Source organism: Mesorhizobium sp. B2-1-3 (genome assembly GCF_006442495.1).
Taxonomy (GTDB): Bacteria; Pseudomonadota; Alphaproteobacteria; order Rhizobiales; family Rhizobiaceae; genus Mesorhizobium.
This window is the reverse complement of the sequence record NZ_VFWL01000028.1, coordinates 1-48159: the sequence shown is the minus strand read 5'-3', so window position 1 is coordinate 48159 and position 48159 is coordinate 1. Positions and strand designations below refer to the sequence as shown.

The following is a 48159-nucleotide window of genomic DNA, read 5'->3' as shown; positions in this document are numbered from 1 at the left end:
TCGTCTCCGCCTGCTCCTCCATAGCGTGAGCGTCCCTCAGCCATTGTATCAACCAATCGCGCGATTGTGTCATGAAGCTCTCCCTTTGGGTTGCTCGCCCAAACCGCGAGCGGAGAGGATGGTTCCGCCCGGGCTATGGCAGGCTCGGCCAGAGGGCTGTCGACGCGCGGATTAACCACCAACGCGACTTCGAGCAGCGAGCCTCAACTGGCAGAGGGCCGGAGCCTGTAGCTTCTTTAGACCTCGGATAGGTTTTGGCGGTATCTATCGGGAAAAGGAGCGGGAAAGTCATGACCGAGTTCTGGCAGTCACTCCTCGCCAATCTTGCTCTAGTCTCCATCCTCGTGGTCGCCTGGGATCTTGTGGCGGACTTCACCGGGCGTCTGTCGACGCGGATGCAGTCGCTGGTTCTTGGCGTGGTCATGTGCATGGGCGCGATCATTTCCATGGCGACGGGCTTGTCCGTCTCCGGCTTCGTCGTCGATCTCCGCGCCGCCTTCATTGCGGCTGCCGCGTTCTTCGGTGGATGGCCGGCGATGTTCATCGCTACTGCCGGCTCCATTGCCTATCGCATCTATCTCGGTGGACAGGGCGCGAGCGTCGGTGTCGTGGGGATCCTCATCACCGCTATAGTCGGTATTGCGTGGCACCACATCGTTACTGCCCGGTCTCGCACCATGTTCGACATATTCGGACTCGGCGTGTCGGTAGCTTTCGCCGGGCTGATCACGCTCCTGATCATCCCCTCGCAAGTCGTTGCCGACCTGGTGCAGCAGAGCACACTCCCATCACTCGTGTTCCGCTTCCTCAGCACCGTCCTCATAAGCGTTCTGCTGGACCGGCAGCAGCGGCGGCGCGATCTTGCGATGTCCAACATGATCTACCGGGCCATGGTCCGCGAACTCCCGGATTGCCTGAACATTAAGGATGTCGACGGCCGGTTCATCGCCGCCAATCCCGCCACTGCCGAAATGATGCGCGCCGCTTCGGTCGAACAGCTTATCGGCAAGACGGATTTCGATTTCTACTCTAAGGACGTGGCCGAGCGCTTCCGGCAGGATGAGATGGGCGCTCTGGAAGCCGGGCAGACGCTGCGCATCGACCAGCCGGCGGTTTTCCCGGACGGCAGACAAGGCTGGCTCTACACGCTGAAGGCACCGTTCCGCGACGAGACCGGCAAGATCAGCGGCGTCATCACCTACAATCGCGACATCACCGAGCAAAAGCGAAATGCCCAGCTGAAGAACGATTTCATCTCGACGGTCAGCCACGAATTGCGCACCCCACTGACCTCCATCCGCGGCTCACTTGGTTTGATCGCGGCCGGCGTCGCCGGCGAACTGCCGCCCAAGGCCGCCAATCTCGTCAACATCGCCCACACCAACAGTGAAAGGCTGGTTCTTCTCATCAACGACATCCTTGATATGGAGAAGATCGAATCTGGCGTGATCACCTTCAAGATCAGGCAGATGGCTGTCCGCCCGGTCCTGGAACAGGCGATTGCCGCCAGCACCAACTACATGGCCGACAGCCGAATCAGGATCGTCTTGGTCGACGATGCCCCGCGCGCCGAAGCCAACATAGATCCGGATCGCCTGCATCAGGTGATGGCCAACCTGCTGTCGAATGCGATCAAGTTCTCGCACACTGATGGCATCGTCACGGTGAAACTCCATCGTCGTGCCCCCGATATGCTGCGCATCTCGGTCGTGGACCAGGGCGCTGGCATCCCCGAGGCGTTCCGCAGTCGCATATTCGGGAAGTTCGAGCAGGCGGACGCCTCCAGCACTCGCAAGATAGGCGGTACTGGCCTGGGCTTGAGCATCGTCAAGGCCATCACTGAAAAGCTGGGCGGCGGCATCTCCTTCGAAACCGAGGAAGGCAAGGGAACCTCGTTTCACATTGACCTCCCCGAAGCGCACAGGCAGACCGAGAAGCCGGTTTCGGTCGAGCGCCGGGCGCGCAAGCGCGATGGCCGCCTGCGTGTCCTCATCTGCGAGGACGAGCCTGACATTGCTGTGGTGATCGCAGCACTTCTCGATGCAGAAGGCTTTGCCAGCGACGTCGCGCCCGATATCGACACCGCCAAGGCGCTGCTGAGCTCGCGCGACTACGTGGCGCTGACGCTCGACATCAAGCTGGCGGGGGAATCCGGAATCAAGCTCTTCCACGACATACGGGCATCACCGGTGAATTCCGACATTGCGGTCATCGTCATCTCCGCCGTCGCCGACGAGGCCAGGCGCTCGCTGAACGGCAGCGCCGTCGGCATCGTCGACTGGCTGGAGAAGCCGGTGGATTCGAAACGGCTTCACGCCGCTCTTGCCAAGATCGTCGGCCGTAGGGTCGAGCCGAAGCCACAAATCCTGCATGTCGAAGACGATGAGGGCGTGCTTGCGGTGATGTCAGAAGGGCTGGGTTCGGGCGTCTCGATCACCTCGGCGAAGACACTAAAGCAGGCCCAGGAGGCGATCGCCCGCTATCGCTTCGACCTAGTCATCCTGGATATCGCGCTTCCCGACGGATCGGGCCTCGACCTCCTGACCGATCTGCCGCTCGAGACTGCGGTCATCGTGTTCTCGGCGGCGGAACTCGACCAGAAGCTCGGCGATCGGGTGCAGGCGATCATGACCAAGACCAGAGCGTCGGAAATCGATGTGGCAAAGTTGGTACGGAACATGTTGGTTTCGTCCCGCAATGGCACTCGGCCTGCCGCGCACGCCAAGGAGTGATGCTAATGCCCGCAAGGATCCTCTATGTAGACGACGAGGACGATATCCGCGAAATCGCCCAGATGTCGCTGGAGCTCGAGCCGGAATTCGAGGTGCGATCCTGTTCTTCGGGCATGCAGGCGCTGGCCGATGCCGCCGAATGGCGGCCCGACCTCATCCTGCTCGATGTGATGATGCCGGACTTGGACGGACCGGAGACGCTGAGGCGCCTGGCCGAGTCCCGGCCGACGGCGTCGATACCCGTGGTGTTCATCACCGCGCGCACCCAGACGCATGAGGTCGAACGCTATCTGGCTATGGGGGCGGTGGGGGTGATCGCCAAACCTTTCGACCCGCTTGCGCTTGCCGGTGAAGTCAAAAGATTGCTTCTATCGCGCACCTGAGCCGACGTATGGCTTGGCCACCGAGCGCAGTTTGTCTGCACACTGTGCGATGCCGTTCAGGGCTCCTATACCATGTCGCCTTATTCATCTACTGATTGTGCCGAGGTGCAGGCGCAGCGAATCAGGTTGTCTATAATCGTGTGGCATCGGCGGACGTCGATGAGAGAGTCGAGACGAATATTTCTGTCTGCATGGACCGCATTGGCGGATGTCGGTTCATGGGATCACTCCGGGGGGCGACGGAACCGGAGCAAGGCTGGTGAACGGAGCGAAGGCAAGAGTTCTGATTTGCGATGACGATCCCTTGTTGATCGAGCTGATGGAATTCAGGCTCAGGGCAAAGGGATATGAGGTCATCAAAGCAGTAGACGGGGCGGAAGCGCTCTCGAAGGCAGAGCATGAGGCGCCGGACATCATCGTGCTCGACGCGATGATGCCCAAGGCCGACGGCCTGGAGGTCCTTGCCCGCATCAAGGGCGATCCGGCTTTGTCCGAAACCCCGGTCGTCATGCTGACCGCCCGCAAGGGCGAAAGGGACATCGTCTCGGCCCTCGAAAAAGGAGCCGACGACTACCTTGTGAAGCCATTCATCCCCGAGGAGCTTCTGGCGCGGTTGGCGCGTCTGCTCGCGCGAAAGAGCGGGAAACGCTGATGCGGCGCTGCCGGTGCGCAGCCCTTGGCGCATGTCTGATCCTGGCGATCGCTGCGCCCCAGGGCGCGGTGCTGGCGCAGACGGTGGATGAACTTTACGAGTTCGGCGTCAAGGCCAGGCAAGCGCAGCATTTTGACGAGGCGGTGGAGTTTTTACGGCGCGCCCTTGCGCTTAAACCCGATAACGCCGACGCCTTGGTGCAACTCGGTTTTGCCGAACTCGGCCGCGACAATCTGTCGGCGGCGCGCGACGCTTTTTCCAATGCCCTGTCCTTGGCCCCAACCTATCGGGACGCCAGCTTTGGCATGGCTGAGGTCGAGTTCCGCTCGGGCAATCTGGATGCCGCGCTTCCGCTAGCCGAAACGGCCCTGCGGGCCGAGCCCGGCAACGCTGACGCCGCCACGCTTATCGCGAATATCCAGAAGGCGAAGCAAGCCGCCGGCAGTGAGGTGAGACGATCTCCCGCGGTTCCGGCGCCGACAAAGAAACCGACTAGCCGGCGGCCCGATCCCGTCGCCGGTCTGATGGAGCAGGGCAGACGCCTGCGAGCGGCGGGAAAGCTGCCCGAGGCGGAGAAAGTCTATCGCCGGGCACTGGGACTGGCGCCGAAGAACACCGACATCCTCGTCGCCCTTGGCCTGGTCGTCGGCTCCAGCCAAAGCTTCGACGAGGCGGGGCTTTTCTTCGACCGCGCGCTTGCGATCAAGCCGGGCCTTCTCGACGCGCGGCTTGGCAAGGTGCGCCTGGCGATCTGGCGGGGCGACGCGCCGAGCGCCCGCCGCTTGGTCGATGGCGTGCTGGCCTCAGTGCCAGGCAATGTCGAGGCGCTCGAGCTGGATGCGAGAGTGGCTTTGCTCGAGGCCGATTACACGCGGGCCGGGCAGTCGTTCCAGCGCGTGCTTGCGGCCGATCCGCGCAATGCCGAGGCGCTGGTCGGGCTCGGCGATGTGCGCCGCGCCGAGGGTAAAGAGGAGGACGCGCGGGATGCCTACAGCCAAGCGCTCGCCGTCGAGCCTGGCTCTTTCGATATCGAGCAAAGGCTGGCCGTGCCGCCGCCGCGCAAATGGCGGCTCGATCTCGGCAGCGAGGTGAGCGATCTCACCAGCGAGCTCGGCGACTGGACCGACAGTTCGGCAGGTCTTGCCTATCGGCTGTCGCCGCGCACCACGATTTCCGGTCGCACCCGGCTGGCCACACGCTTCGGCCGCACCGACGTCCAGATCGAAGGCCGTATCGACCAGGCCTTCTCGCCGGCGTTCTCTGCCTATGCTCTGGCGGCGGCGACGCCGGACGCTGATTTCCTCGCGCGCTATTCGATCGGCGCCGGGGCTTCGTGGCAGGTCATGGCGCCGGCAAAGGCGTTCGGCCCGCTTTCGCTCAACATCGACGCCCGCTACGACAATTTCGCCGACACAAATGTCACCAGCATCTCGCCATGGGTGCAGACCTCTATCCTAGACGGCCGCCTGGGGCTTTCCGCCCGCTGGGTTCATGCGCAGGATGATATCGGCACGGGCGCAGACGGTTATGTGCTTCGCGTCGACCTTGCTGCGACACCGCACTTCAACGTGTTCGGCGGTTATGCCGACGCTCCCGAAATCTCCGACGGCACGCTGGTGCCGACGCGCGCGGTCTTTGGTGGTGTTTCCTGGGACATCAGCGATCCGCTGACGTTGCGCGCCAGCATCGCGCATGAAGAACGACCGAGATTCGACCGGAATACATTCGGTCTCGGCCTGACCGCGCGGTTCTGACCATGTGGTACATCTGGGATCTCTCCATACTGCTCAGCGCTCTTTCGCTGGTGATCATGCTGTTCCTGATCGCGAGACGCGTCCTGCAGGAGCGCCGGAGCAAGGCTGCGGCCGACCAGCGGCGTCAGCTTCTGACTGCGCTGATCGCCTTCACCGAGAGCCGCGACCGCGAGGTGTTGAAAACGGCCATTCTTTCGGTGCCGGCTGGCGTGGCGATCAATACCGGCTTCGAGTTCATTTCGCTTTTGCGCGGCGAGGAGCACGACGATGTCCTTGCTGCTTTCAAGGAATGTGGCCTGCCGGCCCTTGTCGGCAGGCAACTGGAAAAGGGCAACGGCGCCGAACGCATCCATGCGGCCGAGATGCTGGCGGCGCTGCGCTCGGAAGGTGCGGTGGCAAGCCTGCTTTCCGCGCTCGACCACGACCGCTCGCGCGAGGTCAGGATCGCCGTCGCCATAGCGCTCTGCGATCTGAACAGCCTGCCGCCGCTCGGCATTGCGCTGCGCAAGATCGGCGTGGCCGGGCAGCGCTCGCGACGCCTGATCGAGCTGTTCAGGCGCTTTCCGCACGCGCGCCTGGAGGAACTGGCGGACCATGCCGCGCGCGCCGACGCCGTGCCCTTCATAAGGGCGGCCGCGATCGACGCATTGGCCCGCGCCGGCGGCTTCCGCTTCGCCGATCTCTTCGCCCGCTTGGCCGACGACGCCTCGTCCGAGGTTGCAGCGGCGGCACTGCGGGCGCTCGGCCTCACCGGAAATGCCGACGCGCCGGCGATCCTCTCGACCGCGATGACAAAAGGCGACTGGGAGGTGCGCAGCGCGGCCGCCGATGCCGCCGGCCGCCTCGGCCTCGCCGAACTTGGCCGGCCGCTATCCAAGCTGATGGGCGACGAGGTGTGGAACGTGCGCTATGCCGCCGCCAACGCGCTGCGCTCCTTCGGCCAGCCGGGAGAGCGGTTGCTGCGCCAGATTGCCGACAGCGAGGTCTCGCGCAGCCAGCGCACCGCCTCGCTCATTCTTGCCGAGGGACCAGCCGTATGATCGCCGACTGGAGCGACGAGATCGTTCTTGCCGCCACCATCTTGTCTTGGTTCATCATCGGGGCCGGGCTGGCGCAGACGACGATATACCTCCTGCAGCTCATCGTCGCCGGCTATGCATTGTCCAAGCGCCCACCGGTCGCGCGCTCGGCGCTGCTTTGGCACCGCTATGGCGATGTCGCGCCGCCGATCGCGCTATTGGTGCCCGCCTACAACGAGGCCTTGAACGTGGTCGAGAGCGTCCATTCCATGCTGGCGCTCGAATATCCCAATTTCGAGGTCATCGTCATCAACGACGGCTCGAAAGACGAGACCTTGCTGCGCCTTATCGAGGCGTTCAAGCTGGTAAAGTTCCATCGGCCCCATGAGGAGGCGCTCGCGCACAATCCGATCCGCGGCCTCTATTCGTCACCGATGACCGAGCGGCTGTTCGTCGTCGACAAGGAGAACGGCGGCAAGGCCGACGCCCAGAACGCCGGCATCAATGTCTGTCGCGCGCCGCTCTTTTGTGTCATCGACGGCGACTCTATCCTTGAGCCCGACGCGCTGATGCGTGCCGCCCAGCCATTCATCGACGACCCCGAGCGCACCATTGCCGTCGGCGGCACGATCCGCATCGCCAACGGCTCCAGGATCGAGGCAGGCAGGGTGCGCGAAGTCCGTCTGCCACGCCGTCTGTTGCCACTGCTCCAGGTGGTCGAATACCTGCGCGCCTTCCTGATGGCGCGGCTTGCCTGGAGCCGCATCAACACACTGATGCTGGTCTCCGGCGCTTTTGGCATGTTTCGCCGGGCCGAAGTGGTGGCGGTCGGCGGCTTCACCAAGGGTTCGATGGGCGAGGACCTCGACCTCGTCATCAAGCTGCACCGCTATATGCGGGATAAAAAGCGCAAATACCGCATCCAGTTCATTCCGGAGCCGGTGTGCTGGACCGAGGCGCCGGAATCGCTGAGCGTCCTTGCCCGGCAGCGCACGCGCTGGCAGCGCGGCTCGCTCGAATGCTTCTTCCGCTACCGCTCCATGCTCTTCAACCCGCGCTATGGCCGCGTCGGCTTTCTCGGCTTCGGCCACATCTTCATTGTCGACGTTCTGGGACCGGTGGCGGAGGTGCTGGGCTATATCCTCATCCCCGCCTTCTGGCTGCTCGGTGTCCTTTCGGCCGAATATCTTCTGGCCTTCACCTCGCTCATCTTCACCTATGGCGTCTGCGTGAGCGTATGCTCCCTCGTTCTCGAAGAGGCCGAGTTGCAGCGTTTTCCCCGCGCCAGGGACCTCGCGGTATTGACGGCGGTCGCCGTGATCGAGAATTTCGGCTACCGCCAGCTCAACAATTTCTGGCGCGTGAAGGGCTGGTGGCAATTTCTTCGGGCCGACCAGAGCTGGGGTGAGATGACCAGGACCGGCCTGGGCGGCGCGAAGAAGTGAGCCCCGTCTGCTGAGTCACTTCAGCGTCCGCTCGATCTCCGTGATAAGCGCATCGAGTGCGGCGTGCGAGGCCCCATCGTCCGCCTGCTCGATCAGCAATGTCTCCAACGCCGATGCCCGCGCGCTGATCTCCGCAAACCCGAATGTCCCCGCGGCCCCGGCGAGCGAGTGCGCGGTGGGAATCAGGGTGTCGTTGGAGCCCACTGACGGGCCTCTCTGACGCGCCGCCCTCAACTCCGCGAGTTGAGTGGCGCACCGAGCCAGGAAACGCTGTCGTAAGGGGGCGAAGGGATCATTCAGAATGGAAGGGGCCTCCATGGATGGCTTTAGAGGTATTCAAGCAGAAAACTCGGTGGAGTGGAACGAACTGCTTGCGGTCCACGCTCCTGTCAGAGCAGAACTGCGGCGCCCGCTTCAGCCAAATGCAATGGCGATGAGTTTTTGATGTCCAACCGCGGAATGAGCGAGCTGGTCGGCATAGACCTTCTTGAAGGCCGGCGAGCGGGGTGCATTCAACGTATTTTCAAATGTTTGGAGCCTGCTGCGGTATTCGGATAGGCCGACAGGTCGGCGGCCGCAGCACGTCCGCTATCATGCAATTGGTGAAAGTGTACCATCCTGCCGCCATGAGCTCACGACCGGCAATACGGCTTGCATGGCCCAACAGTTTGCCTAGCCACTCGTCAAGCGCGGGACATCTGAAGCGCAACACGATTTCGTCCTTCCGATTTGGCACGAAAAAGAGCCAGATCGGCGGCATTGACGAAATCCTTCGGCGTTTCGTTCTCGGTGGGCACCGCTGTTGCGACGCCAACGCTGATGGTCACGCGATCCGAGCCGTGGGGTATGTTCAGCTCCCGCACGCTCTGGACGAGCTGCTCTGCGATCGCACTGGATTGTTCCAGTAAAGTGTCGACCAGCACGACGACGAACTCTTCGCCTCCGTACCGCGCAGCGAGATCGGTGGAACGGCCGGAACCGCTCTGGATTACGCGGGCGATTTGCTTGAGCACCTCGTCGCCGGCCATATGGCCATAGGTATCATTGTATCGTTTGAAGTTGTCGGCATCGATCATCAACAGCGACAATGGGGATTGTGCGCGAAAAGCACGCTTCCATTCAGACGCCAGATATTCGTCAAAATAGCGCCTGTTGCCGAGGCCCGTCAGGCCATCGATCCGCGTCAGACGTTCAAGCTCGAGATTAGCACTGATCAGCTGTCGCTGGCTTTCCCTTAGCGCTCGGTATGCAGCTTCTCGCTGGACGTGATCCAGATAGGCCCGCGTGTGATATCGAACGCGTGCAATCAGCTCGATACGATCCGGAAGCTTTACGAGATAATCGTTCGCTCCCGCAGCGAACGCTTCGCCCTTGGTGGCTGGGTCTTCCTTGCTCGACAGCACAATGACTGGTACCGCGCGTGTCGAAGCATGCTTCCGGTATTCTCGCACCAGATGCAGCCCATCGACCCCGGGCATGACGAGATCCTGCAGGATGACGGTTGGCTTTACCTCGTCGGCGACCGTGATCGCTCTCAATGGGTCGGTGCAGAAGTGTAACGAGATATCAGGCTCGCTGGCTAGAGCGCGCCTGACCGCCTCGCAAACCATGATCTGGTCATCGATGAGCAGAACCATGGATGAATAGTTATCTGCAAGTGGTGGGACCAGCTGTGGTTCTAGCGTCATCGGACGAACCCTTTCACCTGGAGCGCTGAAAGGGCTTCGATTATGCGTGAGCCGATCGCACTCAAAGGAAGAATATCAACAGCCGCGCCGACGTCGGCGGCGGCCTTCGGCATGCCGTAGACGGCGCTGGTTGCTCTATCCTGCGCGATTGTGAGATGCCCCTTGTCGCGGAGCTGTCTCAACCCGTGCGCACCATCCCTGCCCATGCCTGTGAGCAGGACTCCAATCACCGAGCCAGGCCACCATTGCGCGGCACTTTCGAAGAACACATCTACGGACGGCCGATAAACGCTGTCCTCGGGGCTAGGCGTATAGCCAAGTTGCTGAGCTGACTTGAAAACCAGATGATCCGCGGAACTGGCAATGAGAACGGTGCCCGCTTGAGGACTATCGTTTTCCCGCGCTGGACGGATCGGGAGAGGCGTATGCTGGCCGAGCCAATCAGCAAGGCCTGGAACGAATTGGGCATCGAGATGCTGTACGAGCACGATGGCGGCGGCGAAATCAACGGGAAACGCGCTCAGGACTGCGGCAACGGCGGCCGGCCCGCCAGCAGAGGCACCGATTGCAATTAGCCGCCGAGTTGTCGGCTCAGCCGCACGGGACATCCTCCTTCTTGCCTTGCCCGGCGCATCGCCGATCAGCTTGCCGATCGTTGCTATCTTGTTGGTCAACAGCCGTGCGGATTGCGAGGACGCATCACCTTCGATGCCTACTGAGGGAATATCGACGGCGTCGAGCGCGCCATGCCCCATCGCTTCGTAGACGCCGGCGACGTTGGCTTCGATACTGGCGGTCACCAGCAAGATTGAACATGGGGTTTCCGCCATGATTCTGCGGGTCGCTTCCACCCCGTCCATCTCTGGCATCGCTAGATCCATGAGTATCAGATCCGGCAGATCACGTCTGCAGACCTCGACCGCCTCACGCCCATTGGTCGCAATCCATGCGACTTGGTGTTCGCCGGTCGACATGACCAGCCGGCGCAGAAGTTCAACCGCCATCGGCATGTCGTTGACTACGCCAATTCTCATTCGTTGGTCGCCAATTTCGATCTCATTCAGTCGCCTCGCCGATCATGTCCACGACGGCATGGATCAGCGCCTCGTCCTGAAAGGTACTCTTGGTCAGATAATAGTCGGCACCGGCGTCAAGCCCGCGCGAGCGGTCTTCTTCCCGATCCTTGTATGAAACGATCATGATGGGTGTGTTCCTGAGATGGACGTCCTTTCTGATCAGGCTCACCAGTTCGATACCATCCATGCGCGGCATGTCTATGTCAGTGACGACGATCAAAAGGACCAGATCGGACGGCATTCCACCCGTCCATACCGTCGACTGCCACTTCGACGTCATAACCGTGATTGCCCAGCATCTTGCGCTGGAGTTCGCGAACCGTGAGTGAATCGTCAATCACCAGCACGCGCTTGCGTCTGCTCGGTCCGGGACCGCCCACGGCTCGCCGAAGGGCTCGAAATCCGCTGGACGACGCAAGCTTTTCCACCGATCGAACCAGATCATCGACGTCGAAGATCAGAACAGGCGAACCGTCCTCCATCAGGGCCGCTGCGCTGATGTCCTTGATCTTGGCAAACCGGGAATCGAGAGGTCTGATCACCAGTTCGCGTTCCCCGAGAAAACGGTCGACGATTACGCCGTAGGCGTCCCCCCGACCCGTTTCCACCACGACGACCGAGAGTTCCTCTGGTTCGGACGCAGACTCTCCTCGATCCAGCACCTCGCGCGCTGTCACCAACCCGATCTGTCGATCGTTCAAGCGAAAATGCGGGCGGCCCTGCAGGAGGTTGATCTCCACCCGCTGCAATTTCATTGTCTTGGAGATGGCAGCGAGTGGAAACGCATAGGGCTCCCCATCGACTTCGACGAGTAAGGTGCGCAGGACTGACAACGTCAGCGGCAGTTGCAGTTGAAACCGGGTTCCTCGACCAAATTCCGAGGAGACGCTCGTGATTCCGCGGACCTCCTTCGTCATCGCCTGCACTGCGTCGAGTCCCACGCCACGGCCGGAGACGTCGGACAGGCCAACTTTCATCGAAAAGCCGGGCAGAAAAAGGAATGCCAGCAATTCCGTTTCGCTGAGCGCGTCGGCGCTTTCCCTGGTTGCAAACTGCCGGGCGACGACAGTCTCGCGCAGCTTCGAGAGCTCGATCCCTCTGCCGTCGTCCACCACGGCTATTTGCAGCAGTCCGGCATTGTGCCTCGCTTCGAGCCTGATGAGTCCCTCTTCGGGTTTGCCGGTTGCGAGGCGCTCATCAGGCGGTTCAAGCCCATGGTCTACCGCGTTGCGCAGAAGATGCCCCAAGGGGGCATCCAGCTGCTCGAGGATATCGCGGTCGATGCCGGTCGAGCCGCCTACGATCTCCAGTCGCACCCGCTTGCCAAGTGTACGACCGAGGTCGCGGACCGTTCTTGCGTAGTGTCTCACCCCGTCCTCAAAAGGCCGCATCCGGCTCGCCAACGTCTCCTCGTACAATCGGTTGGCAAGATCGGTGGCTTTCCGATCGACTGAATCCAACTCATCGAGACGCTCCGCCAAGAAGGCTTGGCTCAACCGAAGCTTTCGCTGCGTTTCAACCAGCGCCTCCACCACAGCCGCATCTTTTGCGACCGGCAGCAGCACTGCATCAAGATTGTCGAACGCACTTGCGATGTCTGATTGAAGGCGCTTCAGCCGCAGCAGCCCGTCAGCGAATGGCCTGAGCCGCCGAGCTTCCATCAGCGACTCGCCAGCCAAACCGAGCAGTCGGTTCAGGCTGTCTGCCGTCACCCGAACCATTCTATCTGAGCCGATGCTCCCTCGGGCTTGAGCTTTCGGCTCGACAAGAGGGTTCGCTGACGAGGTTGCCGCCGGCTCTTTTCGGCTATGCTCTGGGGTTGCGAAATCAGCTGCCGAATCTTGGGGTGCGGGCTCGGGGAGGGACAGTTCCTCGAACTTCGCCAGAAAGCTTTCGACTTCCGGGTTGACGCTCTCGTTCGATGATCCCGATGCGATCAATTTCAGAAGGTCAGAGCCTTGCAGAAGCGCATCTATATGCTCCTTGCGTACCCTCAGATGCCCACGTTGCGCGGCGACCAAGCAATCTTCCATTGCATTTGCAACTTTGACGGCGGGCGTCAGATCGATAATGCGGGCTGCTCCTTTCAGCGAATGCGCGGCCCGCATGCATTCTTCCAGGGCGTCGGTGGCGACAGGATCGCGTTCGAGCGCTAGAAGGCCGGAGGTCAAAGCCTGTGATTGCGTCTCCAGTTCGGCCTGGAAAAGGCTCAACATCGAAACCTGACTGAAGTCCTCATCTGTCATGCCATGCTCCGATCCATCATCGTGAGCAGTTGTCCCGGGTCGAGACAGCCAACAGCCCGTTCACGCCAGGGCAAAACGGCAACAGTAGCCGCCGACAGCGTCTTGCCGATCGTAACTGGCACGGCGAGAGTGTCGCGTGCCCGGTAGCGATGTAAGCCGTGGACCTCATCAACCGTGAAAGCAACCCGCTTGTCCCGCTCGCCCACCACGACGAGGCGGCGAAATATCTTGGCTCGTCTGCCTTGTTCCTCCTCCTTGGCTTCGTCGATCCCGAGCAATTCAGCGAGCGACAGGCAAATCAGCAATTCGCCCCGGACATTGGCGATGCCGAGCACTGCACTATTCCTGCGGTGTGGAAGGGAATGAACGGGACGGGATTCAGCCACTTCATGAAAAATGCCAGCTGGAAGCGCCAGCCATTCGTTCCCCAACCGGAAGAGAACGGCCGTCTGCAGCGCTTCATCGTCCGCCGAAACGACCGCTGCACGACCAGCGCTATCGGGCCATTCGCCGCGATATGACGAGGGCGCCGCACGATCAAGGAGGCGCCGTGCAATCTTCCTGTAGGTCGGGCAATTCCGGCAGTGTAGATGCTGCTCCAGTTGGGGACAGGACTTGTCACCCCGAACGCCTATCCGCCGCCAGCAATCGTCGATTTCAATCTGCTCCACTGGCAGAGCGATCCTTGTCGAAGCCGGCATCAGGTGCCGCTCCTTTTCTGGACCCGGACCAGCCTGTCGGCCAGCGCCTCGGCGCCGCTGTGGTCGCCTTGCTTGCGAAGCAGCAAAGCCAGGTGGACCAGAGCCTCTCGATGATTTGGCGCGAGATAGAGTGCCTTGCGATAGCTTTGCGCGGCCTTGGATGCAGCGCCATCCGCATCCTGAACGAGGCCCAGCAGGTAGAAGATTTGCGCGGAAGGACCGAATTTCTCGAGATGGGCGAGGGCGACCTCCTGTGCCTCCTTTACCCGACCCGCATTGGCGATCCGTTCAACCGCGACTAGGCTTTCCGAGACCTGATCAACGGGCTTGGCCAGGGCCGGCGCACTGTTTTCCTTGCCGACGGTCAGTCGTGGCCGAAGAACGGGCTTGCTCTTGTTGAGCTTCGGGGTTGATGTCCGCACCGGGATAGCAGTTGTCGGCGCCGCGGCCTTGATGGGCTCCGATTCTAGGAAGGCAAAGGCCAAGGGCCATTCAGCGGAAATAAAGCCATGCAGCCTTGGAAGTGCTGCTTCCGCGGGACCGACCAGAAGAAGTCCGTCCGTGGCCAAGAGGTCTTTCAGGCGGGTCAATGCGCGATCCTGCAGTTCGCGATTGAAATAGATCAGCAAATTCCGACAGAGTACGATGTCGTAGACCTCTTGCCCAAAAATTGCGCGAGTACCGAATAGGTTGCCGACCCTGAAGCGAACCTGTTTCACACCGCAGCACTGGGCCGCAACCCACCCTCGACCGCTTCGAAATAGCGGTCCCTGAATTCGAGATAGCTGCCGCGAAAGGAATTGCGCCCGTAGACGGCACGTTCAGCCAGCGCGATATTGCGGGTACTGACGTCCACCGCATCGATGTTGAACTCGTGCGCCTCAAAACCGGCATCGAACATGGCCATTGCGACCGAATAGGCCTCTTCACCGGTTGAACATGGCAGGCTCAAGACTTTTGTTGGCTGAGCACGCTTGTGCACGCGCGCATGCCGCGCCAACATCGTGAACGCTTCTCGGTCGCGAAAGAACCAAGTCTCCGGGATCACCACCGCATTGATCAACTCCTGAAGCTCCTGCGGGGAACCGGTCAAGTGTTCCCTATAGGCCTGAGGATTGGCAATCCGGCACGCTGCCATCCGGTCTCTGACCGCCTGACGGACCACTGTCGGGCCAACGCTGGCACTGTCCAGTCCAATGGTTTCCATCAGGAGCTTTTCTATTGCGCCGGTCATTAAACACCCATCACGGCCTGGCGGAGCAATGCGGTACGAATCTCTTCCGAAAGCAGCGCTTCCGCTTTGACCCACTGAATGATCTCCGTGCCATCCGAAGTCACCGGACCAAGATAAGACGGCGTTCCTGGCTCGAGGCCGAACGGCGCGAAGTCGGCAGGGTCTCGCTCGACCGTATCCGTCACCCGTTCCGCGACCAACCCAAGCAGGCGTTGCTCGCCATCTCGCGCCGGGTAGCGCGTAACAACGATCCGGGTGCTCAATAGGCGCTCCGATGGCCGGCCAAGCGCAAGAAGAGTAACATCGATGAGAGGGATGGGTATTCCGTTTAACTGACCAGACCGACCACACCGGTTGGCGCACCCGGCAGAACTTTCACATCGATATAGGGCAGCACCTCTTCAATATGGTGGACATCGATCAAGTAGCGATCCGAACCCATACTGAAGGCGAGGAATAGCATTATCACCTCCTACTGCCGGCCCGCTATGCTCTCAGCTTGAACCTTGAAATGCTGCTTCGCATGCTACCTGAGACTTGATTGAGCTCGTCGATCGCGAGCGTCGATTGCTGAAGGGACTCGACTGTTTGCTGAGCTGCCTCGCTTAGCTGGGTTAGCGTGTCGCTTATCTGTCCCGCGCCGATCGCTTGTGCTTGCATGCCTTCATTGGCGACTTCGAAACGTGGCACCAACCCCTGGACCTGCTGGATGATGTCGAAGAGTTGCCCGCCGACCTGCTGGATTTCGTGCATGCCCCGGCGGACCTGCTCGGAAAACTTGTCCATGCCCATCACACCGGCAGCAACTGCCGACTGGATGTCTTTGACCATCTGCTCGATATCGTAAGTGGAGACGGCCGTCTGGTCCGCAAGCCTTCGGATCTCTGTCGCCACCACTGCAAAGCCCCGGCCATATTGGCCGGCCTTCTCAGCCTCGATGGAAGCGTTGAGCGACAACAGGTTCGTCTGATCGGCCACTTTGGTGATGGTCGTCACCACCTGATTGATGCTGCCAGCTTTCTCGCTGAGGATTGCGAGTTTGGAATTGATCGCACCCGCCGCGTCCATGACCTGCTGCATGGTTCCTTCCATACGGGTCAGCCCCTCTTGCCCTCCGCCCGCGACGGCAGCCGTTTGCTCGGCAACTGTCGAGACCTCGTTCATCGTGCGAACCAGCTCGTTTGAAGTGGCGGAAATTTCCTTGGCTGTCGCGCGGATCTCAGTCGTGGTCGCGGCGATTTCAGTCGCTGTTGCCTGCTGCTGCTTGGAGGTTGCAGCAATCTCAGTTATCGACGTGCCAACCTGTATGCTGGACCTTTGTACCTGACCAATGAGAGTTGTGAGATCGTCTGCCATTGCGTTGAAGCCGTCGGCAAGCACGCTGAATTCGTCCCGGCGCCTCAGATCGAGGCGTTCGCTGAAGTCGCCTTGCCGTATCATTTGAACCGCGTCGACCAAACGTGTGAGCGGAGCTGTGACAGCGCGAAACAGCTGGTAACCCAAAAGAAGGGCTAGCCCGAGGGCTATCAACAAGCCCACGCTCAAACCGACTTCCGCCGTGCTAACGATTGAGCTGATCCGCTGCGTCGCGCTGTTTGCCTCGCCTCTGTGATCCTCGAGCATGGCTTGCAGAGCGGACTGCAATTTCACAAAGATCGGCTCTACCGTGTTCTTGATGACCGGGCTTTCATTGGGAGTTTCACCTTTCGACAAGGCAGCTCGGCTCGTGTCCAGCACAGCAGTTTCCGCCAGCCGAAATTGGTTGGCGAGTTCTTTGACGACTGCGTAATTCTGCTTGTCGATGTCGGAGACGATCGTTGCTTCATACTCGTCCATCAACCGCCGCACTTGGTCGCGATTGGTCGCGATCGTGCTTTCAAGCGTGCTTTTATCCGACGGGTTGTCCTGGAGGGCATATTCCTGAAGCAGGCTATGTGCCTTCATCTGCCCCATCATGATCTCGGTGCTGTGATAGAGGTCTGGAAGGATGCCCTTCTCGACCTCAGTTGCCTCCCGCTCCGCCTGAAGAAACCAGGCGTACGCGATAACGGCGATCACGGACATAACCACCAGAACGGCAGCGAAACTGACGAGGATGCGGTGGCGTATTGTCAGACTCGTCATGGAACCGGTTCACCTATGGGGGCATCGAGGCCTGCGCGAAAAGCGCTCGTTCCGACGTTTCGAAAAGGTGCGTCGAAAAGCAGCAGTCTTATGCAGAATGGTTTCTTTTCCGTTCCATCGCTAATGATGGCGAAGCGGCTCGCCAGTCGGCGCCCCCAATAAGCGTGGTCAAAGGCATGTCTCGCCGTCGACATAGATAAACCCGACATCGGCTGGGGCGGCACGCACCGTCAAGTGGAGCGTGCATGAGCTGCTTGAGGCCAGGAGTTGAATGACTGCTTAGCCCGCTTGATGCCGAAAGCCGACCTCTCGCTTGCGTCCCCTAATTTCACCTTGAATCCAACGCAAAGTAAAAAAGGGCCGAGCTGAGACACATATGGGTGTGCACGCCGAGCGGACTTTGCGCTGCCGCCCGGGAACCATCTTGGAACGAAGCCAAACGTTCTCTAATTGCAGATGCTGGTGACTTGGAAGGACGCGCACAACGGAAATCCAAGGAATTTTCGACGCACTCGCAACATCCAAGCATGAGCGGTGGAGAGAAGTTCTATACTCACCTGTTCGACCCGGGGCCTGATGACCGTCCCATGCCGGGGTTGATCCATATGGCGTGGCGTCGCAGGCGCGAACCTTCAAATTTTCCGTGATAAAGAGAATGCTGGATTCAGTAGGCTGACAATTGTAGTGCCGAGAATAGATGAGGCCCGCAATCGCTTGAAGAAATTGGAGTGAAGCTGACCGCTGAACCGGAGGCTGACTGCGGAAGGATCGCTACGAGTTCATCTGCAAGGCGTGGGCGTCACAGCCGGAACGCTTCAGACTCAATCCGCTCCAGCAAATGCCGGGACCAAACATTTAGGCGATCAACCGGGGTGGGCAAGATGTGCCGCGTGCGCAGATATCAGGGCCCTGAATCTGCCGCTCAACAGGCACCTCGCCGCTGGCCAATCGCTCGCCGCTGGAAAACGCGGCCGCGCTGGCTGAGGAAAAACATCTTCGGCTGGGCCGGCGACTCTATGCCATGAAGCCTCCGGCAGGCTTGGACTGCGCGAAAAAAGGCGGCGTCGCCCGACTGGGTCTGTCACACTACACCACGACGGACGAGGTCGACCAAGCCATAGAGGCCGTCGCCCGGCTCGCGGTCTGACGGGAGGCATTAAGTAGGCAAAAAGGGGACCAGCTGTGGCTGCTGTGGATAATGGTCCTGGTGTCTTGCTGATTGGGCCAGCTAGCGCGCACTCTCACAGCTATGGTGGCAGAGCATGTCGAATTGGCCTTGTTTGAGCAGTCACTCGGCAACATCGAAGGCCTCAATCGACCGTTCTGTGATCGTGTGGCGGACGCTGCGGAAAAAACCGAAGGGTCGGTTCTGTTCGATGTCCGCGTTGACGGCGATACCTGGGTTCAGCGGATAGCTGCGATTGGATATGGCGTGATAGGTACAGCTATAATCGTGATGGGGAAGAACGGACAACTTAGATGCGCATCGGTAGACGGGGATACCGCTCTTTTGGTGTCAGAACTGGCTGCCTGGAATGCGTCTCCGCTTGGTGAGCAAGCGAAGATTGATCAACGCGGAGCAGCCAACATCCTGCTGGCGACGCTCCGTAGTTCAGGTCACTTCGGCAGTGGTGGCTGGCGTTCCTGAGCGAGGCTTATGCAGCCTTCTGGCTAGCCATCAGCGGGATAGCCGAGTTCCAACGATCCAGATTTCCAGGGCGGCAAATTGCTTGCCCTGTGACGTCCCGTGACTGACGGTCAGGTCTCCCTGCCTGGGCGGGTTGGACTACAATACCGGCTTCACCAAAGCGGTCGATCTTGCTGGAAGCTTGCTGCCGTTGTCACGGGTTGAGCCATGCCGCATGGCAGCTACGTACAGGCAGCCTTACAGCAGCAGAATGAAAACCGACCACCCTATTCCCGCCTGTACGGCACGCCCAGCATAGCCGGTGCGCTGGTCCGCGAGCGACGGATCATCAACGCAACGATCGCCGCAACATAAGGCATCATCAACATATATTGGTAGGGAATGGCGATACCGACGCCCTGGATTTGCAATTGCAGCGCGTCGAGGAAGGAGAACACCAGAGCCGCCACGAAAATCGGGTAGGGGCGCCATAGGCCGGCGATGACGATGATGATGGCCAGCCAGCCGCGCCCGTTGGTCATGTCCGGCACGAAACGCGCCGCCTGGCCGACGGAGAGAAACGCGCCGGCAACGCCCGCCATCAGGCCGCCGAAGAGCACGGCGGCATATTGCACCGGCGCGACCTTTACCCCCTTAACATCGAGGGCCTTGGGATTGTCGCCGGCGCAGCGCACGATCAGTCCATAACGCGTCCGGAACAGGAAGAGCCATACCGCCGGCACCATCAGAAAGGCTATGTAGGTCAGCACCCGCTGGTCAAACAGGATGGGGCCCAGCACGGGAACATCGCTCAGCCCTGGCACCGGCACATCGGCGAAGAAAGGGATGGTCGGCGTCTTGCCGTCGCCAGCGAAAGCGGAACGCAACCAGTATGTGGAAAGGCCGGCGCCGAGCAGGTTGACGGCAAGACCGGTGACGATCTGCTCTACTTTCAGCGTGATCACCAGCACGGCAAAGACGAGAGCCATCAGCGCGCCGGTAAATCCGGCGGCGAGGACGCCCAGCCATAACGACCCGCTTTCATAGGCGGCGAGATAGCCGGTGAAGGCTCCCATCAGCATCATGCCCTCAAGACCCATATTGTAGACGCCGCTGCGCTCGGCGATGAGTTCTCCAAGTGCGGCGAGCAGGAGCGGGGTGCTGATGCGGATGGTGGCCGCCGCCACACTGACCAGGATTGAGGTTTGAAAGAGTGCGTCAAGCACGGCCGACCCTCCGCAGGCGGAAATTGCACGCCGCCCAGCCAGCTAGGAAGAACAAAAGCAGGATCGCCTGGATGGCGTATATCAGCGCCGAGGGCACGCCGGTCTTGATCTGCATGAGCGTAGCGCCGTTGAGCAACGCTCCGAACAGCACCGAGGCAACGACGACGCCAAGCGGATGCAATTGGCCGAGGATGGCCACGATGATGCCGCTGTAGCCGTAACCTGCTATTACGCCTGCCTTCAGGCGGTAATGGACGCCGTAGACTTCCGTGATCCCCGCGAGCCCCGCAAGCGCGCCGGAAACCAGAAGCACAACTATGACCAGCCTTCGAGTATTGGTGCCCTGTACATCGAGCGCGCGCATGTTGGACCCGGCAGCCTTGATCTCATAGCCCAGCGGTGCGCGCGTCAACAGCATGTGAACCAAGCCAGCCGCCACAATCGCCAGCAGGAAGCCGGAATGCAGGCGTGAACCGGAAAACAGCAACGGAAGCACCGAGCCCGGATCGACCTTCGGCGTCTGTTCGAAGAAGGCGCCCGCCTCGCTCCATGGGCCGCGCAGCAGCAGCAGCGAAAGGACATAGACGATGATGTAGTTGAGCATGACGGTCGAGATCACCTCATCGACCGAGAAGCGGGTCTTCAGCACGCCCGCAAGGCCGGCATAGAGTGCGCCGCCGACAATGCCACCGATTATAACCACAGGAATTTGGATGAAAGGCGAAAATCCGGTGAGATTGTGCTGCGCCCAATAAGCGAACATGGCGCCGGCAAAAACCTGGCCTTCGGCGCCAATGTTCCAGATACGCGCGCGGAAGGCGACACAGGCGGCAAGACCGGTGAAGATCAGGGGCGTTGCCTTGACCAGCGTTTCGCCGGCGGCGCGCAACGAGCCAAAGCTGCCTTTCAGGAGAGCCGTGAAGGCGGCACCCGGGCTGGCGCCCGCGGCGGCGAAAAGCAGACTGCAAACCAAAACCGCCGCGATCGCCGCCAAAGCAAGTGCAACAATGCGCGCGGTCGGCCGCGGTTCCAGCCGGCGCTCGAGGCGCCACTCCACGAGATTGAAACCGGTCACGCCGCAGCCTCGCTCCCATGGCCGGCCATCAGGCTGCCGATTTCGTCATAGGTGGTTTTTTCCGTATCGAGCACCGCAAGGATGCGGCCGCGAAACATCACACATATACGATGGCTGAGAGCGAAAAGATCCTCCAGTTCCTCGCTCGCAAGCAGGATGGCGCAGCCTTCGTCGCGCTTGTGCAGGAGTTGTCGGTAAACGAATTCGATGGCGCCGACATCGAGTCCGCGCGTCGGCTGGTTGCACAGCAGAAGCCGCTTCGCTTTGGCGAACTCGCGGGCGAGGATGACCTTCTGCGCGTTGCCGCCAGACAATTTGCGAGAGGGTGACGACGGCCCGGTTGCGGCAATCGAATAGGCAGCGATGACCATGCGCGCATTTGCGTCGAGCGCCGCGGTGTCGATGAATGGCCCATTGCGCCAGCGCGTTTGCCATTGTTGGCCAAGGACAAGATTCTCGCCGATATCGAGATCGGCAACGAGCCCGTCGCGGAAGCGGTCGCTGGGCACGTAGCCAATGCCTTTCGCAGCAACCGTCGCCGGTGAGTACGCCTGCAGAGTTTCGCCATCGAGCAAGACCGTGCCGCCGTCGGGCGCGGCGAGGCCTGCGAGGCACTCGAACAGCTCGTCTTGGCCATTCCCGGAAACGCCGGCGATGCCGACGATCTCGCCGGCTGCGATGTCGAGCGATGCGTTGTCCAGCACGGGCCTTCCATCGCGCAGGTGCGTGAGCCCACGCACCGAAAGCACCGTCTCGCCGGTCGCTTTCGCATCTGCGGCGCGCGCCGGCGCCGCAACGGAGCGGCCGACCATCATGGTGGTGAGTTGGTCGCGGCTGACGTTCGAGGTTATGACCGTTCCGACCAGTCTGCCCTTGCGCAGCACGCTGACCCGGTCGGATTGCATCACTTCCGACATCTTATGGCTGATCAGCACGACCGACAGATCTTCACTGGTGAGCCGCCGCACGATCGCAAACAGGCGGCGCGATTCCTCGGGCGTCAGCACCGCCGTCGGTTCGTCGAGGATAAGCAGTCTGGCGCCAGTGTAGAGCGCCTTGACGATCTCGACCCATTGCTGTTCGCCGACGGAAAGGTCGCCGACGTGCCGGTGTGGGTTGAGCGAGATGCCGTAGGTGGAGCAGATCGTCTCGATCCTGGAGAGAGCCTCAGCCCGGCCCAGCCGCCAGCCGGAGCCCGTTCCTACCGCCACATTCTCCAGCACAGTGAAGTTGGGCACCAAGACGAAATGCTGGTGCACCATACCGATGCCGGCGCGGATGGCTTCGCCCGGCGAGCCTAGCTGGACGGTCTTGCCGTCCACCCGAATTTCGCCGGCGTCTGGCTGGTAGAGCCCGTAGAGGCAGGACGACAGTGTCGACTTGCCTGCGCCATTCTCCCCCAACAAGCAATGCAATTCTCCGGGCATGACGTCGAGCGAGACGTCGTCATTGGCAGCAAGCGCAGCGAAACGCTTCGTCAGGTGCCGAACCGACAGGCGCGGTATCTTGCTCATCTCGGATCGGCCCGGCACCACCTCCGGCGTCAGTCCGATTTCGGCTCGTTCACATTGAGCTCGATTTTCTTCTTGCCGCCCTGGATGGCCTTGGCCGTTTCAGCCGCAAGCGCCTTTACGTCATCGGGCATTTTGGCTTCCCAGGCAGGATTGAGGATGAGGTCGCCCGAACCCTGCTGCCAGCTGAACCACCTTGGTTCCTTCGGCGCGTCGAATTTGGCGTTCATGGTCTTTGCCTTCCACCATTCATCGATGATCCAATTAATGTGCGGATCCCATTTGACGATGGTGGAGGCGACGATCGACTTCGGCGCCACTTTCGACATGTCCACATAATTGCCGAAGCAGCCTATGCCGCGCTCCTCGCAAACCTCGAAGGCGCCCGACATCTGGTAGATCATGTCCGCGCCGGCGGCGATCTGCGCCGAGGTCGCCTCGTTCGATTTAGCCGGATCGAACCAGGACTGGATGAAGGTGATCTTCTGTTTCACCTTTGGGTTCGCTTCCTTGGCGCCGGTGAAGAAGGCATTGATCTGATCGTTGGTATCTTCGGCCGGGAAGGTGGAGATGGCGCCGATGACATTCGACTTCGTGAGTTTGCCGGCCAGTTGCCCCATCACGTAGGCAGGCTCGTGCGCGTGGACGAATATCCAATAGGCATTGCCGCCGAGTCCGCGATTGCCCGAACCGCTCATGACGAACATCGTATCGGGGAATTCGTCCTTCAGCTTCTCGATCGCATCTGCATAGGCGGTGTCGCCGAACAAGATGTCGTAGTCGCCGGTCTCAGCATAGGTGCGGAACACCTGCTCGGCATTGTCGTAAACGTTCTCGGTATAATTGACCTCGATGTCGAGGCCGTGGGGCTTGGCGGCGATGATCCGGTCCATGGGACTCACGAAGGATGATTCCCACGGTGCTTCCTTGCCCGCCGAAAGAATGCCGGCGATCCTGAGCTTGGTCGGCTCTTCGGCTTGTACGCGGCCGCCCCACAGCCACGTCGCGGCCACGAGCGAAACAGCGACAACAAGGTTTTTCAGCATGGTTCCCTCCCTTTTCTAGCGTTCCCAGTCATGAGGCCGGCTTAACGGATCGACCACCGTCAGGTTTATGCAATCGATCAGGCCGAGATCGGTTATCGCGAAATCGGGTATCGCGGTGATCTGCAGCACGAACATGTACATGAAAGGCCATGGCAGCCTACAGCCGAGCGCGCGCGCGGCGGCGTCGAGCTCCTGCTCTTTCTTCGCCATCTCTGGAGGATCAATGTCCGATACGATTCCGCCGATCGGCAGGGGCAGGAATGACACGATCCGACCGCCGTCCGCCACCGCCTGGCCGCCATTGTTCTCGATAATGTGGTTGATTGCCAACGACATGTCGTGGGGATTGGTGCCCACACAAACGATGTTGTTATCATCAGGCGCCGTCGAAGTGGCGAGTGCGCCGGAGCGCAGTCCGAAGCCTGAAGCGAACGCGACCGGCCGATGGGAAGTGCGGCCGTAGCGTTCGACGACGGTGAGATACTGCACGTCCTGTGATGGATCCGCGTCTATATAGCCGTCGCGGACCGGGAGCACGACATCACGTCGCGTGCGTACGAATATTCTCTCGGGCGTAACGGCGATCGCCAGCACGGCCGCCTTGTCGCCCGCTCCGGGCGCGCGCACCAATAGGTCTTTCTGTGAAACCGGCGCTACCTTGAATGTGTTGGTGACAACGGCGCTGCGGGCAGGCGGCGCAAGATCGTCCACGAGCTTGCCGTCGCGGGCGGCCAGCTTGCCCTTCGCGATGACACCTGAGACATGGAAATCCGCGATATCCTTGACCAGCAGGATATCGGCGGCGAGCCCGGGCGAGATCGAGCCGACCTTCTGGCCGATGCGCAGCGCCTCGGCGCCGTTGATGGTCGCCATCTGGATGGCGGTGAGCGGCGGAACTCCCATCGCGACCGCCATGCGGATCATGTTGTCGAGGTGGCCGCGGGCCAGGATATCCGAGGCGACCACGTCATCGGTGCAGAAGCTGACCCGGCTCGTCGCGGCTATTCCCATCTCGGTGACCATCCGCAGGTTCTCTTCGAGAAAATGGGAGATCGAAGATTCGCGAATGACGACATGCATGCCTTTGCGCAGCTTCTCCAGCATCTCGTCCGCCGTGTAGCTCTCGTGGTCGGAGCGCACTCCGGCCTGCAGGTAGCTGTTCAATCGATTGCCGCGACACATCGGCGAGCAGCCGAGAATCGGCAGACGGCTCTTTTCGGCGATCTCGACCGCCTGCAGAACGTGCTCATCCATCGTGTCGACGAACTCGCGCACCGTCTCCCATATGCCGATGCATTCCGGCCAGGAATGGGTGGCGCGGTGATCGTCCGGTCCGAAATAATAGCCGACGTTGGAGCGAGGCAGTGTGTAGGGCGTCTTGCATGGTGCGCCCCAGAAGATCTTGAGAGGGGTTGCCTTGGCCTCGTCGAGGAATTCGCGGGCGCCTTCCAGGCCGGACACCACGAGGATCTGGTCGAGGCCCGACACAATCGAAGTGGTGCCGAGCGGCACCACCGCCTTGGCGAAGCTAGTTACCGACATCTTGGAACATTCAACGTGGAGGTGGCCGTCTATCAGGCCAGGGCAGAGGAAATAACCAGTAGCATCGATCATCTCGGTCTCGGGGCCGCGGTACTCCGAGACGTCTCCGACAGCGACGATGCGATCCTTGTAGACGGCGACGTCGGCCGGATAGATCTCACCCGAAGCGACGTTGACTAGTGTGCCGCCGGTGACGATGAGAGTCGATTTATGCTCGGCGCGACCAGCACGGATGAATTCGCGTATGTCGGACAAATTCATCTCCGCTCGTGTGGCCTCGCTCGGGCTTGGGACCAAGCTTCTCTGCGCCAAAAATCCCACCTTGCGCGCTCTGATCCTGTCGTATTAGGGTCGTCCATGCAAATGGCAGTTTCCGGCTAGTTCTGGACGCACCGTTCAAATTCTTGGACGATCGATGGATTTTGAAGCGATCGATTATTTTATCAAAGTGGCGGAGGCGCAGTCGCTCTCGCACGCCGCGAAACTGTATGGACTGCCCAAGTCCAGCCTCAGTCACAAAGTGCGCGCGTTGGAGGATTCGCTCGGTGTCGCACTGTTTGTGCGCGACGGTCGGGAACTGCATTTGAGCGATGCCGGGGCCGAGTTCCTCGACCATGCGCAACGCATCAAGGAAAGTTGCGAAGGAGCCAAAGCGGCGATCGCCGAGGCGGGCCACGATATCGCCGGCACGCTGACGATCGGCTCGACCGGCGAGTTCGGCACTTCCTTCACCTCGGAACTGCTGTTCGCCTTCCGCCAACAGTATCCGCAGGTGAATGTCGACGTGATCTTCCTTTCGCTCGGCTATTTCCTGGCGCCCGAAAAGCACCAGCCTTTCGACGGCATATTCCACTGGGGCGAGCCGGCGAACTCAGACTACATCGCTCGCAAGCTCGGGGAGGCTTCCTTCTGTCTCTACGCCAGCCCGCGCTACATTGAGCAATTCGGGGAACCGTCGACGCCCGCAGACTTGGCGGGCCATGGGGCCGTCGCCTTCCGCCGCCCGAGCGGCGTGCAATCCTGGCATCTCGAGCGCGGCGCGGAAACGGTCGACTTCATGCCGACCGCGCAGTGCATGGCGAACGACTACTGGATGCTGAAATACTTCGCCGTAGCCGGCGAGGGTATCGTCTATCTGCCAGCCTTCTTCACCGAGATCGAGTGCAAGAACGGCGATCTGGTGCCGGTGCTCCCGCAATGGCGCTCGCCACTGGTGCCAATCAATCTGCTCTACATGCGACGCCGGTATGTGTCGCGTAAGTTCGCCGTTTTCCTTGATTTCTGCCTGGACTATTACCGCCAGCGCGCCGCTTACAGTTCGCCAAGATATTGCGTCGAGGTCGTGCGGCCCTTTGCGGGCGCGCGCGCCGGGGGAGAAAACAACAGATGATCCAGAGCTGGTTCGAATGCGCGCCGCAGTTGGTTGATGTCGCGATGGGACGCACGCCGGCCGACATGGTGGTCCGGAACGTGCGCTGGGTGAATGTCCATTCGGGCGAGATCGTCCCCGCGACGGACATTGCCATCGCGGTCGGCCGCTTCGCCTTCGTCGGCCCGAATTCCGACCATGCCGTGGGCCCCGAGACGCAGATTATCGACGGAGAGGGCCGCTACGCGCTGCCGGGGCTGTGCGATGCGCATATGCATGTCGAGAGCGGCATGGTTACCGTTACCGAGTTCGCGCGTGCGGTCATCCCGCATGGCACCACCTCGATGTTCATCGACCCGCACGAGATCGCCAACGTCCTGGGCATGCCGGGCGTCAAGCTGATGCACGACGAGGCTGCCGGACTGCCGATCAATGTGTTCGTGCAAATGCCGAGCTGCGTGCCGAGCGCTCCGGGCCTCGAGAACGCGGGTGCCAGCCTCGGTCCCACCGACGTGCGTGAGGCGATGTCGTGGCCGAACATCGTCGGCCTCGGCGAGATGATGAACTTTCCTGGGGTGGTCGCCGGAAATGGCGACATGCTGGCCGAGATCGCTGCCACTCAGGCGGCAGGCAAGACGGTGGGCGGCCACTATGCCTCGAAGGATCTCGGTCTGCCCTTCCATGCCTATGTCGCCGCCGGTCCGTCCGACGATCACGAAGGCACCAGCCTGGCGGACTGCGTTGCGCGGGTGCGCCAGGGCATGCGCGCCATGTTACGGCTTGGCTCCGCCTGGTACGACGTCGCCGCGCAGATCAAGGCGCTGACCGAGCTCAGCCTGGACTCGCGCAATTTCGTGCTGTGTACCGACGACAGCCATTCCGGTACACTAGTCAATGACGGCCATATGAACCGCGTTGTGCGCCATGCCATCGCCCAGGGATTAAAGCCGATCACCGCGATTCAGATGGCCACCCTGAATACTGCTCAGCATTTCGGCATGGAGCGTGAGCTTGGCTCGATAACGCCCGGGCGGCGCGCCGACCTGGTTTTGACCTCCGATCTCACCGAACTCCCGGTCGAAACCGTCATCGCACGCGGCTGTGTGGTGTCGAACGACGGCAAGCTCGTCGCCGACATCACGCCCTACGACTATCCCGCCTCGACCAAGGACACGGTTCGCTTGGGCAAGAAGCTCTCAGCGGCGGACTTCGACATCGTGGCGCCCGAGGGTGCGAACCAGGTCATGGCGCGGGTCATCGGCGTGCTCGAGAACCAGGCACCGACCCGTGCCCTGGAGGCTTCGCTCGGCGTCTTGAATGGTATCGTTCAGATGGATCGGACCGGTGACGTCTGCCAGATCGCGCTGGTGGAACGGCATCACGGCACGGGAAAGGTCATCAACGCGTTCGTTTCCGGCTTCGGTTACGACAAACCATGCGCCATCGCCAGCACCGTCGCCCATGACAGTCATCACATGATCGTGGTGGGTACCGACAAGGACGACATGGCAGTGGCGGCGAATCGGCTGGGACAGGTCGGCGGCGGCGTCGTGCTGTTCAGCGAAGGACGCGAACTTGCACTTGTCAAGCTGCCGATCGCCGGACTGATGTCTGACCAGCGCGCCGAAATCGTGGCAGAAGAAGCCAATGGCCTGATCGCGGCGATGCTTGCCTGCGGATGCGCCCTCAATAATGCCTATATGCAGCACTCTCTGCTGGCGCTTGTCGTCATCCCGGAATTGCGCATCTCCGACATCGGACTGATCGATGTGTTGAAGTTCCAGCCGACCGAAGTGCTGGTCGCCACGACCGCATGAGGAGGCGGATTTAACCTGACATCACCTTCGTCCTGATCATTTTCGGGTCACTCCTCGTCTCTTCGGCATTCATCCAATAAATCATAGCCCTTCCTCCCGCGCATAGGCAGCAAGAAGGTCCGGAAAGTCATTTTCGGGTTTCGCTTTCAGCAGTGCACGTGTGGTGATTGCATCAATATGATGGTCCATCAAGGCAGCAGCCTTGTTCCGGTCGGCCGCGGCCAGGGCGGCAATGATCTCGTGATGCTCGGATACGGCACAGTCGGACGAATGCGGCCGTCCGTAGAGCGACAGGATGAGCGATGAACGCGAAACGAGTTCCGTGACATAGCGCAGCAACAGTTCGTTTCCGGTGAGCGAGGCAAGCAGCACATGAAATTCGCCGGCCAGCTGAATCGACGACGCGGCATTGTTGGCTTTGGCCATCTCTTCCGCGTCGACATGAGCTTCGAGCTGTTTGATCTTTTGCGGCGTCAGCTTGCCGATCAGCGTGTCGACCACCAGCGCTTCAAGCGCCCGCCGCACCTCGAATATATTGTGGCCTTCCTCCAGGCTCGGCTGCGCGACGCAGGCGCCCTTGTGCGGGCGCAATTCGACCAGGCCTTCGCCGTTCAGCCTTGCCAGCGCCTGCCTGACAATGGTGCGGCTGACGCCCAGCCGCTCGCCGATCGAATCCTCAGGCAGCTTTGTTCCCGCGGTCAGCGCCTGGTCGAGTATGACGCGCTTCAACGTGCGATAGACCGCGTCGGACTTGGATACGGCGGATTTCGGATTTTTATTGCGAATGTTGATTGTCATGACCGATCCTGAAATTCATATCCAAGCACACAAGAAGAAAAGCATCCGCAAAGCCGGAGTTTAGAGATGCAAACGGCCCGGCGTCGAGGGCCAATGCCGTCGGCTCGCGTGCCATCAAGGTTTATTCCAATCGTTGTGTGTCGTTTCTGGAGCCCTCATGCCATGAACATCCGATAGCTGGGAGGGAAAATCTCGGCGACCGTCGGATGTCGCCAGGTGCGTTGCGGATAACGCTGGACAAGCCGTTCGAACTGGGCCTGTGCGCGCTGGTGGGCTGCATCGAGATCGAAACCCGGAATGGTTCGGGCGCTCATCACGGTGCGCCCGTCAATGATGACCGTGTGCACATCGCGTCCGCTTGCGGACGTCGTCAGGCAGGCGATCGGATCGAGGACCTGTCCCAGATGGTTGCCGGACAGGTCGAACACGACGATGTCGGCGGCGGCTCCCGCCTGCAGACGTCCCAGGTCCGACCGGCCGAGCGCGTCGGCGCCGCCAATCGTTGCCGCGTCATAGAGATCGGCTGATTTCGGCGTCTCCAGATTGCCCGCCATGACGCGGCCGAGCATCAGGCCGACCTGCATGTTCTGCACCATGTCGGGTGGCCAGGTGTCCGTGCCCATGCCGATGCGCAGACCCTGGCCGCGAAGGCGGGCGAAATTGTCGAGCGCCGCGCCATGCCGCGCCATCACCAGCGGGCAATGCACCAATGTGGCACCCGAACCGGCGATGATTTCGAGATCATCGCCGTCGGCGTGGGTGCCATGCGGCAACAACGCTCTTTCGCTGAGAAAGCCGATGTCCTGGAGCCAGCGGGCGGATGTCGTGCCGAACCGGCGACGCACTGTCTCGATCTCGAATGAAGACTGGCAGCAATGCAGACGGACCGGCACGCCGAGGTCTCGCGCGGCATTGGCGGTCCTGCGCAACAGGTCGGCGGTCCAGAACTCGACACGGTCCGGTGCAAGCATGGTTCGCACCAATCCGCCGAAGCCCCCTTCGTGCTCCAGGCAAAAGGCAACGGCCCCGTCCAGACCCTCCGCGCCGCGCTCTTCGTCCACCTCGACGACGATGCCGCCATCCGCTTCGATGACGGAATGGCCGGCGCGAAAGGCAGGCCCGAGATAGACGCGAAGGCCCAACTCTGCGGCGCTTTCGGCGGCGGATGCGAATTCGTCCGATGTCTCGTTCCATGCACGATAAAACAGCGATGCGATCGGCAATGCAGTAGTGATGCCGTTGCGGATGAGTTGCGCGAAGGCATAGTGTTTTTGAAACGTCAGCTCCTCGCGCGCCAGCATTTCTACCGGCCCGGCTTCCACATAGTCGCGCGGCCAGACGCGGCCCTTCTTCCAGCCGGGTTGATGATCGAGGCCGAGCACGCCCGTATCCAGGTCCGAAAGCGCATCCAGATCGATGAAACCCGGGCCGATCAGCGCCCTGCCATGATCGATCCGCCGCTTTACAGGCCCGCCGTAGCGATGGCCGACGAAGACGATCCTGCCGTTCTCATGGACGACCTCGCCATTCTCCAGAAGGACATGGCGCCCGTCCCGGTGGCCGACAACCCATCGTGCGGTGAGCAGGACGGGTCCGTCGTCACGCTGGTTCGTCCGACGACTATGCGACATCGGGCAGATCTCCGGCCAGCGCACCGTCACGCACGAGCACGCGGCCGCCGCGGATGACCGTGCGCTTCCGTGGGGTCAGGGCCACGGCTTCCGCCAGGGTCCGCGCGCAAACCAGCACGACATCGCCGTGGCAACCGGGGGAAAGCCCATAATCCGTCAGGCCGATACCTTGCGCGCCGCCAAAGGTGCAAACGCGCGCCGTCTCTTCCAGATCGGCATCGTTGGTCATGCCGTTGCGCTGCGCAAGATATTTGGCCCGCTCCAGCATGTCGCCATTGCCCCATGGCTCCCAGGTGCCCTGGATGCCGTCGGAACCGGATGCCACGACGAGGCCGGACTGGCGCATCATGCGCAGCGGAACCGCCGGCGCGGATGGGCTGCCGACCGTCATGACGGCGATGTCTTCAGCCGCCAGCGCGTCGATCAACGTGTGCTGCCTATGCGTGTCCAGCATGCCGAGACAATAGGCATGGCTCACCATGACGCGGCCCTGAAGGGAGAGCGCCTTGGTCCGTTCGACGATCAGCTCAAGGCAGAAGGCGCCCAATTCTCCCGGTTCGTGCAGATGAATGTCGACCGGCTTGCCGTATCGATCCGCGAGCGCGAAGATTGCATCCAGGTGGCGAACCGGATCCCGCTCGATCGTTGCCGGGTCGATGCCGCCGACAATATCGGCCCCCGCCTTCAATGCGTCCTCCATCAGCGCCTGCGTGCCTTCGCGTCCCAGCATGCCGCTTTGCGGGAAGGCGACGACCTGCACGTCGACCAATCCCTTGAAGGCTTCGCGCGTTGCAACGACACCCTCGATGTTGGTAATGCCGATTTCCGTATCCACATCGACATGGCTGCGGATATGCGTCACGCCGAAAGCCAGCGTCTGCACGATCTGACGCGCCGATTGCCTGCGCGCATCGATGCCGAGTTCCCGCTTGGCCTTCCTGTCGGCCAGGATCCTGTCGTTGCGCGTGGGTCCCACACGGTTCTGAAACCAGTCCATGCCGACAAGCGTCTTATCGAGATGCGTGTGCGCCTCGACCAGGCCGGGCAGGGCAACCTGTCCAAGCCCGTCGATTTCATGCGCCGCTTTCCCGCTGGTTGCTTGCGCGAACCGACCGTCGCGAATGTAGAGGTCCGTGACAGCGCCGCCCAAGGGCCTGACATTGCGAATGAGAAGGTCTTCGGTCATCTGGGTCTCCCTGTTGCGCCCCGGAACTCGGCCTATGCCAGCCCGGCGCGTTCCATCATCAGATGGAAGGCTCCCTCGGCGCGATCCAGAATGGCGTCTTCATCGTGATCGACGAGGCGGCGTCCGCGCATGAGGACACGCCCGTCGACGATCGTCGTGTCAACATCCGCGCCGTTGGCGAAGCGTGCCAGCCGCTGCGCGGGGTGCGCCGGCGGCCACAGATGCGGCTGGCGCATGTTGACTAGGATGATGTCGGCGCGCTTGCCCGGTTCCAGCGAGCCGATTTCGTTCTCCATCGACAGGGCACGCGCGCCCTCGATGGTCGCCATCTCCAGCAATTGCATCGGCGGCAGGACCGCATCGTTCCTGAAGTGCCGGGCATGATAGCGGTGCGCCTGGAACATGTTGCGGAACATGTCGAAAGAGCGATCGGGCGCCGCCGCGTCGGTGCCGAGCGACACGGTGACACCCCTTTCCATCAGTTCCGTCGCCGGACAACGGCCCGAGACCGACATCAGAGCACTTGGATTATGCGCCACCTTGGCGTGGCTGCGTTTCAGCGCGGCGATGTCTGCCTCGGTCAGTTCGATGCAGTGCGCCAGCAGCGAATGCTCGTCGAACAGATCGAGCCGTTCCGCATTGGCGGCGATGGAACCGTCGCGATGGCCATCCTGGATGAACAGCACGTTTTTTGCGCGAGCAAGGTCGCGAGCATTGCGGGACAGATTGTATACCGTTTGTTCGTCAAGTTCGCGCCGAGTGAACACCGGGAGAGAGACCGCAATCCGCACGCGGCCATCGCGACCAGCCCAATCATCGATGATTTCCGCGCACACTGCCAACTGGGTTTCCGGCGAAATGGTGATTTCGACAGACGGAACGTATGCGTGGTCCCGATAGACATGGGACGAGGTCGGCCGGTTCGGCCCGACGGCGAGTATCTCGCGCACTCCCATTTCGGCGATGGCGGCAAGATGTGCCCGTGCTGCCCCCGGCGCCTCGGTGCGCATGATGTCCGGCCCGCCGCCAAACAGCAGGGCAGCGGTGGTCGTTCCGCATTTTATGCGCTCAAGGGCCGACAATGTGGCCTCGGCTGCCCAGAATTCCGTATCCGACGCCTCTGCATAGATACGCCCCGCGATAGTCATCCAGGCTTCGGAATCGTCTCCCAGGCCTTTGGTCAGCATGTGACCCGCATGCGCGTGCGTGTCGACGAGACCCGGCATGACAACCATTCCCGAAGCATCGATGCGCGCCACCTTCTGATCTGTGGCGGGGGCCGCGCCGTCGCTGGCGGTGACGATCCGGCCATCCTCCACCAGGACATGACCCCTCGAGAAAATCCGGCGCCCCGCATCCATGGTGACGATGACACCGTTTTCTATCAGCAAGGCCTGGGTCATTCGGAATCCCTTTTCGGAACGGTCACTTGAGCGGTTTTGCACATGAGAAACGAAATCGAACATGCCTGCCTTGATATTGTGCACAATGTGTGTACGATATCAATGGGGATAAATGGTATCCAATGTATCTGAAATTTCGTATACAAGTGGGAGAAGAAAATGAGAAAATGCGTTAGGGTCCTGCTCGCCGGACTTGCGATGGTGATGTCGGTGACAGCGCCTTCGCTTGCACAGACACTGCGCTGGTCATCGGCCGGCGACGTCATTTCGTACGATCCGAATGCCCAGGTCGACAGTTTTACCCAGAGCGTCCAGAACATGGTGTTCGACGGGCTGGTGCGCCGCAACAAGGAAATGGCTATCGAGCCTGCGCTTGCGACCTCCTGGGAGATCGTCTCGCCGACGCGCTGGCGCTTCAAGCTGCGGCAGGGCGTCAAGTTCCACGAAGGTCAACCCTTCAATGCCGACGATGTCGTCGCCACCATCCAACGTCAGATCGATCCCGGCGCGCGCAACCGAGAAAACCTCTCCGCCGTAACCGGCGTCGAGAAGGTCGACGACTACACGGTCGACCTGATCCTGCGCGGACCCTATCCGCTGCTCCTGAACGATCTCGTCGCCATCTACATGATGAGCAAGCCATGGATGGAGGAGCACAATGCCCTCAAGCCCGGCAATGCCTCAACGGGGGTCGTCACCTACGCCAGCAATCATGCCAATGGCACCGGCGCGTTCAAGCTGGTCAGCTACGAGCCGGACTCGCGCTCGGTCTTCGCCGTCAACAAGGAATGGTGGGACAAGCCGCAGCACAATCTGACGGGGGTGGAATTCCGCCCGATCGCTTCGAACGCCACGCGCGTCGCGGCGCTGCTTTCGGGCGAACTCGACATGATCGCGCCGGTCCCGTTGCAGGACATCGACCGGGTCGCCAACACCGCCGGCCTGAAGGTTGTCGAGAACCCGTCGCTGCGCGAGATCTTTCTCGGCTTCAGCTTCCGGCCGGAGCTTCATGCAGCGCCCGGCAAGCCCAATCCGCTGCTGAACGTGAAAGTGCGCCAGGCGCTTTGGCACGCGGTCGACCTGAACACGATCCAGAAGCGTTTGATGCGCGGAAAGTCGCGCACCTCCGGCACACTGGTCGCGCCACAGGTCACCGGCTACGATCAGTCGATCGACGTAGCGCTGGACTATGATGTCGCGAAGGCGAAATCCATGCTGGCGGAAGCCGGCTATCCCGACGGCTTCAAGGTTGGACTGGCCTGTTCCAACGACCGCTACATCGCCGACGAACAGATCTGCCTGGCAATCGCGTCGATGTGGGCCAAGATCGGCGTCGAGGCCGACGTGCACGTCGAAAGCAAGACGACCTATTTCCCTCGAATGGATAAGGGCGATCTCGATATCTATATGCTCGGATGGGCCTCGCTACCGCCGATGGATGGCTACAGCGTGCTGCAAGCCTTGCTGGCGACCAATGACGGCAATTATGGCGGCAGCAACCCCAACGGGCTTTCCAACGCCAAGATCGACGAATTGGCCCGTTCGGCATCGACCGAACTCGACGAGGCCAAGCGGGTGGATATGCTGAAGGCGGCCTTCAAGATCACGCATGATGAGGCCCTCTATCTGCCGCTGCACCAGCAGCCGGTCGCCTGGGCGATGAGCGACAAGGTCGACATGCCGCAATTCCCCGACGAGTATGTGCGTCCCTGGTTCGCGCATATGAACTAGGAAAATACGCCGGTAAGGCGTGCCCGCGCTTGCGAGGGAGCTTTCGCGGACACGCCTGACTCGGTTGGAGCGCCTGCTATCCGTGGTGGATCGCGAGCTGCTCCAGCGGTGGCGCAAGCCCCGCCTGTCTCGATCCGCGCTTCTTGAAAGGTTTTTCCTGATGATCCGGATTCTATCGGTGCGGCTGTTGCAGGCCATCCTCGTGATGGTTGCCGTAACCGCCATCGCCTTCATCATGTTCCGTTTCGTCGGCGATCCGGTCGCCACGATGGTGCGCGAAGGCGCGAGCCAGGCTGAGAAGGATGCCTTGCGCGTCGCTCTCGGACTCGACAGGCCACTTTTCGTACAGTTCCTCGAATTCGTCGGGCGCGCGCTTCATGGCGACCTCGGCACCAGCTTTCGCTACCAGGAGCCTGTCGTCAGCCTGCTGTTGACCAGGCTTCCCGCAACGCTGGAACTGGTCGTGGTCGCGACCCTCCTGTCGCTGTTCATCGGCATCCCGACGGGGGTTCTCTGCGCCCTGAAGCCGAACGGCTTTCTGTCGCGGCTGATCCAGTCGCTGACCCTCGTCGGGATATCCATGCCGACATTCGTCACCGGCCTGCTGCTCATCCTGATCTTCGCCGTCAGTCTGCGCTGGCTGCCGTCCTCGGGGCGTGGCGAGCTTGTCGATCTCGGCTTCTGGAAGACAGGCTTCCTGACGGCCTCCGGCCTCAAATCGCTGATCCTGCCTTCGATCACACTGGCGCTGTTCCAGTTGACGCTGATCATGCGCCTCGTGCGCTCCGAGATGATCGACGTGCTCTCTTCGGACTATGTCCGCTTCGCCTTCGCGCGCGGTCTGCCCCGCCGCTACATCTACGGCCGTCTGGCGCTGCGCAATGCCTTGATGCCGGTCGTGACCGTCACCGGGCTGCAGATCGGACAACTCATCGCCTTCGCCATTGTCACCGAAACCGTCTTTCAGTGGCCGGGCATGGGGCTGCTTTTCACCAACGCCGTCGGCTATCCGGACATCCCCGTCCTCGCGGCCTATCTGCTGTTCGTCGGCTTCCTGTTCGTCGTGATCAACATGGTCGTCGACATGCTCTACGCATTGATCGATCCGCGGCTGAGGACAAAATGATGGCAACGCAGGTATCTCTGTCGCGCAGGCTTCCTCCCATCTCGGTCATGATCGCTGGCTTGATCCTGGTGACCATGCTGGTGCTGGTGATCTTCGCTCCGTTGATTGCACCCATCGATCCGCGCGATGTCTCCTCATATTCGCTGATCGACATGGAAATCCCGCCCGTGTTCATGGACGGTGGCGATCCGCGCTTCCTGCTGGGCACCGACAATCAGGGACGCGATCTGGTCTCGGTCATCCTCTTCGGCCTGCGCATATCGATGCTGATCGGCGCCGGGGCGGTATTGTTGGCCGCTGCCATAGGCGTCACGCTGGGATCGATAGCCGGCTATTTCGGCGGTATCATCGACAGCATCGTGATGCGGATCGCCGATGTTCTGGTGAGCTTTCCGACGATCCTCGTCGCGCTTCTGATCAGCGGCATAGCCCGCGCGCAATTGAGCGCCGATACGGTCTCGAGCTGGGCCCCGGTCATCCTGATCTTCGCGATCGCCGTCAACGAATGGGTGCAATATGCCCGCACCGTGCGGGCCTCCAGCATGGTGGAAATCTCCCGCGACTATGTACGGGCCGCCAAGGTCATCGGTCTTCCGTCCCGCCGCATCATGATGCGGCACATCCTGCCCAACGTGATGAGCTCCGTCATGGTGATCGCCACCATCAATCTGGCGGGCGCGATCCTGACCGAGGCGACCCTCTCGTTCCTCGGCGCCGGCATGCCGGCCACTTATCCCTCGCTCGGCACGCTGATCCGCATCGGCAACGAGTTCCTGTTCTCGGGCCTGTGGTGGATCGCCGTTATGCCCGCCGTCGTGCTGGTCGTCCTGGTTCTGGCAGTCAACATAATCGGCGATTACCTGCGCGATCGCTTCAACCCCAAACTGATGGCGAACTGATGGAAAACACAACGCCACACGCACTCGATATCAGGAACCTGCGGGTCGAATATCCGCTTGCCAACGGCAGCATTCTCGCTGCCGTCGATGACATCGACCTGACGATCCGGCCCGGCGAGATACATGCACTGGTGGGAGAATCCGGTGCGGGAAAAACCACCGTCGGCAATGCGCTGATGGGCTTGTTGCAGGCTCCCGGCAGGATTGCTTCCGGCACCATCACCATAGCGGGCAAGCCGATCGACATCCGAACCGGTCGCACCAAGGGGATCATTCCAGGCCGTGACGTCGGCGCGATCTTTCAGGATCCCATGACAAGCCTGAACCCGCTTTTCACCGTGGAAAGCCAGTTGTGCGAAGGCATGCTGGCGCATCTGAAGATCGGGCGCCGCGAAGCCAGGGCCCGCGCGCTCGAATTGATGAGAGCCGTCGGCATTCCCGAGCCGGAACGCCGGCTGGGCAACTATCCGCATCAATTGTCGGGCGGCCAACGCCAGCGTGTCGTCATCGCCACCGCACTTGCCTGCGACCCAAGGCTGATCGTCGCCGACGAGCCGACGACGGCGCTCGACGTGTCGGTGCAAGCGCAAATCCTCAAGTTGATCCGCGAACTTGCCGATGATCGCCGCGTCGGCGTCCTGCTGGTTACCCACAATATGGGCGTGGTTGCGGAAATTGCCGACCGGGTCACGATCATGCAGAACGGTTGCGTGGTCGAGAGTGGATTGACACGCGATGTGCTGACGGCGCCCAAGGCGCCTTACGCGCGCACGCTGATCGCCGCCGTTCCGCCGATCGACATTCGCCTTGACCGTCTGCCGGTCCCAAGCGAGGAAACGAAGACGACACTGGAGGCGCGCGAAGCCGTGCGCTCCAAGAACACCGGCACCGCTGCGGGGAGCAACGGCGAAGCCGCGCTGACTGTACGCAATCTTTGCGTGGAATACGGCCAGCGCTCGTTCATCCCGGGCCGCAAGGCATCGGTCTTCAAGGCCGTGAAGGACGTCTCCTTCGAGGTGCGCCGCGGCGAAATCTTCGGGCTTGTCGGCGAGTCCGGTTGCGGCAAGACCACGGTCGCCAACACCATTGCCGGTCTCGTGACGCAGAGTTCGGGAACCATAGAGTTTCAGGGCACGGCATTGGCCGCCCGTCGCGACAAGACCGTGCGCCAGTCACTCCAGATGGTGTTCCAGGACCCGTATTCGGCCCTCAATCCAAGGCTGCGGATCAATTCGGCGATCGCGGAGCCAATCCTGTTCTACAAGCTTGCCTCCAGCGCGGCGGAAGCGCGGCTGGACGCCGAGACATTGCTCGAGGCGGTGGGCCTGCCGGCGCAGGCCGGCTCTCGGTTCGCCCATGCCTTTTCAGGCGGCCAGCGCCAGCGCATCGCGATTGCGAGGGCGCTCGGCCCCCGGCCATCGCTGCTGATCTGCGACGAGCCGACCTCGGCGCTCGACGTGTCGGTGCAGGCGCAAATTCTCAACCTGTTGAAGGACCTACGAGATCTTGCCGGGCTGTCGATGCTGTTCATCAGCCACGACCTCGCGGTGATACGGCAGATGTGCGACCGGGTCGCCGTGATGAAAGGCGGCGAGATCGTCGAACTCGCGGATACCGAAACATTGTTCTCCGCGCCCACTCACGAATACACGCGCGAACTCCTGCGCCTCGCGCCTTCGCTCGACCGCATCCTTTGCAGCGAAAAAAGAGAAGCGAGCCTGTGATGGCAGACATTCTGATCAGAAACGGCACCGTCATTGCTGTCGATCCCGATCGGCGGATCATTCCCGATGGCGCCGTAGCCATCGAGGGAGACCGCATCGTGGCCGTCGGCGCTTCGCAAGACGTGGCGCGGGACCATCCGGCGCGCGAGACGATCGACGCCCGCGGCATGGCCGTCATGCCAGGCTTCGTCGACAGCCACGCCCATGCCGGGCACGGGCTGATCAAGACGATGGGCGGCGGCCGCAGCGACCTCTGGTACAGGGCATGCCAAGGTGCCTATACGGTGGGTTCGACGCCGGAATTCTGGCATGCGGAGGCGCAGCTTGCCGCGCTGGAACGCCTGCGTTTCGGCGTGACGACCGGCGTGTCCTTGCTGGGCGGCGGCGATTCGGTCATGCGCACCGACGATCCGGCCTATGGCAACGCCCATATGGAAGGCGTGCTTGGCATCGGCACGCGCTCAGTGGTCGCCGTCGGCACCACGCGCCCGCCGCACCCCCTGACTTATGCACGTTGGAAGGGCGCCAGCCGTACCGATTATCCGGTGTCGTTCGACCAGCAGCTTGCCACCTCGCAAAAGCTGGCCGACCGCTGGCACGGCACCCACGAGGATCGTCTGCATCTCGCCCTGCTGACGCCGACCGTGCATCAGGAACATCTTGATGGTCCCGGGGCAGGGGACGCCATCGCGCAATCGCGCAAGGTCAGGCAGATCGCCGAACAGCGCGGCCTGATCTTCACCCAGGATGGTCATACCAAGGGCAGCGTGAAGATCGCCGGGGAGATCGGCATTCTGGGGCCGCGCACACTGCTGTCGCATGCGACCGCCCTGACTGACGAAGAAATAGCGATCTGCGCCGAAACCGGCACGAGCATCGTGCACAATCCGAGCGCCGTGGCCGCCATTCTCGCGCGCTGCCCGGTCACGGAACTTCTCGACGCTGGCGTCGTGGTGGCCATCGGCTCCGATGCGACCGCGCCGGACCGCTCCGCGGACATGTTCCGTCACATGCAGCAATGCATGCACTATCATCGCACTCATTTCCACGATCCGAGCTGGCTTCCGCCGGGCAAGGCCCTGGAGATGTGCACCATCGACGGTGCGCGTGTCCTGGGCCTCGACCATCAGGTCGGATCGCTGGAGCCCGGCAAGAAGGCCGACGTCATTCTTGTCGACCTGCGGCGCCCGCATCTCTACCCGGCCAACATGCCGGAATTCCGTGTCACCTATTTTGCCAACGGCAACGACGTCCACACCGTGCTGGTCGGCGGACGCGTGCTGTTGCGCGACCGCAAGCCGGTTCATGTCGATCAGGATGCCGTGCTCGATGCTGCGCAACGGGAGACGGAACTGATGATTGAGCGGCTGGGCTTGCGCGATCTGCTCAGGACCCCGGACCGGTTCTGGCGGCACAGCCGCGACACGGATCTGATCGAATAGGCTTCAATATCGAGACAGGCCACCGGTGATGCGGAACGGCAGCGATGCACGTTCGGCCGGGCGGCGGCTTCAGGAATTTTTCCCATGGTACGCATCGGCATCATCAATCCCAATTCGTCCGCGTCGATGACGGGATCCATCGCCGTCGCGGCGCGGCGAACCGCGCAGGCGGGCACCGAAATCATCGCCATGCAGAACGACAGCGGCCCGGCTTCTATCGAAGGCGCGATCGATGGCGCGAAGGCGGTCCCAGGTCTTCTCGACCGTATCGAAGGGGCCGAGCGCAGTGACGCCGTGGACGCCTATATCATCGCCTGCTTCGACGATACCGGACTCGACGCCGCGCGGATGCTGACGCGCAAGCCGGTCATCGGCATAGGCGAGGCTGCCGCCCGTGTCGCCAGCATCGTGGCGAGGCGCTTCACGGTGATTACCACCTTGCCGGTTTCCGTTCCCATTCTCGAGGACAATCTGGTTCGCTACGGCCTTTCGCCATTCGCCACCGTGCGGGCGAGCGGCATTCCCGTCCTGGCGCTGGAAGCTAATGGCGAGGCGGCCTTGTCGATCATCAGCGAAGAAATCCAGGAGGCGCTGCGGGTCGATCGCGCCGACGCCATCGTGCTTGGCTGCGCCGGTATGTCGGATATGGCGCGGCGACTGGCCAGCCTTCACGGTGTCCCGGTCGTCGAAGGGGTGTCGGCGGCTGTCAGGCTCGCGGAATTGCTCGTCGGCCTGGAACTTCATCCCAGGCAGGATGCTTTCGCCACCTCTCGGCGGAGCATGACGGCTTCGCTCGCCGCAGCAACCCGCTCGGCTTCCACGCACAGCGTGTCGGGGGGCTGATGCCGATGGTCAAGCGCAGACTTTTGCTGGGCGTCATCGTCGCCTGCATTCCATTGATAGCGTTGGGGCAGAACATGAATGAGACAAGGCTTCACTCGGCTGCGGCAAATGACGATGTCTCCATGATCAAGATGCTTGTTTCCGAGGGGGCCCGGATCGACGCGCGCGACGAGAACGGCCGCACGGCTCTTCTCGTCGCGACCCACGGCAACAAGGTCAGCGCTGCCAGGACTCTCATCGAGGCTGGCGCGGACGTCAACGCCAAGGACGATATCCAGGATAGTCCATATCTCTACGCCGGCGCACGCGGGCATCTCGAAATCCTGAAGATGACGCTTGCGCACGGCGCCGACCTCAAGAGCACCAATCGCTATGGCGGCACCGCGCTCATTCCGGCCGCCGAACGCGGACATGTCGAGACCGTCGGCGCGCTGATCGATGCCGGTATTGATGTCGATCACGTCAACAAGCTCGGCTGGACCGCGTTGCTGGAGGCCATCATCCTCGGCGATGGCGGGCAGCGTCATGTCGAGATCGTGAGGCGGCTGATCGAGGCCGGCGCCAACGTCAATCTCGCCGACAAGGACGGGGCGACACCGCTGCGGCACGCGCGCAGGAACGGCTATGCGCAGATGATAACCCTGCTGGTGCAAGCGGGCGCCAGATGAACAGCGCGAAAATGTCGATGACCGCGCAACCTGCAACCGACAGGCAATGGACCCTGCTTGCCCTCGTCGTGCTAATCGGGATCAACCTGCGTCCCTTCCTGACGGCCCCGGGACCGATATTGGCTGATATCGTGGCCGACACCGGGATGGGCTATGGCAGCCTGGCCATGCTGACGCTGTTGCCGATGCTGCTGATGGGCCTCGGTGCGTTCGTTGCACCGGGCATCCAGGCGGCCGTCGGAACGCGCCGGGGCCTGCTCGCGGCGCTAATGGTGCTGACAGCGGGCTCGCTGCTCAGGCTTGTCGTGCCCGGCGGCCTGTCGTTGATCCTGACGGCGGCACTTTGCGGGGCGGGGGTGGCCTTCATCCAGGCCGCGTTTCCGGGGATCATCAAGGCAAAGTTCCCGACCAGCACACCCGCCGTGACCGGCCTCTATTCCTGCATGATCATGGGCGGTGGGGCGCTTGGCGCACGTCTGGCGCCCCTGCTCGTCAACAACGGATACGACTGGCGGGCAGCCCTTGCCTGGCTCGCGGCTCCCGCCGCCATCGCGCTGTGCGCCGCATTCCGCGTCCTGTCCGACGCCAAGGCTTCAAGACCCGATCGCGCCTTGACCGGTTTTCTGCTTCGCCGTCCACGGACCTGGGTCCTGATGGCGGCCTTCGGCCTGGTCAACTCCGGTTATTCCTCTATGGTCGCCTGGCTTGCGCCCTACTACCAGGCGCAAGGATGGAGCAGTGCCGCCAGCGGCAATCTTGTGGCCGTGATGGCCATTTGCCAGGCGGCTTCGGCCCTGGTGCTGCCTGTCCTGGCGCGCCGGGGCATCGACCGCCGTCCCTGGCTCTGGCTGACCCTGCTGCTGCAGGCTGCGGGCTTTGCCGGACTTGCGGTTTTTCCCGCACTGTCGCCCGTTCTGTGGGTGGGGATATGCGGGGCCGGTCTTGGCGGAAGCTTCTCGCTTGCAATCGTCACGGCGCTCGATCATCTGCCGCGCCCGGAGCAGGCGGGCGCGCTGGCTGCGCTGATGCAGGGCGGCGGTTTTCTGATCGCCGCGCTTGGTCCATTCGCCACCGCGCTCCTGCATGGCTGGAGCGGGAGCTTCAGCAGCGGATGGATCATGCATCTCGGCTGCGTGACCGTCACAGCGTTTCTCTATCTGCACTTCAACCCAAAACGGTACGCCGACGTCATGAGGGGCTCGGAACAAGAGCAGTGCGAAATGGTAGTTTAACGAAGCGGAATGCAAGTTCTGAACTCAATGACGACGTACGTCTCCGCGGGGTGAGTAGCAGGCGCTTGCGCCGCATCTCGGCCGTGGAGATCGGCTCTGCCGGATCATCGGGGCCGGGCTGGCGCAGACGACGATATACCTCCTGCAGCTCATCGTCGCCGGCTATGCGCTGTCCAAGCGCCCGCCGGTCGCGCGCTCTGTACTTCCCCTCCTCGGCCGACAGTTCTCCATCCGCCAAATCGCAATTGGGGTTGCAGGCGCCCAGACAACAGCCGGGCCGATAAAGTCACACGCCATCGTTGCGAAACTACACAAACATCATCACGATGATCGCTCCGATAACTATCAGGACAAGCCCACCGATAAGCATCGGCAGCAGAGTGTTGTCCGGGTCGATATCAGAATCAATGTCCTTTGTGACCTGTTGATCATTCTTCTTTGGTTCAGCCATGGCCCATCTCACATCCGAGCAAAAACAGCGCGCGTCGAAGCCGCGCAACATTATACGGTCTTGCGTGTCGCCCCGGTGCGAACGGGTGGTATCTGACCGCCGAGGAAGTCTTCGGGCATCAGTGTGATGTCGGCGAGCGTGTAGCGGTCAAGGACGTTCAGGAAGGAGGCTGTCGCTTCGTCAAACATGCCTGAAAGCTTGCAGGAGGCGGTTAGCACACATCGGTTTCCGGTCGCGAAACATTCGACCAGCGCGAAATCCGGCTCGGTTAACCGCACGACATCGCCAATCCGGATCATCTCAGGCCGGCGCCCGAGAATGAGACCACCGGAACGGCCGCGGATTGCCTTCATATAGCCGCCACGGGTCAGGGTGTTGGCGACCTTGTTCAGATGCGTCTTCGACACGTTGAAGGTGCGGGCAACCTCCTCGATCGTTATAAGCCGGCTACCGGCGGCGGCAGTGTACATCAGCATCCGCAATGCATAATCCGAAAAGCTGGTCAGCCGCATGAATCACGGCTCCCTGTCGATCGCTGTGCATTGTAGGAACCACTCACAAACCGGTCGTGCATCACAAGTCTCTCTCGACGATAGGTTCGATGCCGATCGTGGTCTCGCCGCGGTTGAAGGCGATCGCGAGACGGAAACTGTGAGCAATTCGCAGCGCGCGATCCATAAAAAGCGTCGCCACCTCGGCCGGGCAAATGCGACGCACCGTTGTCCGAAACAATATTAGCCAGCGACGGAAATGCGCCGCGCCGAGGCCAGCTATGACCAGGTGCGGCGGCAGTGGCCTGCCGTCGTATCGGGATGTCCGAAGTAGAGTAGCGGACCAGAAGTCACACATCTTCGCCAGATGCTGCGGCCATTTATCTGGCTCGATCCGATCGTGGAAAATGGGACCGAGAAGGTCATCACGGCGAATTTCGTCATAAAACCCGTGGACTACACCGCGGATCATTGCCTCGTCGAGTATGTTGGGCAATGGCACGCCGTCGACCACGATTGTTCTCTTGCTTCGACCGTTCGCGGTCATTCCGAAGCTCCTGTTTTCTCCGACGCAAGCTGGCTGAAGCCTTGGTTCGCTCTTCGATGTGATCCTCTATATAAGATATATTATCAATCTATCTTATTGCGTGGCAAGACGCCGTGATGCCGCACCAGAAATGGGTCCGTCCGACCAAGCGGCGAATGACGAGCCCTGAATCCTAGGCATTTCCGAACTGCCTGGACATCACCCCAGGCCCGAGGCCGGAAGTATCTAAATTGGCGGGGAATTCCCGATGTGGCTCAGTTTCGAGAGTCGCCAGCGCCTCATCAGATGACCGTGCCAGCCGGAGTCGCTCCCGAACCTGAAGTGTGATCTACGACAACGGCAAATCCTTCACGACGGAAATCCTGGCGTCCTCAATTCGCACTCCACTCCATGTCAAACAGGCGGCGATCGCAGGCGCGGATGTCGCGACCGTACCACCAGCGATACTCAGAAACCTCGCCAGACATCCACTCACCGACAAGGGCCTCAAGTCGTTTCTTGCCGACTGGGGAAAGACTGGGCAGGCGATCTTGTAGTTGTGCGCAGTGGAATCGCGGAGGGAAAGCCATCATGAAAACTGCACTCAACTATCGATTAAATTCGTTTGCATGATGTCCGCGAGAGCGGGAGACTGCGGTCTGAGCCACTCAGCCCAGTACATGACGCAGTCGGAATGTCGGCGCGGATAATGCTGAGAATCTGAAGGCGCACTAGCCAGGCAGAAGGTACCCCGAAGCAGTGTGCCGCTTCGCCGCACGAGCGGTTTTGACACGGATCGCCAAGGACGAGAATATGGCTGAAGCTGATACCAAATCAAACGGACCGGATCTGGTCCAGGGGATCGCGCTGTCCGACCTTCCCGATGGCGGAAAGCTTGTCGGCCATTGCGGCGACGAGCAGGTGTTGCTGGTGCGCCGCGGGGCCGAGATCTTCGCCATCGGCGCGACATGCACACATTACGGCGGGCCGCTCGGTGACGGTCTTGTGGTGTCGGATTCCATTCGATGTCCGTGGCACCACGCTTGCTTCGATCTGCGCACAGGCGAAGCCTTGCGAGCGCCTGCCTTCAATCCACTCGCTTGCTGGTCGGTGGAACAGCGCGATGGGCGGATATTCGTGGGCGAGAAACTCAAACGGACGGCGCCGAAGCCGCGCGGCGGAAGCGCGGGCGGGGTCCCCGAGAAAGTCGTCATTGTCGGCGGCGGCGCGGCCGGTTTCGCGGCGGCCGAAATGCTGCGGCGAGAGCAGTACCAGGGCAGCATCGTCATGATCAGCGACGACCATGCGCCGCCCGTCGACCGGCCGAATCTCTCCAAGGACTACCTCGCAGGGAAAGCTCCGGAGGATTGGATTCCGCTGCGCGGCCAGAAATTCTATTCAAAAAACAACATCGACCTGCGTCTCGATACGAAGGCCGTCGATATCGACCTGCGTTCTCGCGAGGTCATTCTGGCTGACGGAAGCAGGATTCCTTACGATAGACTGCTACTTGCCACGGGGGCCGAACCGGTGCGCCTCTCCATCCCCGGCGCGGATCAGCCACATGTTCACACGCTGCGCTCGCTTGCAGATTGCAAGGTGATCATCGAGCGAGCCACGACTGCGCGCCGCGCCATCGTGCTTGGCGCCAGTTTCATTGGCTTGGAAGTTGCCGCAGCGCTGCGCGCGCGCAATATCGACGTTCATGTCGTGGCGCCGGATAAACGACCCATGGAACGGGCCCTCGGTCCGCAAATGGGTGACTTCATCCGCGCACTCCATGAGGAGCATGGAGTCGTGTTCCATCTCGAGGACACCGCGAGCAGCATCGACGGCAACAAAGTGAAACTAAGCAGTGGCAACATGTTGACGGCGGATTTCGTCGTCGCCGGCGTCGGCGTGCGTCCGCGGACCGGGCTTGCCGAAAGGGCGGGGCTCACTCTTGACCGCGGCGTCGCCGTAAATGCCTTTCTGGAGACGAGCGCACCGGACATATTCGCGGCCGGCGACATTGCGCGGTGGCCGGATCCTCACACTGGCGAGAACATTCGGGTCGAGCATTGGGTGGTTGCAGAGAGGCAGGGGCAAACCGCGGCCCTGAACATCCTCGGCCATCGCGAGAAATTCGCGGCCGTGCCGTTCTTCTGGAGCCAGCACTACGACGTTCCCATCAACTATGTCGGCCATGCCGGGCAATGGGACGAGATTGCTGTCGATGGAGACATCGGTGCCAGGGACTGCCTGCTGCGCTTCAAGCGCGAAGGGCGCACGCTGGCTGTCGCTTCGATCTTCCGTGACATCGAAAGTCTAGGGGCGGAGATGGAAATGGAGCGCCAAATGGCAAGGTAGCAAGCGCTCTTGGGCACCGCGATCCGTAGAGAGCGCAACCCGGATGGCGCAGCGGTGCGTCGCTGTGACTGAAAGGAGTTCGACTTATGTCCACAGTGCAACAGGAACCGAGCACCACCAACGGATTGGACGCGGTTCATTCAAAGATCGTCAAGTTCGCTACCGGTGTGGCCAGGGAAGCGTCCGATGAGGCGCCGACCTCGGTCGAAATCTTTTCGGACAGGGGCCGCTGGTACTGCAGGGTCCGTCGCGGCGATGAAAAGACTCGGCCAATGGGTCCCTATTCCAAACAACAGGCTGAGCGGATCCAAGAGGCTCGGAGACTGTTGATTGCCAAAAGAGGCACCGCTCGGATCATGTTCGAGTAGGGAGGACATTCACAATCACGTCGGCCGGCGTACTTCTCACCACAACCATCGTTCATCATCGACTTTTTTGAAACTGTGCAGGTAGACCTCCGGCTTTGAGGGTTGTCGCGTTGTGAAGCCGCGTTGCGCGGCAGGGTGTCTGTTGACGTTTTCCCCTTGGCCAAGCCGGCATCGTCGCAGCGTCGCCAGAGGGCGCCTCTTCTGGCAATTTTCATCGTTCCACCCACCTGGTAGCCTGATCCTCCAGGCAGGACGGCCTGTCTTCGTCGCCTCGACCAACCAGGAAATTTCCGCAACAAGGTTCTTGTCGGATGGAAGGATACGCGTGAAGCCAAGCGTGCGATTACCGATGCCGTGCCCCTTTTTCAAATGGCTCAGGAGGTTGGTATAATCACGATCGAGGATGCCGCGACCGATGAAACCTGGAATAGCCTGAACGATGCGTCGCCTTCCATTCGAGCCACGGCGTAAGGGCGAAGGCTGACGTGTCTCCGGAAAGATCTGATGGTGGATCAATCGCTGATATGGCCGATGCGATGCATGCGGATCTGACCATATCCGGCGCCTGAGGCTACAGCAGGTTCAGGGAGTGGATCTTTGGCGGTGCTACCCGCTCGCGGCTTGAGAATGATCGACTGAACCGGTCATGCCGATTTGATCGTGATACACAAATCGTGGATGCACATTGTCAAAAGCTGAAATTCCGCGCGGCTCGAGCGCTCCGGGTTGACCTGACAAGGCTGTCAGGCAGGCATCGGATGAGCATGCACTCGTTACTCGCCTTCCGTGGCGATCAACATCCAATTGCGCTTTGTTGACGGGGTGTCACAGGCGAACGTCCACGTATCGATCACCTCAACGATCTGCTGGGGATCGCCGGCGACGATCGCATCGTTGGCCGAGCGTGTAACGCTGACCACGTCGGAAACGAAGCGAACGGCAATCTCAGCGGTGCCGTTCTCCGCAAGAGCGTCGACGACCTTTGCTTCCTTCGTGCCAATGAAGGTGAGTTGCAGCATCTCCC

At 61.4% G+C, this 48159-nt stretch carries 42 protein-coding genes and 1 pseudogene; 19 read left to right on the top strand and 24 right to left on the bottom strand.

Annotation, left to right across the window (positions count from 1 at the left end):
• The first annotated feature begins 290 nt into the window (after positions 1–290).
• From FJ973_RS29535 to FJ973_RS29510, 6 genes are all read left to right on the top strand, one after another.
• Entirely contained in the window at positions 291–2732 is a 2442-nt protein-coding gene (locus FJ973_RS29535; protein ID WP_140500732.1) for an ATP-binding protein, read from the top strand.
• A 5-nt stretch (positions 2733–2737) separates the two neighbouring features.
• The gene (locus FJ973_RS29530) at positions 2738–3115 is read left to right on the top strand and encodes a response regulator (RefSeq protein ID WP_140500731.1); all 378 of its coding nucleotides are present in this window, start codon (positions 2738–2740) and stop codon (positions 3113–3115) included.
• A 259-nt stretch (positions 3116–3374) separates the two neighbouring features.
• Positions 3375–3767, top strand: a complete 393-nt coding sequence (locus tag FJ973_RS29525) for a response regulator (RefSeq protein WP_140500730.1) — start codon at positions 3375–3377, stop codon at positions 3765–3767.
• The gene (locus tag FJ973_RS29520) at positions 3767–5521 is read left to right on the top strand and encodes a YaiO family outer membrane beta-barrel protein (protein WP_140518213.1); all 1755 of its coding nucleotides are present in this window, start codon (positions 3767–3769) and stop codon (positions 5519–5521) included. The genes FJ973_RS29525 and FJ973_RS29520 overlap by 1 nt, the downstream gene beginning before the upstream one ends.
• A 2-nt stretch (positions 5522–5523) precedes the next feature.
• Entirely contained in the window at positions 5524–6561 is a 1038-nt protein-coding gene (locus FJ973_RS29515) for a HEAT repeat domain-containing protein (RefSeq protein WP_140558793.1), read from the top strand.
• Positions 6558–7985 carry a glycosyltransferase family 2 protein gene (locus tag FJ973_RS29510; protein WP_181168449.1) on the top strand — a complete coding sequence of 476 codons (1428 nt, stop codon included), beginning with the start codon at positions 6558–6560 and terminating at the stop codon, positions 7983–7985. The genes FJ973_RS29515 and FJ973_RS29510 overlap by 4 nt, the downstream gene beginning before the upstream one ends.
• A 15-nt stretch (positions 7986–8000) precedes the next feature.
• Here FJ973_RS29510 and FJ973_RS29505 read toward each other — a convergent pair whose 3' ends face one another.
• From FJ973_RS29505 to FJ973_RS29470, 11 genes are all read right to left on the bottom strand, one after another.
• Positions 8001–8303: an Hpt domain-containing protein gene (locus FJ973_RS29505; RefSeq protein WP_181165450.1), complete on the bottom strand. Its 303-nt coding sequence runs from the start codon at positions 8301–8303 to the stop codon at positions 8001–8003.
• 365 nt (positions 8304–8668) lie between these two features.
• Positions 8669–9622: a PleD family two-component system response regulator gene (locus FJ973_RS29500; protein ID WP_281405099.1), complete on the bottom strand. Its 954-nt coding sequence runs from the start codon at positions 9620–9622 to the stop codon at positions 8669–8671.
• A 47-nt stretch (positions 9623–9669) separates the two neighbouring features.
• Complete coding sequence (locus FJ973_RS29495) at positions 9670–10707, bottom strand: chemotaxis response regulator protein-glutamate methylesterase (protein ID WP_140518210.1); 1038 nt, start codon at positions 10705–10707, stop codon at positions 9670–9672.
• 22 nt (positions 10708–10729) lie between these two features.
• Entirely contained in the window at positions 10730–10990 is a 261-nt protein-coding gene (locus tag FJ973_RS31530) for a response regulator (protein ID WP_246675975.1), read from the bottom strand.
• Entirely contained in the window at positions 10953–12995 is a 2043-nt protein-coding gene (locus tag FJ973_RS29490) for a hybrid sensor histidine kinase/response regulator (RefSeq protein WP_246675974.1), read from the bottom strand. Before FJ973_RS29490 ends, FJ973_RS31530 begins: the two co-directional genes overlap by 38 nt.
• On the bottom strand, positions 12992–13696 hold the full coding sequence (locus FJ973_RS29485; protein WP_140558792.1) for a chemotaxis protein CheW: 705 nt from the start codon (positions 13694–13696) through the stop codon (positions 12992–12994). The genes FJ973_RS29490 and FJ973_RS29485 overlap by 4 nt, the downstream gene beginning before the upstream one ends.
• Entirely contained in the window at positions 13696–14415 is a 720-nt protein-coding gene (locus FJ973_RS29480; RefSeq protein WP_281407032.1) for a CheR family methyltransferase, read from the bottom strand. Before FJ973_RS29480 ends, FJ973_RS29485 begins: the two co-directional genes overlap by 1 nt.
• Positions 14412–14930, bottom strand: coding sequence for a CheR family methyltransferase (locus FJ973_RS31670; protein ID WP_281407031.1), 519 nt, complete (start codon positions 14928–14930; stop codon positions 14412–14414). The genes FJ973_RS29480 and FJ973_RS31670 overlap by 4 nt, the downstream gene beginning before the upstream one ends.
• Positions 14930–15238, bottom strand: coding sequence for a hypothetical protein (locus FJ973_RS29475; protein WP_281407033.1), 309 nt, complete (start codon positions 15236–15238; stop codon positions 14930–14932). The genes FJ973_RS31670 and FJ973_RS29475 overlap by 1 nt, the downstream gene beginning before the upstream one ends.
• A gap of 20 nt (positions 15239–15258) precedes the next feature.
• Entirely contained in the window at positions 15259–15393 is a 135-nt protein-coding gene (locus FJ973_RS31665) for a chemotaxis protein CheW (RefSeq protein WP_281407030.1), read from the bottom strand.
• A gap of 23 nt (positions 15394–15416) precedes the next feature.
• Complete coding sequence (locus FJ973_RS29470) at positions 15417–17054, bottom strand: methyl-accepting chemotaxis protein (RefSeq protein ID WP_140500721.1); 1638 nt, start codon at positions 17052–17054, stop codon at positions 15417–15419.
• A gap of 1219 nt (positions 17055–18273) precedes the next feature.
• On the opposite strand from FJ973_RS29470, the gene FJ973_RS29460 reads away from it, so the two are divergent.
• Entirely contained in the window at positions 18274–18702 is a 429-nt protein-coding gene (locus FJ973_RS29460) for a hypothetical protein (protein ID WP_224680354.1), read from the top strand.
• Positions 18703–18968: 266 nt separating this feature from the next.
• Here FJ973_RS29460 and FJ973_RS29455 read toward each other — a convergent pair whose 3' ends face one another.
• From FJ973_RS29455 to FJ973_RS29435, 5 genes are read right to left on the bottom strand one after another with little or no spacing between them, the layout of a single operon-like run.
• Positions 18969–19907, bottom strand: coding sequence for an ABC transporter permease (locus tag FJ973_RS29455; RefSeq protein WP_140500720.1), 939 nt, complete (start codon positions 19905–19907; stop codon positions 18969–18971).
• The gene (locus FJ973_RS29450; RefSeq protein ID WP_246675972.1) at positions 19900–20982 is read right to left on the bottom strand and encodes an ABC transporter permease; all 1083 of its coding nucleotides are present in this window, start codon (positions 20980–20982) and stop codon (positions 19900–19902) included. Before FJ973_RS29450 ends, FJ973_RS29455 begins: the two co-directional genes overlap by 8 nt.
• Positions 20979–22496: an ABC transporter ATP-binding protein gene (locus tag FJ973_RS29445; protein WP_140558791.1), complete on the bottom strand. Its 1518-nt coding sequence runs from the start codon at positions 22494–22496 to the stop codon at positions 20979–20981. The genes FJ973_RS29450 and FJ973_RS29445 overlap by 4 nt, the downstream gene beginning before the upstream one ends.
• Positions 22497–22525: 29 nt before the next feature.
• Entirely contained in the window at positions 22526–23539 is a 1014-nt protein-coding gene (locus FJ973_RS29440) for a BMP family protein (RefSeq protein ID WP_140558790.1), read from the bottom strand.
• 15 nt (positions 23540–23554) lie between these two features.
• A complete protein-coding gene (locus tag FJ973_RS29435; protein ID WP_140518203.1) occupies positions 23555–25336 on the bottom strand; it encodes an adenine deaminase in 1782 nt (593 codons plus the stop codon).
• A gap of 160 nt (positions 25337–25496) precedes the next feature.
• On the opposite strand from FJ973_RS29435, the gene FJ973_RS29430 reads away from it, so the two are divergent.
• Both FJ973_RS29430 and ade read left to right on the top strand, forming a co-directional pair.
• Positions 25497–26471 (top strand): LysR family transcriptional regulator, encoded by a 975-nt coding sequence (locus tag FJ973_RS29430; RefSeq protein ID WP_140518202.1) that lies wholly within the window; start codon positions 25497–25499, stop codon positions 26469–26471.
• A complete protein-coding gene (gene ade / locus FJ973_RS29425; protein WP_140558789.1) occupies positions 26468–28267 on the top strand; it encodes an adenine deaminase in 1800 nt (599 codons plus the stop codon). The genes FJ973_RS29430 and ade overlap by 4 nt, the downstream gene beginning before the upstream one ends.
• A gap of 81 nt (positions 28268–28348) precedes the next feature.
• On the opposite strand, the gene FJ973_RS29420 is transcribed toward ade, so the two are convergent.
• The 4 genes from FJ973_RS29420 to FJ973_RS29405 form a co-directional block, all read right to left on the bottom strand.
• Positions 28349–29065: a GntR family transcriptional regulator gene (locus FJ973_RS29420; protein WP_140500714.1), complete on the bottom strand. Its 717-nt coding sequence runs from the start codon at positions 29063–29065 to the stop codon at positions 28349–28351.
• A 155-nt stretch (positions 29066–29220) separates the two neighbouring features.
• A complete protein-coding gene (locus tag FJ973_RS29415) occupies positions 29221–30696 on the bottom strand; it encodes an amidohydrolase family protein (protein ID WP_140558788.1) in 1476 nt (491 codons plus the stop codon).
• Positions 30686–31882, bottom strand: coding sequence for an amidohydrolase (locus FJ973_RS29410; RefSeq protein WP_140558787.1), 1197 nt, complete (start codon positions 31880–31882; stop codon positions 30686–30688). The genes FJ973_RS29415 and FJ973_RS29410 overlap by 11 nt, the downstream gene beginning before the upstream one ends.
• Before the next feature lie 32 nt (positions 31883–31914).
• Positions 31915–33285, bottom strand: coding sequence for an amidohydrolase family protein (locus FJ973_RS29405; protein WP_140558786.1), 1371 nt, complete (start codon positions 33283–33285; stop codon positions 31915–31917).
• Between the two features lie 159 nt (positions 33286–33444).
• Here FJ973_RS29405 and FJ973_RS29400 point away from each other — a divergent pair, with 159 nt between their 5' ends.
• The 8 genes from FJ973_RS29400 (at position 33445) to FJ973_RS29365 (ending at position 42950) form a co-directional block, all read left to right on the top strand.
• Positions 33445–35016 (top strand): ABC transporter substrate-binding protein, encoded by a 1572-nt coding sequence (locus FJ973_RS29400; RefSeq protein ID WP_140500710.1) that lies wholly within the window; start codon positions 33445–33447, stop codon positions 35014–35016.
• 160 nt (positions 35017–35176) lie between these two features.
• Positions 35177–36142 (top strand): ABC transporter permease, encoded by a 966-nt coding sequence (locus FJ973_RS29395; protein WP_140500709.1) that lies wholly within the window; start codon positions 35177–35179, stop codon positions 36140–36142.
• Positions 36142–37041 (top strand): ABC transporter permease, encoded by a 900-nt coding sequence (locus tag FJ973_RS29390; protein ID WP_140518197.1) that lies wholly within the window; start codon positions 36142–36144, stop codon positions 37039–37041. The genes FJ973_RS29395 and FJ973_RS29390 overlap by 1 nt, the downstream gene beginning before the upstream one ends.
• Positions 37041–38765 carry an ABC transporter ATP-binding protein gene (locus FJ973_RS29385; RefSeq protein ID WP_140558785.1) on the top strand — a complete coding sequence of 575 codons (1725 nt, stop codon included), beginning with the start codon at positions 37041–37043 and terminating at the stop codon, positions 38763–38765. The genes FJ973_RS29390 and FJ973_RS29385 overlap by 1 nt, the downstream gene beginning before the upstream one ends.
• The gene (locus tag FJ973_RS29380) at positions 38765–40207 is read left to right on the top strand and encodes an amidohydrolase family protein (RefSeq protein WP_140558784.1); all 1443 of its coding nucleotides are present in this window, start codon (positions 38765–38767) and stop codon (positions 40205–40207) included. Before FJ973_RS29385 ends, FJ973_RS29380 begins: the two co-directional genes overlap by 1 nt.
• A gap of 84 nt (positions 40208–40291) precedes the next feature.
• Positions 40292–41050, top strand: coding sequence for an aspartate/glutamate racemase family protein (locus tag FJ973_RS29375; protein ID WP_140558783.1), 759 nt, complete (start codon positions 40292–40294; stop codon positions 41048–41050).
• 5 nt (positions 41051–41055) lie between these two features.
• The gene (locus FJ973_RS29370; protein WP_140558782.1) at positions 41056–41718 is read left to right on the top strand and encodes an ankyrin repeat domain-containing protein; all 663 of its coding nucleotides are present in this window, start codon (positions 41056–41058) and stop codon (positions 41716–41718) included.
• 17 nt (positions 41719–41735) lie between these two features.
• On the top strand, positions 41736–42950 hold the full coding sequence (locus FJ973_RS29365; RefSeq protein ID WP_140525746.1) for a cyanate transporter: 1215 nt from the start codon (positions 41736–41738) through the stop codon (positions 42948–42950).
• Positions 42951–43257: 307 nt separating this feature from the next.
• On the opposite strand, the gene FJ973_RS31075 is transcribed toward FJ973_RS29365, so the two are convergent.
• The 3 genes from FJ973_RS31075 to FJ973_RS29355 all read right to left on the bottom strand — a co-directional run bounded on the left by FJ973_RS31075 (position 43258) and on the right by FJ973_RS29355 (position 44439).
• Positions 43258–43401, bottom strand: a complete 144-nt coding sequence (locus tag FJ973_RS31075) for a hypothetical protein (protein ID WP_181165452.1) — start codon at positions 43399–43401, stop codon at positions 43258–43260.
• 50 nt (positions 43402–43451) lie between these two features.
• Positions 43452–43913: an Rrf2 family transcriptional regulator gene (locus tag FJ973_RS29360; protein WP_140518192.1), complete on the bottom strand. Its 462-nt coding sequence runs from the start codon at positions 43911–43913 to the stop codon at positions 43452–43454.
• Between the two features lie 61 nt (positions 43914–43974).
• Positions 43975–44439, bottom strand: a complete 465-nt coding sequence (locus tag FJ973_RS29355) for a group III truncated hemoglobin (RefSeq protein WP_140500702.1) — start codon at positions 44437–44439, stop codon at positions 43975–43977.
• A gap of 326 nt (positions 44440–44765) precedes the next feature.
• On the opposite strand from FJ973_RS29355, the pseudogene FJ973_RS29350 reads away from it, so the two are divergent.
• Together FJ973_RS29350 and FJ973_RS29345 are read left to right on the top strand one after the other, a co-directional pair.
• A pseudogene (locus tag FJ973_RS29350) lies at positions 44766–44975 on the top strand (transaldolase family protein); the annotation flags it as partial.
• 256 nt (positions 44976–45231) lie between these two features.
• Positions 45232–46767, top strand: a complete 1536-nt coding sequence (locus tag FJ973_RS29345; protein WP_140558781.1) for an FAD-dependent oxidoreductase — start codon at positions 45232–45234, stop codon at positions 46765–46767.
• A gap of 1141 nt (positions 46768–47908) precedes the next feature.
• Here FJ973_RS29345 and FJ973_RS29340 read toward each other — a convergent pair.
• On the bottom strand, positions 47909–48159 hold a 251-nt coding region (locus FJ973_RS29340), incomplete at its 5' end, for a TIM44-like domain-containing protein (RefSeq protein WP_181170984.1).

What these genes read in the sequence shown, in the direction of transcription:
- FJ973_RS29515 (WP_140558793.1), top strand. Translation starts at nt 5,524, where the DNA reads ATGTGGTACATCTGGGATCTCTCCATACTGCTCAGCGCTCTTTCGCTG.
- FJ973_RS31670 (WP_281407031.1), bottom strand. Translation starts at nt 14,930, where the DNA reads ATGACCGGCGCAATAGAAAAGCTCCTGATGGAAACCATTGGACTGGAC.
- FJ973_RS29500 (WP_281405099.1), bottom strand. Translation starts at nt 9,622, where the DNA reads ATGGTTCTGCTCATCGATGACCAGATCATGGTTTGCGAGGCGGTCAGG.
- FJ973_RS29485 (WP_140558792.1), bottom strand. Translation starts at nt 13,696, where the DNA reads ATGCCGGCTTCGACAAGGATCGCTCTGCCAGTGGAGCAGATTGAAATC.
- FJ973_RS29420 (WP_140500714.1), bottom strand. Translation starts at nt 29,065, where the DNA reads ATGACAATCAACATTCGCAATAAAAATCCGAAATCCGCCGTATCCAAG.
- FJ973_RS29445 (WP_140558791.1), bottom strand. Translation starts at nt 22,496, where the DNA reads ATGAGCAAGATACCGCGCCTGTCGGTTCGGCACCTGACGAAGCGTTTC.
- FJ973_RS29490 (WP_246675974.1), bottom strand. Translation starts at nt 12,995, where the DNA reads ATGACAGATGAGGACTTCAGTCAGGTTTCGATGTTGAGCCTTTTCCAG.
- FJ973_RS29385 (WP_140558785.1), top strand. Translation starts at nt 37,041, where the DNA reads ATGGAAAACACAACGCCACACGCACTCGATATCAGGAACCTGCGGGTC.
- FJ973_RS31530 (WP_246675975.1), bottom strand. Translation starts at nt 10,990, where the DNA reads ATGCCGTCCGATCTGGTCCTTTTGATCGTCGTCACTGACATAGACATG.
- FJ973_RS29390 (WP_140518197.1), top strand. Translation starts at nt 36,142, where the DNA reads ATGGCAACGCAGGTATCTCTGTCGCGCAGGCTTCCTCCCATCTCGGTC.
- FJ973_RS29400 (WP_140500710.1), top strand. Translation starts at nt 33,445, where the DNA reads ATGAGAAAATGCGTTAGGGTCCTGCTCGCCGGACTTGCGATGGTGATG.
- FJ973_RS29430 (WP_140518202.1), top strand. Translation starts at nt 25,497, where the DNA reads ATGGATTTTGAAGCGATCGATTATTTTATCAAAGTGGCGGAGGCGCAG.
- FJ973_RS29520 (WP_140518213.1), top strand. Translation starts at nt 3,767, where the DNA reads ATGCGGCGCTGCCGGTGCGCAGCCCTTGGCGCATGTCTGATCCTGGCG.
- FJ973_RS29510 (WP_181168449.1), top strand. Translation starts at nt 6,558, where the DNA reads ATGATCGCCGACTGGAGCGACGAGATCGTTCTTGCCGCCACCATCTTG.
- FJ973_RS29410 (WP_140558787.1), bottom strand. Translation starts at nt 31,882, where the DNA reads ATGACCGAAGACCTTCTCATTCGCAATGTCAGGCCCTTGGGCGGCGCT.
- FJ973_RS29360 (WP_140518192.1), bottom strand. Translation starts at nt 43,913, where the DNA reads ATGCGGCTGACCAGCTTTTCGGATTATGCATTGCGGATGCTGATGTAC.
- FJ973_RS29365 (WP_140525746.1), top strand. Translation starts at nt 41,736, where the DNA reads ATGACCGCGCAACCTGCAACCGACAGGCAATGGACCCTGCTTGCCCTC.
- FJ973_RS31665 (WP_281407030.1), bottom strand. Translation starts at nt 15,393, where the DNA reads ATGCTATTCCTCGCCTTCAGTATGGGTTCGGATCGCTACTTGATCGAT.
- FJ973_RS29440 (WP_140558790.1), bottom strand. Translation starts at nt 23,539, where the DNA reads ATGCTGAAAAACCTTGTTGTCGCTGTTTCGCTCGTGGCCGCGACGTGG.
- FJ973_RS29530 (WP_140500731.1), top strand. Translation starts at nt 2,738, where the DNA reads ATGCCCGCAAGGATCCTCTATGTAGACGACGAGGACGATATCCGCGAA.
- FJ973_RS29505 (WP_181165450.1), bottom strand. Translation starts at nt 8,303, where the DNA reads ATGGAGGCCCCTTCCATTCTGAATGATCCCTTCGCCCCCTTACGACAG.
- FJ973_RS29415 (WP_140558788.1), bottom strand. Translation starts at nt 30,696, where the DNA reads ATGTCGCATAGTCGTCGGACGAACCAGCGTGACGACGGACCCGTCCTG.
- FJ973_RS29345 (WP_140558781.1), top strand. Translation starts at nt 45,232, where the DNA reads ATGGCTGAAGCTGATACCAAATCAAACGGACCGGATCTGGTCCAGGGG.
- FJ973_RS29405 (WP_140558786.1), bottom strand. Translation starts at nt 33,285, where the DNA reads ATGACCCAGGCCTTGCTGATAGAAAACGGTGTCATCGTCACCATGGAT.
- ade (WP_140558789.1), top strand. Translation starts at nt 26,468, where the DNA reads ATGATCCAGAGCTGGTTCGAATGCGCGCCGCAGTTGGTTGATGTCGCG.
- FJ973_RS29380 (WP_140558784.1), top strand. Translation starts at nt 38,765, where the DNA reads ATGGCAGACATTCTGATCAGAAACGGCACCGTCATTGCTGTCGATCCC.
- FJ973_RS29395 (WP_140500709.1), top strand. Translation starts at nt 35,177, where the DNA reads ATGATCCGGATTCTATCGGTGCGGCTGTTGCAGGCCATCCTCGTGATG.
- FJ973_RS29535 (WP_140500732.1), top strand. Translation starts at nt 291, where the DNA reads ATGACCGAGTTCTGGCAGTCACTCCTCGCCAATCTTGCTCTAGTCTCC.
- FJ973_RS29495 (WP_140518210.1), bottom strand. Translation starts at nt 10,707, where the DNA reads ATGAGAATTGGCGTAGTCAACGACATGCCGATGGCGGTTGAACTTCTG.
- FJ973_RS29355 (WP_140500702.1), bottom strand. Translation starts at nt 44,439, where the DNA reads ATGACCGCGAACGGTCGAAGCAAGAGAACAATCGTGGTCGACGGCGTG.
- FJ973_RS29375 (WP_140558783.1), top strand. Translation starts at nt 40,292, where the DNA reads ATGGTACGCATCGGCATCATCAATCCCAATTCGTCCGCGTCGATGACG.
- FJ973_RS29470 (WP_140500721.1), bottom strand. Translation starts at nt 17,054, where the DNA reads ATGACGAGTCTGACAATACGCCACCGCATCCTCGTCAGTTTCGCTGCC.
- FJ973_RS31075 (WP_181165452.1), bottom strand. Translation starts at nt 43,401, where the DNA reads ATGGCTGAACCAAAGAAGAATGATCAACAGGTCACAAAGGACATTGAT.
- FJ973_RS29370 (WP_140558782.1), top strand. Translation starts at nt 41,056, where the DNA reads ATGGTCAAGCGCAGACTTTTGCTGGGCGTCATCGTCGCCTGCATTCCA.